This window comes from Nocardia puris (assembly GCF_003315035.1).
GTDB classification, from domain to species: Bacteria; Actinomycetota; Actinomycetes; order Mycobacteriales; family Mycobacteriaceae; genus Nocardia; species Nocardia puris.
Window position 1 is genome coordinate 1 of sequence record NZ_QNRE01000012.1, and the last position, 57,671, is coordinate 57,671.

A 57,671-nucleotide genomic window follows, 5' to 3' on the forward strand; every position below is an offset into this window, starting at 1 on the left:
AACAGGAGGACACCACCCCCGCAGAACTCACCGCCTGACCGAACAACCGATCACGCGGTGACCAACTCCGTTACACCACACCCCAGGACTTGACCGAACAGCGTCGAGCCTGTCTCGAAGTTCGTTGCGCGACAGCCACCCAAGTACCATGGCGAACTCGTCCTTGAGGAGTCTCTCCAAGACCATCAACTTCGCCGTCGCTGCGGGCTCCATACCAATGCCACGATGAGAGGCAACCGTGTGCCGCACGTTCAGGTCGTTGAGGAACCGTTTGATCCGTCGGGGGTTGCCCCGCAGCTTCTCGTAGAGAATCGGGGTCAGTCGCGCGGCGATCGCCAAGGGTTCGTCGAGATCGACACCGTCGGGCACCTCAAGTTTTTCCAGACTGCCCTCGGTGTGCCGCAGGTGTGTGCAGTCGGCCACCAGTTGGTCGTACTGATCCTCGTCAACGCTTGCCCGGCACAGCAACAGGAAAAGATAGGCTTGGGTATCTACCCGGCTCAGGGCGGGAAGGGGCACCGTCGTCTGCACAATCTTGTGCAGATACAGCTCGGCAACGGTTTCCTCACCGTCGCGCCGTGCATCATCGAGTTTCAGATGATGCTGAATCGCTTCCGCAACTCGTGCCTCGTCTGCCGCTATAACAAACGACATCCTTTTGGCAGACAAGAAGAGCCGAATGGCCTCCAATGTCTGCACGACCGTAGGCGGCAAGCACCGATCCAGATCATCGACCAGTACCACGACCCGCGAAATATGCTTCAGTCCATCAGAGTCGAGGAGCGCCTCAAAATCTTCCCTGAACTGGTCCATGCCCTGGGGTTTGGTCTCGGAATCCTGCGACTCCTCATCGCCACCATTGATCAGGTCGGGAAGGTCTTCGAGCTTGGGGAGCTGGAGGGTGATTGCAGTACTGGCTGCCATCTGGATGGCTTTCGACCAATTCACGCGCTTGGCAAGCTTCTTTACCAGTGCAAACGCCTTTTTACCGGAACCGTCTGTATCCTTGATCGCTCCCTCCAGTTCGAACAACACTGCGGCGATTAGGCTTTCCTTTGGCCCCACCAGCGGATCGAATCGCCACGGATCGACCTGAACAACTAGGACCTGACCGCCACTCCTCGACGCCGACTCGACGGTGATACGCGACTTTATGAGTTCCAGAACAGTCGTCTTGCCGCTGCCCCATGATCCGGAAACACCGAGCGCAATTGGGTCCAGTGCGTCATCAAAGATTGCATCGACCACAGTGGACGCAATTCCTTCAAAGGAAAGGAGATCCTTCTTTGACGGCTCATCCGAGAGAAGGGGGAATGTTATGGACCTAGCATCTGCGCCGTTGGAAGATGTAGACATGTACGCGGCATACCTCACTTAGATACTGAATGAATTACAACTAACGAGTGCTCAAATGGCAAAATGGGCCGCACTGTTATCGGCAGTGAGCCAAAGAGCTACGTCAAACCGGCAGGCTGGATGGCAAGTGGAATTAATCGACGGGACAACAATACATCCGGCCCTATTTGATATTTCAACGATGCTGGAGCGCATCTGTCGACAACTACACAGACTTCATCAGCCGACTTGCTCGCTACAAGCCACCTGTGCGAGCCGCCTATCGACCAGGGGGTCGCAACGTTCATCGCAATCTAGATGGCAGCACCCTCGTGGCCGATCCGTCTTTCGCGCCTAAACACCGACCTATCCTCATTCACCTCCGCAGGGTTTGCTGTGCCTGAGTGGCGAGCATACCGGCGCCGCGAGAAGTTCAAAACCTCCCCTCGAACACCTTTTCGGTTGCACGCGACCAAGGAAACTACAACACACCGACCGATAGGTTTTATTTACTGATCGAAAGCTCGCCTACCTGCTACACTTGCAGAACGTTACTTAGTTCAACAAGTAATATTCTCAGCGGATTCGGGTTCAACCAGAGGTGCGATGTCTCTCACATAGGCGTGCCTACGTAGGTTTCCCGGCCGATTGCCTTTCCGTGACTGACACTAGATGCCACCAATATGTCACGGAATGCCAGAAAAACCGCACGATTGTCACCCGTGATCCGGTAAGTGGGTACGTGACCAAGGTAGAAAGCTACCGGCACGCTGACCTGATCGCGGTCCGGTCACTGGTGCGGCTGCCCGCGGGCGTCACCGTCTAGGAGTCATGCGGGGTTACTGCATGTCGTGTGAATGAGCCCGCCGATCACCGTCTACGCTTGCCTGTTCCGACAGTCTGACGAACATGTAAGGGGCAAAGTACGTGGCAAGGAAGGTCACCGTCGAGTTGGTCGACGACTACGACGGCAAGTCCAAGGCCGAGGAGACTGTCGTTTTCGGACTCGACGGCACAACCTACGAGATCGACCTGTCCGTTCTGAATGCCAGTGCGCTCCGCGGGTTCTTCGAGCAGTGGACACCGCATGCCCGCAAGGTGGGGCGAATCCCCAAGGGCAAGAGCGTGGCCCGGCCAGCGACAAGCCGCGAACAAACCCAGGCGATCCGTGAGTGGGCCCGTCAGAACGGCTACGAGGTCTCCAGCCGCGGAAGGATTCAGGCGGACATCATCGAGGCGTACAACAAGACACACTGAGTAAAGCCAAGGAACCTTAACGCTCATTTGATACAGAGAGGTGGCTGCTACTTGCTCAGGGTTCACCATCACGGAGCCACCTTCGTCGGGGCATGCGACGTGGCCTGGTCTGTGTCCACAATCTGTTCCAGCCACTCCACAATCCGGCGAGCCTGGCTGTTGCTGCGGAGTGCTTGATACAGGCGGTCGAACAGACCGATCTTCTGGTAGCGGCGGTAGTTGAAATAGACCGAGGCTGCGTCATAGCGATCAGGTACCGCCTGCCACTGGATGTGGTGGGCCATCTTGAATCGGATGCCGTCGAACACTCGACGCTTGACTTCCAACTCGCGGTTGGATCGCGGGACGGTATTGTCCCACCTACCGCGCCGCGACCCGAATAGCGGTACCAGGAGTTGCCATTCCTCGTCAGTCAGATCGGTTTCCGCCGGCCCGACCACGGCCTCCCATGCAGCCAGGAGCTCCCTCGGTGTCAGTTCGTGAACGAGGTAGAATGGCGCAGAGCCGCTTCGCTGCGTCGCGGGAACTTTCCAAAAGGTGGGGCGGCCAACGCTCTCCATGACCGCTCTCCAGTCGACGCCTTCGCTGCGGTCTTCCAGCCAGAGTTCGGCGTCGATACGTGCTTCGGCTGACCACTCGCTTAAGCAGCCGGTCGCGGACATCCGACGGCAGGTCGTTGATCAAATAATGCCTGGCGGCATCTCGAAGCTCATCGGTCCAATCCTGGCCGTCGTAACTGGCGATCCCGTCGGGCACACGAAGGTTGTATTCGTAGATGTTGCCGAACTGGGGATCGAGGTGCCTGGCGAGGAGTTCGTATGTGGGATGAATCGTCTTTCATCGAGTGAGTATAGTGTGAACGAAATGGACGATTTGGTCAATCAGTTGTCTCTGCTGCCAAATTAGCGTTGTCGTCGCGCCAGTCCACATGCTCGGGCCGGGCGATCGTTTCGCCATACTCATTAAAGATTCGAAAGCAATTGCTGCATGCCCACCCATCCCATTGGGTCACCGGCTCAATCTCGATCCATCGCCCATCTAGCTGTAGGACCGTGTAGAAGTCACTATTACCGCATAGACAACCGTGCTCGAACTCGCCCCAGCGGTTGACGAATATGTGCTCGACTTCTGGTGCGCCTTCGGCAATTTTGGCCTGCCGTAGCCTCTCGATAACCCGCTGAGCTGTCCCCGGCCCACCGTTGCGTGAATCATAGCCATCGGGATCGAACACACCGTTGAGCCCGAGGTAGAGCTTAAGCGGGCGTCCGTAGAGGTATTCGAAGTACTTGTCTGATTCGAGGAACGGCCGTGCTTGGTAGCTGGTCATCTTGGCGGGACCAGTGGCAGCGTCGAGCTGGCCGAGGCCGAGCGGTGCTGACGCGTTGTAGATCGCCGCCAGAACGTCAGCTTTGGCGAGGCCAGAAATATCCACCATGCCGAAAGTGCCGGCACCGCGGGCCTTGTCCAGCAGGGCGAGCAAGGCCGCTGGCGAGGAGTCGGTAGTGTCTTCATAGAAGAGGTCCTCTTGGTCTTCGTTGTAGATACCGATGGCCCAGCCGGTTTGTTCGGCTCGTTCTTCGGCAAGAGGGCCTTGCCTGTCGGTGATGCAGACAATGCGGCCAGCTATGGGATCGCCCATGATGGCGTAGCAGCCACCGCCGGTGGTTGTAATGCCGAGGTCGTAGCCGTGCTCGGATAGAACGGTAAGGATGTCGGCATACTGTCCTTCGATGTATGCCTGCTCGCTTACAGGGGTTGGGACGATGGCATTCATGCCACATCCTCCGCCGCGTAGTACTTGTTCACCACCTTCACGGCAACGGCTAGGGCTGAACTTTGGATATCGCTTCGAGTCATGCTGTCGGAGTTATCCACGAGATTCGGGATTTCATCCCTGAGCTTCGTGACGAGTTGTCTAGTTGGTTTATCTTGCATCGCATTGATTCTCCGTTTGTTCTATATGTATTATCTAATCGATTCATAAATATTGCAATACTTTTCGAGGCGATCTGAATGGTGCTGCTGGTTTGGTGAGGACGGGCCTCCACTACAGCGGCAGAATGTTTTCGGCTCGGGGGATATAGGGTGCCCGCCGCAGGTGTTCTGTGTACTGGGCTTTCATCCACGCAGCAGCCTCGGCCAGTGAAGGGTCCTGGTAGGTATCGGGCTGACGCCACGGCTGGACGGCAAGAAATTCGTGTGCAGCCAGCGCACGCATCAGCCACGGCCGAGAGCCCATCTCCTGCAAGGCTTGATGGGTCGCAGCTTCCATTCCTTGGCTGATCCGGCGCAACTGGAGCGGATCGAAGATGGCCAACACCGGATGCAGGCTTGCCGGTGGGAGGGCACCGATCGCCACGTGACCGGCGTTCGTCAACAGAAACATTGTGTCGTCTGGTGGTACGTGCTTGGCTGCTCGCTCCCAGCCCTGTGCGCGGTGCCATTTGGACATCGCGCGTGCTACGGCGTCCGGGCTGGGAGCACCGAGCTGCTTGATGTAGGGCACGACAACACGCCAGTACTGCTCCTCTGCGTTGAGCACCGCTTCGCGGATGTTGCCGAGCAACCCGAGCGCGGATTCCCCCGGAACCACAATGCTGGTCGGATCACTATCGACGTCGCTGACCCGAAGAGTCAGGCATCCCTCAAGGCTGCGCACCTCGGCACGGTCCACGACGAGCATCATCCGAAGCCGAGGTGGGCGAGCAGCCTTGCGCTTGTCGCCGCGCTTCTTGCGATTCTTTGCCACAGTCAATCCCTTCGAATAACCAGCACTGGACGAACGAAGAGCTACAGCCGCTGCTCACCGTACTCCCATGCTGAGACAGGTTTCGACAGCTTGAGCAGGCCGCATGAAGGCCCTGCCGATCGCATGGCTGCGGCGCCGTTGGTGCGTTGGCGTCGTGGGTGCCAGGCCCCCACACTGCTGGATCAGCTAGGGAGGCGAGGCGAGCGCCCCGAGACGGTGCGCTCCTCCTTGCCCGGTGTCTGCGGCTTGGTGGCTGGGGAAAACACCGCCGTGCTCGCATGCTTCCTATACATTCGAGCCGGGCAGGATGGATCGCGGTATGACGGGAGGGCATGGTGGCAGATCAGACTGATGCGGAGACGGCGTTTCGAATCTGGATAAACGCCGCGCGGGGACGACGCCTCCAGAACAAAGGCGCTGTGATCAAAAATGGCCCTAAGGTTATAAAGACTGTCGAACTCAGTCATTATGGCAGTCCGGATGACGGCGTGGTTAGGAAGCGGGAGCTGCGCTTCCGCGCTAACGACACCTCCGCAAATCAAGCGATCGACTTCGATGATGACACAAGTGACAAGAACACTTGGTTCTGCGAAAATGACGAGATTGAAACGCTCCTGGCCTTCCTCCATAGCGACGTTCCTCGAACGGGACGGTACCAGGTGGTGGATGTCGATTCCCCCGGCGCGGCGCTACTGGGACTTCTGAAGACGACCGATGTCGATCCACAACACCTCGTCGACGCGCTCATGCAGCATTCGGATCTCGAAAAGATTGTCCACCTTCTCACATCCAGCGAGCGAGGCATGACAGCGGCTCAGTCGGCAATCCTTGAGGACCGCCGAAAATTGGTCGCTAGGTTGCGGGAGCTCGTCGATAATGCTCGCAGCACAGAAACAGACGTGCAAAGGCTCATTGGCAGCGCCTACTGGATATTCGGCGGTCGCTACATGGGCGTGGCATCGCGACGAGCGCTCACGATGCTTGATGAGACCGATATTCCCCTTCTCGGCGCCGACGGTACATTGCATATCGTGGAACTCAAAGGGCCGAGTATAAAGGGACTCATCAAGTCATATCGCAATCATTGGATCGTCGGTTCGGCTGTCCACGAAGCCACAGCTCAGGCGATGAGCTATCTGCGCAGCATGGATGAGCAGGGGGTTGTCATGTCGGGCACATTCAGAACCGAACTTGGCCAGCACTATGACATGAGCCGAGTGTTTGCAACCGTGGTTATCGGTCATTCTGATCATTACCGGCCAGCGGAAGCCGAACGGGATGTCGTCGCACGCACGCTACGCCAGTACACGGCGGGACTCAGTCGTATCGGGGTTATTACCTACGATCAGCTCGTGGGGAGTGCTGAGCGGTCGGTGAACTTTGACCGCGAAGCTACACGCACTCGGGCATCAGCTCACGACATCAATCTGTGAATCGCGTCTCGACCGTATGCCGCCATGGGTCGAGACGCGCACAAATAGCCTCCGTTAAAAAACTCTACATTTCCGGCTTGGCCTTTGCGATAAGCTCTTCCCATGTCTTAGCTTGTTTGATGATCGATTCGGTGGCGAAGACGTAACGCCAGATGCCAAAGCGGCCGTCGTCGCGGACCTGGCGCGCCCATTCCTCGGCAGCTTTCTTTTTATCTAGCACCTCTATATCGCGGGCTGAGATATCGGACTTACCCTCGATCACCCAGTACACGTCCTCTTTGTCGAGGACGATGAGGTCCGGGTAGTACTTCTTGGTGTTGTCCCGCTCGATCCAGACCTCTCCAGGTTCGTAGATCCGAAGCCACCACTTGACGTGTGGTGAGCTGTCGAACATCTGCGCCAGGGTGAACTCCGTGCTCTTGGCGTCGAAGTTGGCATACGGTTGGATCGAGCGGCTCCAGTCTCCGTACCACTTGTTCTTGTTGAACTTCTCGTCCCAGCGACTGGCGGTCTCACTCGGCATCGGCCGGCGGATCGGCACTTCAACCCGCTTGTAGCTCCATTTCGGCTGCAAGCGGCGGTTGCTATACGCATCCCTGATCAGCTGCCCAATTTCCTTGACCGCCTGGTGGGTGCGCCGGGTGCTCCAGAGTGCTTCGTCGTTGTCGTCGGTGACACCTGCGCCAAGCAAGAATTGTTTCGCAACCCGCGCTGCGGCGTTCAGCTCTTGCATTTCGGCAGGCACAAGCCCCAGCTTCCAGACACCGTCCTCAAGCTCTTGGCGGACATCGGCAACTGGGACGTACCGCTGCGTCGCATCTTCGTCTTCCAACTGCTGAGTCCGTACTGTGGCCTGGCCGTGCATATCCCGCTCAGCGACCAGCGCTTGTCGCTTGAGGTGGACCGGAAACTCGTGCTTGAACGCGGCGCCGATGGCTTGCGCCGCGGAGTTCTCGATGTAGCTGAGCGAGAACGTCACCGGTGCGTACTCGCGTTCCCGGCGGGGAAAGACAATGGACGGCGCGTCTTTCACCTTGTACAGCACCTGGCTGGCTGCCGCCTGGTCCTTTCCGAGCTGTTCCTTCGCCGCTTCGAAGGATGACAGGATCAAGAATTCGGTACCGTCGACCAAGTCACCATCTTGGATCCGCGCCGGGCCAACGAGGTGCAACTCGCCGTTTTCGGCGATCTCGGAATGACTAGGCTGCGACTCACCGAACGGCAACGGCATCGGCTGCCCATCAGGTGATGGAGGAGTAGGCGGCAACTCGGGCGCCGAAGGAACCAGCTGCTGAAGCAGCGCATTTTTGTTGGCGAGCAGCTTTCTGTAGGAATCATGCGCCACGAGATCGACATGGTCGATAGCCGCAACGCCGACACGGGAGCCGAACGGTAGGCGCAGACCACGGCCGAGTACCTGCTCCGTCAGCGTGCTCGACGCAAGCGCCCGGTAGCCGACGATGACGCCGATGTTCTTGACATCCCAGCCTTCTTTCAACATATTGACGCTAACAACCGCCCGGACGGGGGATTCCGGTGACTCCACTGATGCCAGCTCTGCCAGTGCCTTGTCGCTGGATTGACTGGTGATCAATAGAACCTGCCCCTCGCCGGGCAGATACCCGTCCCGAGCCAAGATGTTGGCAACGTGCTCGGCGTCCTTAATGTCCTGACAGACTACGAACAACACCGGACTGATCTGCGATCGCCCCTCCTGCGCTGCCCAAGCGCGCCATACCTCTTCCTTACGGGCACGCAAGTGGCAGGCGTCAGACAGTTGGGTCTCTATGTCCTTCTGGCCGTCCTCGCGGTACACGATGACTGGTGTCTTCACCAGGCCGTCGGCGATCGCGTCCGCCAGGCTGTACTGAAAAACGACCTTGTCGAGGTCGGACTCGTCAGGTGTTGCCGTCAGACCAACGATGGCGCGCGGATTCAGCTCTCGGACCGCAGCCCCAAACGCCTTCGCCTTCTCGCGATAGACATGGTGCTCGTCCGCGATGACCACCAGATCGCCAACGCTCTGCAGGTGGTCGTAGAGCCCCTGTCCGATGAACTCGTCCGTTTCCCGCGTCTTCCGCGACGTCTTGATGGTTGGCTTCGTCAGCTGCTGGACGTTGAAAATGAAGACCTTGACGACCGCATCATCGTGGAGTGCGTCACCAACCTGACCACGGGAGAAGTTGTCGGCCGTGATGAGCGTGGGTTCATACTCCGCACCAGCGACAAACTTGGGGTGCCCAGGGGTGAAGTTATCAATCGTCTTGCTCTGGATAGTGCTGCCGGGCGTCACGATGAGGATATTGCGCACGCCCTGCGCTGCGAGGTAGTCCACGAGCGCGGCGGCCAGGTAGGTTTTGCCAACGCCAGTGGCGAGGTCGCAGACAACTTCGCGGCCGTCGCCAGCCTGGATTGCCTTCGCTACCTCGGCCAGACCCCTAGCGTTGGGTTTGCGAAGATCCATGCGCGCCTGAATCTCCTCGACCAGGGCTTCTTCAAAGGGCAACCACGTCATCGAACAACCTTCCCCTGTCGAACAAGATCCTGCGGCGCCTTCAGCAGCCGTGATCCACGGCTCAACTCTCTCAAGGTCTCCGCGGCGCCGGGGGCGGTTGCCTTCGCTACGACTGTCGCGCGCTCGTCTTCGCCGAGAAGCGAGACGATCGCCCGCACCACCACGTCGTCTGCCACGCCGTCAACAACCGCGAGGCGAGTACGTCCCTTCCGGCCGTAGAAGGGCTTATCGATCTCGAAATTGAACCCCAGCTGAGCGGCAACAGCTTGGGCGAACTCGTCCCCTTTCGCCCAGTCTGCCAAAAGCATCCGCTCACGTACACGCTCGTAGAGTGATGGGCCGACAGTCAGACAGCGGAACTCTCCGCCTCCCGACCAGCTAAGGGCATCCGTCACCCCGCCGGCATCGTCGCCCAATACAAGTTTTTCAAGCCGCGGTTGTGTAAAAGTCTCGATCGTTGACGGTGACATCTCGACGCCAACCCATTTTCTACCCATCTTGTGGGCAACCGCTAGGGTTGTACCTGACCCTGCAAAACAGTCAAGCACGATGTCGCCTGGGTCTGATCCGATAGTGAGAATGCGGTGCAAAAGTTTCTCGGGCTTGGGTGTAGAAAAAATTGCGCTTCGGCCGAAGAGTCTGGTTATCTCCGCTTTGGCTTGACGGTTGTCGCCCACCTCGTCGTGTGTCCAGAAAGTATTCGGAACCAACCCGCCCAGCTCGGACTCGAATCGCTTGCGAAACGGGAACGTTCGGCCGGTCTTACCCCACCAGAGTCGATTATCCGCGCGCAACTGCTCGAACGTGTCTTTGGAGACGGACCACCATCGGTTCCCCCGAGGGCTGAAAGCATCGCCATGTGGCCCAATTACCTCATACCGACCATCCTCGTAGGAATGAGATGCGGTGAGATCTGACCGCCGCCAGCGGCCCCGTGGATCGTTGTCCGGGTTCCAGAAGTCAGAATCGCTCAACTCAGTTCGATCCACTCTGCCGAGCCGGAGTAGATCCCGATCCTTCGCATAAACGAGGATGTAGTCGTGCACCGTCGAAAAGTGTTGCGCCGAGTTATTTCGTGCATGGATCTTCTGCCAAATCACGTTAGCGATGAAATTTCCGCGCCCGAAGATCTCATCCATGAGGACTCGGCAGTAGGCCATTTCGGCGTCATCGAGGTGCACCCATACGGATCCGTCGGCGGACAGAAGTTCTCTAATCAGCAATAACCGCTCACGCATCATGCCGAGCCAAACCGAGTGCTCCAGCGCATCCTCGTAATGCTCGAACGCCTGGCCGGTGTTGAAGGGAGGATCGATGTAGACGAGCTTGACCTTGCCCCGGTAGCGCCTTGCGTACTCCGGAGTCCGTACAAGCGCATGGAGGGCGTCGTAGCTGTCACCCTGGATGAGCAGATTGTCATCGCCGGTAGGTCCTCCGCAGCTACCTGCCCTGTGGAGTAGACGCACCTCCGTGACTCGGGGATCGTCACGATCGACCCAGGTGTAGCCGCCATTCTCGTCCGGCACGAGAGCTTGGTCCTTGTTGACCCAAGACAGCGTCAGCCGACCGGCCATGATCTCCCCTTCGCTCGTCGTGTCTTCGCGGGCAACAGTAGCCGGTGACAACGACACCATTGGCACACGGATAGCGACTCCTGGGTCGACTTGGCATAGCGGCGTTGTGCTCAACGTCACCCGGACTCGCTACCGGCGACGTTAAACTCCACGCGTCGACCAACGTAGCGGTCCAGGGGGTGATGAGCATGCGGCGCGACGGACGTATCGGGGACAGCAACGGGGCCGTGGCTGTCTTCCTGGATTTTGAGAACCTTGTCCTCGGTGCTGGCAGCAATGGTGCAGGAGCCAAGGCGATTCCGTCGTCGGCACTGCGCTGGCTCTGTCGAGGGTTCGGAAACGCCTCGGTGCGGCGAGCATACGCGGACTGGCGTGATGAGCGGTTCGGCCAATACGAGCAGGCGCTGGCGGAGAACGGCATCGACCTGGTTCAGCTCGGCAGGTTCGCGCCAGGCACGCACAAGAACGCCGCAGACATCCGCCTGGCCGTCGATGCGATGGAGACCCTGATTGCCCACGCCGATATCGGCGTCTTCGTCCTGGTGACGGGGGATAGTGACTTCACTCCGCTGGTGCAGAAGCTGCGCGAGTTCGGCAAGCACGTCATCGGCATCGGCACCAACGAAGCCGCGACCAGCGCTCGACTGGTGTCGGTGTGCAGCGAGTACAAGTTCTGGGAGACGGTACTGCGTCAGGCCGAGCCGAGTGCGTCCTCCGCCGGCGTAGTGAAACCGGCTGGCTCGGCGAAAGATGTGAACAGCGCCAGACAGCTGCTCTCCGAGGCCGTCTCACAGATCACGACCGATACCCCAACGGCCAGCGCGATCAAGAGCAAGATGCTGGCGCTTGATCCGACATTCGACGAGAACCGCTACGGGTATTCGAACTTCCGAGATTTCCTGGCCAAGGTTGGCGGGGCAAAGATCGTCGGCAGGTCGGGCGGGGACATCACCGTTTCGGTGCCCGGGCCGTAGGACCGCGCACTTCCGCCTCGGCGCCCCGTCCCGGTGACGAAGCAGGTCATCTGGCCAGCCAAGAGCGGATGCAGCGATTCAGTCGGCCACGGCCTCTGGAACCGGCAACCCGCTGACTAGCTCCCCAGCGTCGATCTCTAACCCCGCAGCGATCTTCAAGATGTTATGGAGCGTGAGATTGCGCTGTCCACGCTCCACCTGGCCGAGGTAGGTCCAGTGCAAGCCGCACGCTTCGGCTGCTTTCTCCTGACTGAGGCCAAGCTCGCCCCGGCGCGCGAGTACTCGCTCGCCGAAAACCTGGGCAGCGGCGGACAGCGGCGGCTTGGCGGTAGGTGGCATGGTGACCCAAGCCCATACGTCCCATGACTTGAAATCCAGAGACGTCGTATCACATGACCTTGTATCCCAATACTATAAGTCCTAGAATCGACGCGCCCGTGCGAATGGCACCGGGTTTCAATTCGCCCTGCTTTGCAGGTGAAATACCTGCCACGCGGGGTTTGGGCAAGACGGGAGGTGGCACCATGGGCGGCGGAAACGGCTTCTTTGGTGGCGGTAACGGCTAAGGCCGACACCGTGACTGCAGGGTGAGGCGCTCGCAACGAACGCCTCACCCTGCTTTTGGCCTAGGCCAATAACCGCCATCTTGGTACAATAGTTGCATCAAACCCTATGAATGATGCGTTGAACCGACTCTTCCGAATTAAGAAACTCCTCGCTGTCGTGGTGTTGTTCGTGACGGGCGTCGGGCTCATGGCAGTCGGCAAGTCCCTCCCGGCAGTGCGAGAGCTGGGATGGCTGGCCTGGGTGCCGTGGAGTGAGTTGGGCGCGCTCCTCGTTGGCGCCGGCCTGCTCGGCGTCTGGCTTGACGGCTACTTCGAGCGCGAAAAGCAAGAGGCCGACGAAGCACGCCTCCGGCGGCTGCTCATCGAGCAGGCACCCGCCATGAAAGAAGCCGTGATCAAGGGATTCGCCTTTGCCGACGATGACCTCCAGCGGGTAGCCACCCCTGAACTCCTGGACGAGATCATCGCCAACAGCCTGGCAATGCGACTCAAGGACAGAGAGTTGGCCCGCGAGCTCTACACGGATATCCGCGACCAAGCCGTGCAATCCATCGAACGATGGCATGACGTCAAGCTTTCGGTTCGGATCACGACCCCGACATCGAATACCGCCCATGCAGTCTCCGCCGATCCGTCCGGGCTTGTCATCACGGTGCGGCAGGAATACACCACCGTGCCGTCAGGCACCGTGCGCCGATTCGTGTCGGTATCCGATGCCGACGAGTACCGCGCCCTGACCCACGATCCCGCCTCAACTTTCGCCTGGTACTACAACCCGACCAGCGGCATCGACGCTGGCGCCAAGGAAGCCTTCGAACTGGTCCAGTTCACCGTTGATGGCGAGGAACGTGCCATCCGGCGGAGCGCTCGAAAGGGAGCGCAAACCTACACCGTCGATCTCGGCCTGCCGGATGAGGATGGTGATCGGACGCGGCCACGGACCATCGCTTTCACCTACCGCCTGCAACCCGCGCCGCAGAGCCGGTGGTTGCAGTTCGTGGTTAATCAGCCCAGCCGCGGGATCGACATCGACCTGGACTACAGCGATACCGATATCGCCTATGTCAACCTGATCGACTTCATTGCCAGCAGCCACAAGACCGTCGTCACCAAAAGCCCAGAAACGGTGCCGGGCAGAACGATCGGTCTACAGTTCGATGGCTGGATCATGCCCCGAAGCGGCGTCGCCTTCGTGTGGGTGACGAAATCTGAACTTGAGCTAGCATCGTCCGCCTACCAGCGGCTCGAAACCACGCAAGTCCGGCTCGACGTGGTGGAACGCAACCTCCGAACCGCTCTGAGCTACGCCGGCAATTGCCACGCTGGCTACATCACCGCCAGTCCCCATGTCAGGCGGCTGTTCAACCAGGCGTTCTTCAACAGAATCTATGTAGAACAGGACTTTGTGCGTGTCGAACTGGCGGAGCCGTTCAACACCTTGCTCGGCAGTGAAGTCCCCGGTGTAGCCGAAGACGACGAGCGGGTAGCGCCAGACGGCGTCGCCCTCATGGATGCCATCAAGCGAACCGGCCGAACGGGACCAGTCAGCTTTGCCAAGGCAGAAGGGCGTGCAAACGAAAAACCTGCGGCGGGTGCCGCAGGTTTGAAAGGTACTACTTTGGTGCCCTCGGCAGGATTCGAACCTGCGACACCCGCTTTAGGAGAGCGGTGCTCTATCCCCTGAGCTACGAAGGCTGGGTTGGAGGTGTGCACGTCGGCGGGAGGACCTGGGTCGTTCTCGTCGGTGTGCACGTTTCCGTGGACTGGGCCCGGGGCCGGTGGGCCGGGTGGTGGGCTTTGTCCAGGGGTGACTATACCTGGCCGGGGGGCTGGGGTGCGATGCGGTTGTGGGGTGGGCGGTGGTCCCGGCGGGCGAGTTCGCCGGGGCGCGGACGGCGTTGTGAGGGCGGTGCGGGTGGGTGCGTTTTTCGGGGCTGTGAGGGTGGTGGGGATTTACGAGTTCACCGGGCCGATGCGGGGTCGTGTAGCGGAGAGGGTGGGCGGCGCACCTGGGCTGAAGTGGGGGCGAACGGCGAGGATGACCGCTCTGAGCTGCGGATTTGTTTGCCGCGCAATGGGTTACATGAAGGACGCAATCCCCCGGCGTGCGATCTATCACTGACCGGCGAGGTTGTGTGTCACCGCAAGTATCATCTAACGTGGCTGCCGCAGGGTTACGACGCAGCGGTGGGAGTGGGGTGATCGGCCGGACGGGTGAAATCCACTCTGAGGCAATGAGATTCATCGAGTAGTCGGGTTCGTCCCGCGGCATGTCGCCACTCGAGTCGACCGCGCGCCGAGCGGATACAGGCGGGCTCGTCCTGGTCATCGTGGACCCGGGGCCCCGATCGCGGCGCGTCTTCGCCGGGTTCCCGGACGCCCACGTGGGGCGCGGGGGCCGAACGGCATTCTTTCTCGCGAATCCGAGACATCGGGGTTTGTGGTATTCGCGATTCGTACCGGATTTCTTCCGGATTTTTCTCGACGACCGGGTCGCTGATCTTTCGCGCCCTGTTGTCGTCGCAGATGCCTGAATCTGTCGAGCACAGATCCTATTAAGTGGGAGGGTTTTTCATGGCTGCTCTATCCGCCAAGCGTGGTGCCGCACGGGAAGTGGGCCGGCTGGCCAGGTGGCTTCCGTATTACGGCGTCAAGGGGTACCGGGATTTCCGGCGCAGCGGATCCAAGCAGCAGGTGGCGGTCAATTTGCGGGAGTTCCTGCTCCGCATGGGACCGATGTACACCAAGGCCGGGCAGATCCTCGGCACGCAGACCGGCCTGTTCGACGCCGACGCCATCGCCGAATTCCGGCACCTGTTCGCGGACATGCCCGCGATGACGCCGGCCGAGACCGAGGCGCTGCTGCGCACGGCGGCGCATCCGGACCTGCGCGGGCGGCTGACCTCGTTCGATCCAGTGGCGATCGCCGCGGGCACGGTGGCCCAGGTGCATCGCGGCCGTCTGGACACCGGCGAGGAGGTCGCCGTCAAGATCGTGAAAGCGGGTGTCCGGGAGCGCCTCTCGGCGAGCACCGCGGCGACCGCCGGGATGCTGGCCACGGTGCAGAAGCTGTTTCCCGCGGCCCGGTCCTACGACGCGCTGAGCCATTTCGCCGAGCTGCGCCCGTTCCTGGTCGAACAATGCGATATGCGCTTGGAGGCGCAACGCCAGGAGCAGGTGCGGTCGAATTTCGCGTCGCATCCCTTCGTGCGGGTCCCGCGCGTCCACCGGGAACTGTGCTCGGAGGACATCCTGGTGATGGAATTCATCGGCGACGCCGTGCCGGGCACCGCATTCGAGCAGTGCCGGTTCCCCAAGGACGAACTCGCCCGCCGCATGCAGGACACCTTTTACACAATGGCGTTCTTCCACGGGCTGTTCCACGTCGACCCGCACCCCGGCAATATGATGCTCACCCACGACGGCGAGATCATCATGCTCGACTACGGCTTGGTCGGCTCCCTGTCGGAGGACGGCAAGTGGGCGCTGGCCTCGTTCTACTACGGGTGCATCCAGAAGCAGTGGGACCGGGCGGTGGACCGCTTCATCGACGCGTTCACCGTTGCGCCGGAAGCGAATTCGGCGATCCCGGCGTCGTTCCGGCAGGACCTGATCGATGTGCTGCGCTACCACTTCGACGAGAAGACCGACGCGTGGTCGACCATGGGCTTCTTCGACGACGCCACCAAGGTGCTGCGCGGGGCGAATTGGCGGCTCACCACCGATTTCACCCTGCTGGGCCTGGCCTTCCTCACCGGTGAGGGACTGATCAGCGCGGTGGACCCGCGGATCGACATCTGGTCGAACGCGCGGCGCTTCACCGACCGGTTCTCGCCGTTCATGAGTGAGGAGCTCAAGACGCTGTTCGACGACCGGATCGCCGGCCACATGCCGAAGTCGATGGCCGTCAAACAGGACGGCGAGCGAGCCCTGATCGCGCAGACGCACATGGACCGCTACGTGCTGCCCAGCGAATACCCGCTGATCGTGGACACGGCCGAGGGCTGCACGATCACCGATATCGACGGCAACACCTACATCGACCTGGCCAGCGGTTTCGGCCCGCACATCCTGGGCTATCGGCCCAAGGTGGTGGTCGAGGCGGTCACGACCGCGATGGAGAAGGGCGCGGTCAACGCGATCGGCAACGCCGCCGAGGTCGACCTGGCGCAGCTGATCGGCGAGGCGTTCGGCGGCGGGAAGTCGGTGGTGTTCACCAACTCCGGCACCGAATCGGTGCTCACGGCCTCGCGGATCGCGCGCGCCGCGACCGGTCGGGACCGGATCGCGAAGTTCGAGGGCCACTATCACGGCTGGTCCGATCAGGGCATGGTGTCGTCGTGGTTCCGCTACCGCGGCAGCGCGGCCGAGCCGGAGCCGGTGAGCAACTCGGCGGGCGCGCAGCGCAGTGTGGTGGACAACACCCTTGTGCTGCAATACGGTTCGCCCACCTCCATCGATCGCATCCGCCGCAACGCGGATTCGCTGGCGGCGGTGCTGATCGAGCCGATGCCGTCGATGGCCGTCGACTACGACCTCGAGTTCCTGCGCGCGCTGCGCGCGGTGTGCGACGAGACGGGCGTGCTGCTGATCTTCGACGAGGTGGTGAGCGGCTTCCGCGTCACCTACGGCGGTGTGCAGACACTGACGGGTGTGGAACCGGACCTGACCTGCCTGGGCAAGATCGTCGGCGGCGGGCTGCCCGGCGGCGCGGTGGTGGGCCACGGCCGGGCGATGTGGGCGGCGCGCACCACGAACGATCCGTTCGAGGACTGGGCGACCCGCGCGTTCTGCGGCGGCACCACCAGCGGCAACTCGGTGTCGACGGCGGCGGGCGCGGCGGTGCTGCGGCACCTGCGCGACAACCCGGCCATCTACACCGAACTCGACGCGCGCACCGACTATCTGCGCGACGGGCTGCGGGCGGTCGCGGAGCGCGAGGGCGTGCCCGCGACGGTGAGCGGCAAGCACACGCTGTTCAGCATCGGCTTCGACTACGCCAAACCCGCACTACCGCGGGACCAGACGGCGGGCAGCCACGTCAAGGCCACCCTCGCGCTGGCGTACTACATGCGACTGAACAACGTGTATCTGCCCGAGCTGCACACGATCCTGCTCAACGACGCGCACACCTACCGCGATCTGGACACCGTGGTGGACGCGTTCGGCACCAGTGTGGCGGAGATGAAGCGGCACAACTTCTTCGTGCACTGACGAAGTTCCCCGGCCTGGCGCGGATCGAATCCCGTTCCGCGCCAGGTATTCCCACGACGCGCGAAGGCGACCCGACTATGCACAACCCCGACGACGAACGGCCAGGTCTCGCGCTCACCTGGGCGCGGCAGTGTTACCGGCTCCGATGGCCGCTGGCCACGCTCTGGCTGCTGATCCTGGTGGTCGGCGGCATCCAGTTCGACCGGCTGGAGAACCACCTGCGCCTGCCCGACTATTCGATCTCCGGCTCGGATTCCGAGCGCACGGCGACGCTGCTCGCCGAACGCTTTCCGCGTCTCGGCGCCGAGCAGGTGGCGGTGGTCGTCACCGGTGACGATCCGGGGGCGGTGGCCGCGGCCACGCGTGCCGTGACGCCCGCGGTGCGCGATCTCGAGGGTGTCGGCGAGGTCGTCGACCCGACGACGCCGATGGCGGGCACCGAACTCCTCGCCGACGACCGGCGCACCGCGATGGTGCTCCTCCCGCTGCACGGTTCGGTGTCCGACCGCGACGCCACCACGGACCGGATCGAAAATGCCTTACGCACAGTGGATCTCCCACCGGGAACCGCGGCCGATCTGACCGGTGAGACGCCGCTGAACAAGGCGCTGGCCGATGTGGAACGCCGTGATCAACTGCGCGCGGAGATCGTCGGGCTCACCTTGGCACTCGTCCTGCTGCTGTGGGGTCTGCGGTCGGTGCTGGCCACCGCGCTGGCGATCTGCGCGGCCGGGCTCGGCGTGACTCTCAGCAGCATCGGCATCGCGGCACTCTCGGGGGTAGCGGAGACCTCGCAGTTCGCGCTGGTGGTCGCCACGATCATCGGGTTGGCGGTCGGCGTGGACTACGCGCTGTTCATGGTGAGCCGATTCCGTGAGCAACTTCCGGGCCGAACGGCCGGGCCGGTGACCCGCGACCAGGTGATCGCCGCGCTGAGCACCTGCATGCGGACGTCCGGGCACACCGTGATCGTGTCCGGTGTCATCGTGATGGTGTCGCTGTGCTCGATCCTGATCATCGACGGACCGGTGTTCCGGGACATCGCCATCGCGGCGGCCCTGGTGGTGCTGTGCGCGATGCTGGCGGCGGTCACAGGATTGCCCGCGCTGCTGGCGATTTCGGCGTCGCGGTTGCGCCTGCGCGCGCCCGCCACCGGCGAGCCGGACGGCCGGTGGTACCGGTGGGTGGCCTTCGTGCAGCGACGACCGGTGGTGCTGGGCGTTCCGGCGGCGGCGTTGCTCGTGGCGCTCGCGCTGCCCGCCGCCGGCATGCGGCTCGGACTCGACCTCGGCATCCCGACCCTGGCGAGCACTCCGGCGGGCGCCGGGTACGCGTCCGCCGCACAGGCTTTCGGCGGATCGGCGGTAGCCCCGATCTACGTGACCGCGTGCGCCGAGGTCGAACGCCCGCTGACCGGGGACGAGATCACCGCGATACAGGGCTATTTCGCCCGCACCGGACCGATGGACGAAGTCCTGTCCGCCGCTTCGGTTTTCGACACGCCCATGCCCGGCGGACTCGGCGGCCTGCCCGACACCCCGCTGGGTGCGGCCGCCGACGGCGTGCTCGTCGACGATGTGCGCGCGCCACGGTGCCTGCTGGGCATGGTGCAGTCCGCGCACGCAGTCGACGCGCCGCAGACGGTCGAGCTCGTCGAAAAGCTCCGCGACTCCGGGCAACTCGCAGCACCCGGTGTAGTGGTCGGCGTCGGCGGCATGGCGGCCCAGTACACCGATATCGCGAGCGAGACGGGGCGGATGTTCCTCGCCGTGGTGTTGCTCGTCCTCGCACTCTCGCTGATATACCTGGTGGTGACGCTGCGCAGCGTGGTGATCCCGGTCAAGGCGATCGTGCTCAACGCCCTGGCCACGGCCGCCTCGCTCGGGGCGACGGTGGCGGTGTTCCAGCACGGGTACGGCGAGTCGGTGCTGCGGTTCGACAGCGTCGGCACCATCCAGGCGTTCCTGCCGGTGGCGATGTTCGCGGTGCTGTTCGGATTGTCCATGGACTACGAGGTTTTCATGGTGCAGCGGGTGCGCGAGGAGTACCTGCGCTGCGGCGACAACCGGGAGGCGGTGCGGCGGGCGATGGCCGCGGTGGCGCCGCAGATCACCATCGCCGGGCTCATCATGATCGCGGTGTTCGGGTCGCTGGTGGTGGCGGATGTGCTGGAGCTCAAGCAGATCGGGTTCGGGCTGGCGGTGGCGATCGCGATCGACATCACCGTGATGCGGTTGATTCTGGTGCCGGTGCTCATGTCGGTGGCCGACTCGTGGAACTGGTGGTTCCCGTTCGGGAAGCGGAAGCGGGGGAATCCCGCGAATCCCCACCTGGTACCGGACGTCACAGATAGTGTCGCGGTGTAACCGGATGATCTGAGGGGAGCGTGCGATGCGGGTGTTGGTTCTGGGCGGGGCGGGCGAGGTCGGGCGGGCGGCCGCCCGGGTACTCGGCGCCGACGCGGAGGTCGATCAGGTGGTGATCGCCGATCTGGCCGCGGACCGGGCGCGCGCCGTCGCCGCGGAACTGGGCGAGAAGGCGACGGCGGTGGCCGTCGACGTGACCGACCACGCGGCGCTGGTCGCGCGGATGCGGGAGGCCGACGTGGTGGTGAACACCGTGGGGCCGTACTTCCGGTTCGGCCCCGGCGTGCTGCGCGCCGCCATCGACGCCGGACGCGACTACGTCGATGTGTGCGACGACCCCGCACCCACCGTGACCATGCTCGACATGCGTGCCGAGGCCGAGGCCGCCGGGATCACCGCGGTCCTCGGCATCGGCGCGAGCCCCGGACTGGCGAACCTGCTGGCCGCGCACGCTCTGGCCGGCTTGGACCGCGCCGAGACCGTGATCACCGGCTGGAATCTCGCGATGGCGCAACCGGAGTCGCGCTCGTGGCGGCCCAGCGCCGCGGTGGTGCACGGTATCGAGCAGGTCAGCAACACCATTCCGGTGATCCGCGGCGGCGAACAGGTGTGGGAGCGGCCGCTGCGCCGCACCGTCGTCGAGTACCCGGGACTGGGCCGGGCGACGGGGTGGACCTTCGGCCATCCCGAACCGGTGACCCTCGCCCGCACGTTTCCCGATATCCGGGAGAGCGTGAATCTCGCGCTGGCGCCGCGATATGTGGCCGGGGTGCTGACGTTGCTCGGTCGCGGCGTCACCCACGGGGTGCTCAGCCGCGCTAGCGCCGCGTCCGTCGCCGCGCTCGCCGAGAACCTACTGCCCTCCGGATCGGTCGGGCTGCTGGCCGGGTCGACCCTGCCGCCGCTGTTCGCCCTCGCCACGGGTGAGCGGGACGGCGCGCCCGCCACCGTCGCGTGCGCGCTCGGGCAGGTGCCGGGGCTGACGATGGCGGAGGTCACCGGCATTCCGCTGGCCGTCGGCGCGCTGATGCGGGCGCAGCGGCCCGGCGTGCACCCGCCGGAAGCCGTGTTCACGCCGGACGAGTTCTTCCGGCGCCTGGCCCCGCACTGCGTCGGCAGACCGACGCCGGAATCGCTCGCGGTGGTCACCGCCAGCTATGAGTCGGAGGCGGCCAATGCCGAAGCACTGCAACGGGGTTCGCTGATCACGGCGCTGCTGGCGGGCAGGTGACCGGCCGGGGCGGCGTTGCGTAGCTCGCCATCCCAGCGCGACCGAGCGTCAGAAGTCGAAGCCGCCGCCGAAATCTCCGCCACCGCCCCAATCGCCGCCGCCCCAGTCGCCACCTTGGTCGCCGCCGCCCCAATCGCCGCCCTGGTCGCCGGCATCGAGCCCCTGATCACCCCCGGCGTCCAGTCCGTCCTGGTAGCCCTCGCCGTAGCCGCTCTCGAAGCCTTGCGCGCCGTAGGCGACACCCGACATCCCCGCGAACAGCGAGGTGAACAGCAGGGCCGAGCCGACGCCCCACGCACCGGCGATCAGCGCCGGGCGCCACCACGGTTCGGAGTACCAGCCCGCCGGGACGGGACGGCCGGCGACGCGGCCGCCCGGGTAGTAGTTGGGGGTCGCGGAGGAGGGCTTCGGGGAGGCGGCGATCTCGCGGCCCTCGAAGTCGACGACGCGGTCCTCGGTGACGCGGCCCGCGCTCGACTGGCCCTCGAGCTCCGGGATGGCGGGGCCGGGGTCCATGTCCATGGCGGTGCGCGCGGCGCGGATGTAGTAAAGGCCTTCCAGCGCCGTCTGTTTCGCCAGCCGCGCCTGGACGGGGGTGCGGGCGAGGTCGATCTGGGAGCCCGCGGCCGTGTGCCGTTCGGCGGCGTCGGCCAGCGCCTGCTTCGCCGCGTCGTTGCTACCGGTCAGGTTGTAGATCTGGCCGCCGAGCCGCTCGTTCACCTGCCTGGCGTCGGCGAGCGCGTCGGCCAGGTCGTTCTCCGACCGCTGCTTGTTCAGATTCCCGCGCGTGAACAGCAGAATGGCCACGAGCGCGAGCACGACGAGGATCAGTACCACTTCCATCGTCCATCCGCCTCCGGCGTCGAGGGATATCAATGCCGTCGAGTTTACTGATCGATAGCAGAGGGTGGAGAAACTCTTTGCTCGCTCTCAGATCCCGAGAAACCCCCGCACGATCCGGGCCACCTCGTGCGGACGTTCGATATGCGGGGAATGCCCTGTCCCCCGGATGATTTCGACCCGCGCGCCCGCCGCGCGATACCGGGCGACGGTCTCGTGCACCGAGTACATCCGGTCCCGGTCCCCGTGCAGGACCAGCCAGGGCCTGCCGAGCGCCCGGCCCTGGGCGTCGAGCGGGTCGGCCGCGAGGCGGGCCCGGCGGACGGGCAGGACCTCGCGGAACATGCCGGGGCTCATCGCGCGGTAGTCGAGCACCGGGCGGTCGGGGTGGTCGAAGGCGTTGTCCTGCGGGAAGCCGGGCGCGAAGGCGGTGCCCATGGCCGCGCGGACGGCGGGCGACGGGCTGAGCCGGTGGATCGGCCGCACCAGCCACCCGGCGGCCTTCAGCACGCCGTCGCCCGGCAGGTCCGCGTAGCTGTAGTCGGGAGCTTGCCCGATGATTCCGGCCCGTTCGACGATCGGCGTGCGGCGGGCCAACGCCATGGCGACGTCCGCGCCGTAGGAATGCCCGAATGCGGCGACCCGATCGATGTCGAGTTCGCCGAGCAGTGCGTGCGCGGTGCGGGCCTGCGCTTCGGGATCGAGACCGGTGTCGCCGCCGGTCGCGCCGTGCCCGCGCAGGTCGTAGCGGATCACCCGGTGGTCGGCGGCGAGCAGGCGCGCCAGATCCCGGAACCAGTGCACCGAGGACGCGAACCCGTGGACGAGCAGCACGGCCGGGGCGTCCGGCGGCCCGTCGACGCGGACGTGCACGGGCACGCCGTCGGCGATGATCGTCGTATCGGTGGCGGGCGCAGTCGCAATCACCCGCCCATCATGCCGTTCCGCCCACTCCGGGTGAGGGTCCCAGCACCGGACCACTTACACGCGCCACCCCGGCCGCGGCTCCGGCATCAGTCGCGCGCGACCACCCGTTAGACCCACCGCACCCCTTGTGACGTGCCCCAACGCACCCACCTCGGGCCTGAATTGTCGTGCTTTCGCCGTAAGGTGGCTGATATGGCGACGAGCGAAGTTTCCCGGCTGGTCCAATCGGCGGTGGAGGAATGCCTGCTCGGTGGCGAGCGCAAGTACACCCGCGTCGAAGTGGCGAAACGGTCCGGCGTCTCGCCGGAGGTGTCACGGCGCCTGTGGACGGCGCTCGGCTTCCCCGCCAGCTCCGACCCAGAGGTCGACTACACCGACGCCGACGTGGCGGCCGTGCGCGACTTCCGCGGCCTGAAGGTGGCCGAGAAATCCGACCTGCGCCAGCAGGCGGCGACCGCGCGCACCATCGGCCAGGCCATGGCGCGGCTCGCGGAGTGGCAGGCCGATCTGGTGCTGGCCGAGATCGGCGCCCAGATCGCGGCCGCCGAAGCCGAGGGCCGCGACCCGGCCGAGGTCGCGAAAGCCGCCGCCGAACGGACCATCTCGGTGGTGCAGGAACTCCAGAGCTACGTGTGGCGACGCCACCTCTCGGCGGCGCTGTCGCGCTCCTTCGACGGCGGCGCGACGGCGGAGGACTCCACCCGCACGCTGGCGGTCGGCTTCGCCGACATGGTCGGCTACACCCGGCTCACCCGGCACCTGCACCCCGACGAATTGTCCACGCTGCTGGAGGCTTTCGAGTCCACCACCACCGCCGCCATCGCGGAGAACGGCGGCTGGGTGATCAAGCACGTCGGCGACGAGGTGATGTTCGCGGCGGAGACGGCCGTCGACGGGGCACGCATCGCGATCGCCATCCAGGAGTCCACCATGATGGTCGGCGGCACACCGGAATTGCGTGTCGCACTCGCGTACGGCGAAGTGCTGCAACGCTTCGGCGACCTGTACGGCTCGGTGGTGAACATCGCCTCCCGGCTCACCGGCGTCGCCCGGCCCGGCACCATCCTGATCGACGACGCCGCGGCCGAGGAACTGGCCGACCACCCGGAGTTCGAGGTGCGCAACCTGCGCAGCGTGCGCGTCCGCGGATTCAACCGTCTGCGCCCGCACACGTTGCGCGCCAACTGATTTCCGATCCCGAGTCGACCTCTAGGCTGCGTCCGGCCAGGCCGATGGTGGCCGCGAGCAGATCCCGCGGGCACGAACGCACCTCACACCGCCGCCGCGACCGCACCCTCCGCACGCTTCGCCCGCCGATCGGCCGCCAGCAGCAGACCCGCCGCGATCAGCAGGATCGGCCCCGGCGACGGCCCGAAGAACCACAGGTCAATGATGGTCGTCACCACCAGCGTCCAGGCGATGAACGTCGGCGGCGTGAGTCCGCGCCGATCCATCCACAGCACGAGGAACCCGACGACGGCGAGCGGGATGCCGAAGCTGCCGAGGGTCAGCCAGTACGCGCCGTTGGCGGAACTCATCTCGGCGAGTTTCTCTCCCCACAGCTCCCGGCCGATCCACGCCCCCGCGTGCGACGGCGCCGTGAGCGCCAGCGCGATCAGCGTGTGCGCCACCCCGATGAAAACGATCAGCCCGCCGGCCCACTTGACCATCGGAGTTCTCCCTTCTCGTGGCGCGGCACGGGTGACACCGCCCGCCGCGCGTTATACGGTTGCGTATAAGCAGAGGCTAGACCTGTTATACGGCACCGCACAACGGAACGACGGAATGGAGTGGGCCACACCATGGGCGCGTTGCGCACACCGCGCGAGACGTGGATCGACGAAGGGCTGCGAGCGCTGGCCACCGGCGGCGTCGACGCCGTGCGCGTGGAGGCGCTGGCCAAGGCGCTCGGCGTCACCAAGGGCGGGTTCTACGGCTACTTCGCCAACCGCGAGGCGCTGCTCGCCGAGATGCTCGACACTTGGGAGCGCGAGGCCGTGGACGAGGTCTTCGAGCGGATCGAGCGGGCCGAGGGCGACGCGGTGGACAAGGCCAGGCTGGCCGGCCGGCTCACCTTCTCCGGCGACCGGCTGCTGCCCATCGACCTGGCCGTGCGCGACTGGGCCCGCCGCGATCCCGCCGTCGCCGAACGCCTGCGCCGCGTGGACAACCGCCGCATGCAGCTGCTGCGCGACGCGATCGGCACCTTCTGCACCGACCCCGACGAGATCGAGGCCCGCAGCCTGCTGGCGTTCTGCATGGCGATCGGCAACCACTTCCTGGCCGCCGACCATCCCGGCCGCACCCGCGCCGAGGTCAACGCCCTCGCGGGCGATCTGCTGCTGAACCGGTGGCGGCGCTGACCGGCACGCGGGGAATGCGGGCCGGTCGCTCGCGGCCCGTACTGTCGACGGTGTGGATGTGGTGCGAACGGAGTGGCCCGCGCTGCGGGACGAGGCGCTGGTCGCCGAGGACTCGGCGATTCTGGCGCTGAACAAGCCCGCGGGGATCTCGGTGACCGGCGAGCGGCACGACATCGACGTGGTCGAACTGGCCGCCGCCACCGGCGAGACGCTGTATCCGGTGCACCGCATCGACAAGGTGACCTCCGGCCTGGTGCTGCTGGCCAAGGACCTCACCGCGCACGGGCAGCTGACCAGGCAGTTCAACAAGCAGACCGCCGTGAAGACGTACCTGGCGATCGTGGCGGGCACCGGATTGCCCGAGCGCGGCGCGATCGACCTGCCGCTGAGCGTGGGCCGCAAGAACCGGGTGCGCATCGCCGCGCCCCGCGAACGCATCCGCCACGCCGGGGATCGCTGGTCCGTCGACGCGCGAGATCTGTTGGAGACCAAGAACTATCCGTCGCTCACCGAGTTCGCCACGGTGTCACGGACCGGTGAGTACACGGTGCTGGCGCTGCGCCCGGTCACCGGCAGGCGCCATCAGATCCGCGTGCACCTGGCGTGGATCGGGTATCCGATCGTGGGCGATCCGCTGTTCGACAAGACCGGCGCGCACCCGCGCACCTACCTGCACTCGTGGCGGCTCGGGCTCACCGCGCCGTGGCGCACGCCGCCCGAACTCGACCTGGTGGCGCCACCGGGCCCCGATTTCCTGGCACCCGTCGCCGCCGACGACACGACCGCTCTGCTGGACCACGCGGCGACCCTGTTGTGAGCTGACGCACCCGATGCCGGGGAACAGACGGCCGGTGGTGAGCCTCATGCAGACGGACAATGCGCAGGTCATCTAGCCTGGGAAAGTGCCGGGCACACGATGTGGGCACACTCTGACGCAACGGAGCGATCCCTCAGAGAAAGCGAACGCCGATGATCCTGGTGGCTCAGGTCAGCGATACGCATATCGATCTCGGTTCCCGCAACACGGAGCGAGCCGAGGTGGTCATGGCGTATCTGGCCGGCCTACGCCGCAAGCCCGACCTCATCCTGATCACCGGCGACGTCACCGACTCGGGTAAGCCCGACCAGTACGCCGAAGCGCGGACCGCGTTGACCGCCGATGTGCCGCTGCGCTTCCTGCCCGGCAATCACGACGAGCGCGCGGCGTTCCGCGAAGTGCTGCTCGGCGAACCGGCGTCGTCCGGGCCCATCAACGGCGCGGTGCGCGTCGGCGACCTCACCATCGTCCTGCTGGACTCCACCATCCCCGGCGAGGCGGGCGGTCTGCTCGGCGACGAGACCTTCGCGTTCCTGCGCGAGACGCTGGCCGCCGCCCCCGCCGACGGGCCGGTGCTGCTGGCCATGCACCACCCGCCGGTGCACCTGCACAGCCCGATCATCGACGGCATCACCCTCGCCGAACCCGAGCGCCTCGCCGAGGTGATCACCGGCGATCCGCGCGTGATCGGCGTGCTCACCGGGCACGCGCATTCGGCGGCCACCACCACCTTCGCGGGGCGGCCGCTGCTGGTGGCGCCCAGCACCGCGAGCGTGCTCGGTGGCGAGTGGGAACTCGAATTGCCGGGCCACGTCATGGATTACGCGCCCGACCCGGCCGTCGCGCTGCACATCGTCGACGAGAACGGCGCGCTCACCACGCATTTCCGGCCGGTGCCCATGGGCGGATTCCTGGGCGAGCAGCCCTGATCACCGCGCGGCGATGCGCTCGCGCCGGTACGCCGCGGGTGTCACCCCGGTCCACCGCTTGAACGCGTAGATGAACGTGGAGGATTCGGCGTAGCCGAGGCGGATCGCGACATCGCTCACCGAAAGCGGTGTGGTGGTGAGCATTTCCTCGGCCAGCGCGCGGCGCACCTCGTCCAGCAGGGCGCGGTAACTGGTGCCCGCCGTGTCCAGGTGGCGGCGCAGCGTGCGGGTGCTGACGTTGAGTTTGCGTGCCACGGCGTCGATTCCGGGCGGCGGCGCGAACCCGTCGGCCCCGCCGGGCACGAGCAGTTCGCGCACCTCGGCGGCGATGCCGGTGCGGGCACGGCGGCGGTCGATGAGCTGGCGGCACTGGGCCAGGCACATGGCCCAGGTGTGCTCGTTGGCCTGGGGCAGCGGCTCGTCCAGCATGCCGGCGTCCAGGGCGAACAGGTTCTGCGGGCGGCCGAACTCGGGCCGCACGCCCAAGACGGACGTGATGCTGTCGATGTATTCCGGCTCGGCGGAACGGAATTCGGCGCGCAGCAGCGGCAACGGGCGCCCGAGCAGATCGCTCATCACCTGGTGCATGGCCACGACGTCGCGTTCCACCAGGACGTGGCGCACGTCGGCGGGCACCAGATCGTCGTGCACGCGGGCCACCAGTTCGTCGCCGGTCCACTGGGCGACGGGCAGGCAGAACGTGAAACTCAGGTCCAGATAGCGCAGCGCGAACGAGATCGCCTCACCCAGCGTCGGGCTGCTCACGCACGCGAAGCCGAAGATGCCGAAGGTGGTGATGCGGTAGCGGGTGCCGAGCTCCAGGCCGAGCGCGGGCGAGTCCACGGCGCGCACCAGATTGCGCACCACGGCCAGCTCGGTGTGCGCGTCCACCTGGGCGTCGGGGTCGCGCAGCGTCGCCTCGGTGAGCCCGGTGCCGGCCAGCATCCGCGGCACGGGCACGCCGTACTCACCCGCGTGGCCGACGATCAGCGCCACGCTGGCGATGCCGCGCGGGAAGTTCCAGTCGCGGATTCCGGTGGCCAGCGTCCGGTCCATAGCCGACATTATGGCCGAAAGTCTCGATGACACTCCCGGGATCGGTCCTACAGTGGAGACGGCAGGCATCGTGAGGAGGGTCACATGACGGCGGCGCGGCAGCCCTCGGTCCTCGTCATCGGCGCGGGCTTCGGCGGCATCGGCGCGGCCATCGCACTGCGCCGCGAGGGCGTCACCGACCTCACCATCCTGGAGCGCGCCGACGACCTGGGCGGCGTCTGGCGGGAGAACACCTACCCCGGCGCCGCCTGCGACGTGCCCTCACCGCTGTACTCGTACTCGTTCGAGCCCAAACCCGATTGGCCACAACGCTATTCGGGACGCGCCGCGATCCACGACTACCTGCGCGGGGTCGCCGAACGACACGACCTGCTCGATGCGATCCGGTTCGGCGCCGAGGTCACCGAAGCCGCGTTCGACGAGCACTCGGGCAAGTGGACGGCCCACACCGCCGACGGCCGCACCCGCGTGGCCGACGTGCTGATCTCCGCCGTGGGCCAGCTCTCCCGGCCGGCCTGGCCCGCCATCCCCGGCCGCGACACCTTCGCCGGGCCCTCGTTCCACTCCGCCGAGTGGGACCACGAGGTCGAGCTCGCCGGCAAGCGCGTGGCGTGCATCGGCACGGGTGCGAGCGCGGTGCAATTCATACCGGAGATCCAGCCGAAAGTCGGGCGGCTCACCGTGTTCCAGCGCACCCCGGCGTGGGTGATCCCCAAGTTCGACACCGATTACTCCCCCATCCAGCACAAGCTGTTCGCCAAAGTGCCCGGCGCGCTGTCGGTGGAGCGACTGGGGTGGTGGTCGATCGGTGAGTTCGTGTCGCTGGGGTTGGTGGAGTTCCCGGCGATCGCGCGCGTGGTGTCGGCGATCGCGGCGCGGCATCTGCGCAAACAGGTCGACGATCCGGAACTGCGCGCCAAACTGACGCCGGACTACCCGATCGGGTGCAAGCGGGGGTTGTTCTCCAACGACTACTACCCCGCGCTCACCCAGCCGAACGTGCGCGTCGAAACGACGCCCATCACCGAGATCACTCCCGAGGGGGTGCGCACGGAGGACAGTGCGCTGCACGAGGTGGACGTGATCATCTACGGCACCGGATTCAAAGGCACCGAGTTCCTGTGGCCGATGCGTATTCGCGGGCGCGGTGGCCGCGAACTCGCCGACGTATGGTCCGAGGGCGCGCACGCCTACTACGGCATAGCCGTGCCCGAGTTCCCGAATCTGTTCCTGGTGTATGGGCCGAACACGAATCTCTCGGCGGGCTCGATCATCTACATGATCGAATCCCAGGCCCGCTACATCCGGCAGGCCGTGCGCCTGCTCGCCGAGCACCCCGGGCACCACCTCGAGGTGCGCGACGAGCCGGAGCGCGCGTTCAACACCGCCCTGCAACAGCGCCTGGACCGCACCCCGTGGAACTTCTGCACCAGCTGGTACCGCACCGCCTCCGGCCGCATCACCAACAACTGGCCCGGCACGGTGTCGAGCTACCGCCGCCGCACCCGCAAGCTCGTCCGCGCGCATTTCGCGCTGACCCGCGCGGCGTGATCGCACCCGGCGAATGGGCCGCCCGGCCGTTCGGTGGTCGATCCCACATCGTCCCGTGCGCGCCCGCACGACCCGGCGGACCCTCCGCACCGGCCGACGGCGCGGTCCCGGACTGCCGGACCGCTCGATCGGTCCCTGGCAGACTGAGTGCGTGAGTGATCTGCCCACGGCCGACGGCCGGACCGGTTTCGACGAACGCGGGCCGCTGCGGCCGATCGAACTGGCGGTCGGCGCGGTGCTCGGCGGGGTGACGGTCGGGCTGGTCACGGTGGGATCGGTGATTCCGTTCGCGGCGGCGCTGCAATTGGTGGCCGCGGTGCCGCTGGGCATGATCGCCCACCGCTACCGGATGCGTACGCTGCTGGCCGCCACCGTCGCGGCGACGCTGGTCACGTTCGTGGCCGCCGGGGTGATGCCCGCGCTCGGCGTCCTCGGCACGGCCACCATCGGCGGCATCATCGGCGGGGTGAAGCGCCGCGGCGGCGGGCTGCTCACCGTGCTGGCGGCCGCGACGCTGGCCGGGGTGGCGTGGGGCGCGTTCTCGGTGGGTTCGCTGCTGCTGTTCTCGCGCACCCGCGAGCTGTTCTTCACCACCCTGCGCAACACCGCGGAGGGCGTGCAGCGGCTGGCCGAGCGCAGTGCGGCGCTGGAACCGCTGGGCCGGGCCGCCTCCGACGTCACCGACACCGTGCTCGCCTGGTGGTGGGCCTACGTCGGCGGCGGCGTCGCGATCGGCGTGGTGGTGAGCGCGCTGTTCTCCTGGTTCGTGCTCGGGTCGGTGCTGGACCGGCTGGCCTGGCTGCCCAACCGCGACCGGCTCGACGCGCCGCACGACCAGCGGCCCATCGCGCCGCTGCCGGTCACCTTGCGCGGCGCGGGCTTCCGGTATCCGGGGGCCGCGAACGAGGCGCTGACCGATATCGACCTGACCGTGCACCTGGGCGAATTCGTCGCGATCGTCGGGCACAACGGGTCCGGCAAATCCACGCTGACGCGATTGCTGGCCGGGCTGCCGCCCACCTCGGGCACAGTGGAGCGCCCCGGATCGGCCGGGCTCGGCCACCTCGGCGGCACCGCGCTGGTGTTGCAGCGGCCGGAGAGCCAGACGCTGGGCGTGCTCGTCGCCGACGACGTGGTGTGGGGCCTGCCCACCGACCTGGCCGCCGAGGTGGACGTGGACGCGCTGCTGCGCGAGGTGGGCCTGGACGGGATGGGCGACCGCGAGACCGCGACCCTTTCGGGCGGGCAGCAGCAGCGGCTGGCCGTGGCCGCCGCGCTGGCCCGCCGCCCCGCCCTGCTGATCGCCGACGAGGCCACCTCGATGATCGACCCCGACGGCCGCCGCGAACTCGTCACGCTGCTCGCCGGCCTGCCGCACCGGCACGCGATGGCGGTGGTGCTGGTGACCCACCACGAGGCCGACGCGGCCGCCGCCGACCGCGTGATCCACCTGGCCGGCGGACGCACCGTCGAGCACCTGCCCGCCTGGCCGCAGCCCGCGCGCGACCGCCGCCGCCTGCCGATGGGCCCGGCCATCCTGGAACTGCGCGACGTGCGCCACACCTACAACCGCGGCACGCCGTGGGAGGCGCCCGCGCTGCACGGCGTCGATCTGGTGGTGCGCCGCGGCGAGGCGCTGCTCGTGGTGGGCGGCAACGGGTCGGGCAAGTCGACGCTGGCGTGGATCATCGCCGGCCTGATCGAACCGACCGCGGGCCGCTGCCAGCTGAGCGGGCGGCCGGTGACCCGGCAGATCGGGCGAGTGGAGCTGGCGTTCCAGCATTCACGTTTGCAGTTGCAGAAGCAGACGGTGGGCGAGGAAATCGCCGACTGGGGCGGGCGCGCCACCGGTTCGGGCGCGGTCGGCCGGGCACTGGACGCCGTCGGGCTGGACCGCGCGCTGGCCGCCCGCTCGATCGAGGAACTCAGCGGCGGGCAGGCCAAGCGGGTGGTGCTCGCGGCCATCGTGGCCAGCCACCCGCAGGTGGTGGTGCTGGACGAACCGCTCGCGGGCCTGGACCCCGAGGGCCGCGCCGATATCGTCGAGTTGCTGGCGCGGCTGCGCGACGCGGGCCAGACGCTGATCGTCATCTCCCACGACGTGGCCGACATGTCCGCCGTGTGCGACCGCACCGTGCACCTGAACGCCGGGCGCATCCTCGAGACCCAACCGGCGGTGGACCCGGCGCCCGCCGCGCCCCACTTCGCACCGCGCCACGACCCCCGCGCCGCCGCTCCCCCACCCGGGCCCGGCGACGCCGCGTGGGGCTGGGAGAACGGAGGCCGCCGATGAGCACGGTATTGCTGCGCCAGGTGCCGGTGTCGAGCCCGGTGCACCGACTGTGGGCGGGCACGAAGATGATCGCCGCGTTCCTGCTCAGCCTGCTGGTGATGTTCTGGCCCACCTGGATCGTGCTCGGCGTGATGATCGTCTTCCTGATCGTGATCGGGATCGTCGCCCGCCTGCCGCTGGGCACGCTGCCCCGGCTGCCCTGGTGGTTCTGGGGCCTGCTCGGCCTCGGGGCGCTGCTGAACATGCCGGTGGGCGGGGCGGCCGTGCTGAGCTACACGCGGGTGGTGGTGTTCGGGCTGGTTCTGCTGACCGCCTCGTTCCTCATCGCGTGGACCACTCCGATGGGCGAGATCGCGCCCGCGCTGGCCAAACTCGGCAAACCGCTGCGCCGAGTGCGGGTGCCGGTGGACGAGTGGGCCGTGGTGGTCGCGCTGACGCTGCGCGGGCTGCCGCTGCTGCTGGAGGAGATCCGGGTGCTGCGCGCCGCGCGCAAACTGCGGCCCAAGGAACGGCTGCTGGACCGGGCCGCCGACAGCCCGATCATCGACATCCTCACCGCCGCCATGGCCGTGGCCAGCAGGCGCGCCACCGAACTCGGCGAGGCCATCACCGCGCGCGGCGGCACCGGTCAGCTCACCGCGCACCCGAGCGCGCCCGGCCGGCGCGACGCCGTGGCGCTGGGCGCGGTGGTGGCCGTGTGCGCAGGGTCGATCCTGCTCGACATCCTGGTGTGACCGGCGCGCGAGCGAACAGGCACACTTGGAGGGAACCGGGGAGCGGCGCGGCGCGTCGAAAACCGATGAAGGACCGGGACTTCGAACGGGAGGGGCGTGCCCATGGCCGACGCGGAACGCGAGGCGCAGCTCGCGCAGAATCGTGCGCTGCAAGGGGAGATCGACGATCTGCTGGAGACCTTCGAGCGGCAGCGCCGTGAACTGGCCGACGCGCAGTCCAGGCTGGCCGCCGCGTCGGTGACGGCGTGGTCCTCCGACCAGCTGGTCCGGGTTACCGCGAACGCGGCGGGCGTGCCCACCGAGGTGCACCTGGAGCCCGACGCCTTCAAGCGCACCACGCCGCAGAAGCTGGGCGCCTCCATCACCGAGGCCACCCAGGCGGCCGCGCGGCTGGCGGGCGAGGAGGCCGAGCGCACGTTCGGCGCGCTGGCGAGCGTCGGCGACTCCATTCCCGACCTGCCCGACCTGGTGCCCGGCGCGCCCAGCATCAAAGATCTGGTGCGCGACCTGTTTCCGGAGCCGGTGCCCGCCGAGCCCGCGCCGGCTCAGCCCGTCCTGATGGACGACGAAGACGAGGACGAGTACTACCGCAACCGCAGCTACCTGGACGGTGGACGATGAGCAGTTTGCAGGTCGATCCCGACGCGCTGCGCTCCACCAAACCGGGGTTCGCGGCCGCCGCGGCCAAGGTGCTGGAGGCGGCCAGGAATGTGCAGTCCACGGTCGAGGCCGAGGGCGAGTGCTGGGGCAACGACGAGATCGGTGAGAACTTCGCCAAGGAGTACACACCGGGCGCCGAGGACGGCATGAAGGGCATCGAGGGCCTGAGCAAAGCCGTCGACGCGCTGAGTACCGGCGTGGACGCGATCGCGTCGGCGTTCGAGAACCAGGACGAGCTGAATTCCACGGCGATCGACAAGATCAAGAGCACAATCGAGTAACGCGCCACCGGTGAGCAAACCGGTGGCCCCGCTCGATTCCCCCTTTTCACGTGCGTCTATAGCAATATCGCATAGGTTGTCCAGCATCCGGTCCGCAATCGGTGCGGCAAAAGGGTCCGAATACCCGTTTCTTCAAGGGGCCAAACCAGTAATGTGTGGTTGGCGCAGCTGCTGTCATAGATCACAAATCTGCCCCACATGCCTTGGGAGGGCTCGTATTTCGGCATGCGGGGAGTTCGGAAGGTTAGAGACCTGATGAAGATTGGAACACCCGAATGATTTTCCGCAGGATCACCGCGGCCGTTGTCCCGCTCGTCGTCGCCGTCGCCGTCGGCGCGAGCACAGCCAACGCGCAACCGGTCGCGGCGCCCGTACCCGACATCGGATACGAGGCGAAACTCGTCGGCGACACCATCGTCACCACCCTCACCCACGGCACGTTCGCCCTCGCGGGCAACTCCGTGGACATCAAGGACACGACCGGCCGCACGGTCCTCACCCTCCCCCTGTCGCTACGGCAGGACGGACTCGAATACCCGATGCCGCACACCGTCCGGGATGACGGGCGGGTGCTGGAGTTGACGGCGGTGAAGAACGTGGCGGCGGCACGGCCGGCGGCGGTGTTGCCGGTGGCTTCACCCGCCGAAAACCAGCAGGCGATGGACGCGTTCCTCGCTCAGTTCGGCATCGCCACGGCCATCGGAAGTTTCGTCGGCCTGATCATTGGCGGACTGGTCGGTCTGGTCGGAATCGCGCTCGGCCCCACCGTGATCGCAAGCGTCATCGCGGGCGCATCACTCGGGGCGATCATCGGAACCATCGTGGTCGGTGGTCCCACATTGGTCATCGCGGGCATCGACCTGATCAACACCCTGGCCGCGCCGCCGGGTACCACCAAGTGGGCGGAGTAATCGCAGCCCTGAAGTACTGAACCACAACAAGATTCACCAACAGCCCACAACACAATCGAGCGCCGGTCCGCGAGGGACCGGCGCTCGACGCGTACTTGGTCAGCCGTGGTTGCGGGTGGCCGGAACAACCCCGCGTGCGCGGGGAGCACTACTGTTCCCGGATGGCCTTCTTCGCGGCATCCTGAGCCGAGTCGATATGGCCGCTGAACTTGCCGCTCGTCTTGTCGTCCACCAGATCGCCGGCCTTGTCGATGACCGAATCGACCTTGTCCGCGTTCTGCTGGGCCAGATCCCGCGCCTTACCCGCCAAACCTTTGAAATCCACTGCGCACTCCTCACATCCGAGTCTGGGCAATCGCCGAGGCAACCCTAACCGGACGGGGCGCCATCGCGTCGGCAAACCGTCGGCGATCGTCGTCACATCGTGCGGTCAGCGGGATTCGCCCAGCCAGGCGGGGTGCCAGAGGCGACCGGTGTCGGTCCAGTTCATGAACCGCACCTTTCCGGCGATCTTCGGCGTCACCCAGACCGCGCCCTCGGCTTCCTCTTTGGTGAGCGGATTGGCGAACGGGGTGGTCTTGCGTTCCGATTTCCGCAGGCGGGCCGAGAGATCGCGCATGATCTCGTCACCGAAACCGGTGCCGACCCGGCCCACGTACACCAGCTCGCCCTCGTGCTCGACGCCGACGAGCAGCGATTTGAACTCGCGGGCCTCGCTGCGCCGCCAGCCGCCGACCAGCACATCCAGCGTCTGCCAGTTGCGCTGCTTGACCCACGAATGTCCGCGTTTGCCCGGCAGATACACCGAATCCTTGCGCTTGGCGACCACACCCTCGAAGCCCTGCTCGGCGCTGCGCGCGACGGCGTCGGCACCCGGCCCGGCCAGCGGCGGCGGCACCCGCAGCGCGGGCGCGGTGGCGGCCAGCGCCTCCAGCACTCGCCTGCGGTCGGCGTGGCGTTTGCGGATCAGCGAGGTGCCGTCGAGGTAGAGCAGGTCGAATACGATGAACACGGCGCTGCCCGGATCCGATTGCAGCAGACCCACATTCGGGATCCCCTTGCTGTCGAACACCACGGCCTCACCGTCGAGGACGACGTCGTGCCCGGCCAGTTCGTCGGCCAGCATCGCCATCCGGGGATAGCGGTCGGTCACGGTGTTGCCCGCCCGGCTGCGCAGAACCAAAGTGCCGTCGGTGATTTCGGCGATGAGGCGGAAGCCGTCCCACTTCGTCTCGAAGGTCCACTCGTCGTCGTCCAGGTCGGTGACGTCACCGGTGGTCGCGAGCATCGGCTTCAGGCCGCGCGGAAACGGTGTGCCGGAACCGTTGGGCGATCGGCCATTCGGGCCCTGGGCCTCGCGTGCCGCACCGGACCGGCCCTCGCGAACCGGCGCTTTCGCCTGCACTCCCCCCGAGCCCCCTTGATCCCGCATGAGGTGCATCAACCACTGGTTGCCATTGGTCTTGATGAACGCGTAGCGCCCCGTGAGCCGCTCGCCGTGGAACGCGACGATCACCTCGCTGTCGCGCCACTTCTCGGTGTCGTAGGTGCCGCTGTCCCAGATCGTCATCTCCCCCGCGCCGTACTCGCCCTTGGGGATCTCGCCGTGGAAGTGCAGGTATTCGAGCGGGTGGTCCTCGGTGTGCACGGCGAGCCGGTTCTGATCGGGCGAGGTGGGTGGTCCTTTGGGCACCGCCCACGACACGAGCACGCCGTCGCGTTCCAGCCGCACGTCCCAGTGCAGGCGCCTGGCGTGATGCTCCTGCACGACGAACCGGTTGTCCGCGCCGGGCGTGGGCGCCTCGGCGGGCACCGGTTCGGGCGTGCGGGCCGGGTCGCGCATCGAGCGGTATGTGGTGAGCGAGTCCTCGGATTCCAGCGGCGGATCGAGTTCGGCGATCAGGTCGCCCGTATCGCGCCAGCGGGCGAGCACCTCGTCGAAACGTAAGTGCCGCAGGCGTTCCCGGTCCTCGATCTCCTCCCAGGTGCGCGGCGCGGCGACGTTCGGCTCGGCCCGCCCGCGCAGGGAGTACGGGGCGATGGTGGTCTTGGCCGGGTTGTTCTGGCTCCAGTCGAGGAACACCTTGCCGCGCCGCACGGCCTTCGCCATCGTCGCCGTGACCAGCTCCGGATGCAGCTGCTCGAGGTTGGTGGCGACCTGTTTCGCCACCGTCGACGCGCCACCGGGACTCAGCTCCCGGTCCAGCGGCACATACAGGTGGATGCCCTTGCTACCGCTGGTGACCGGGAAGATCCGCAGTCCGACCTCCTCGACCATCTCGCGCACCGCGAGCGCCACCAGCGCGCATTCGGCCAACCCGGTGCCGGGCCCCGGATCGAGGTCGAACACCAGCCGGGTGGCGGGGCCGATCTCGTCACCGCGGAAACGCCATTGCGGCACATGGACTTCCAGCGCCGCCTGCTGCCCGATCCAGGCCAGCCCGGCCTCGGACTCGATCAGCGGGTAGGTGACGCGACGGTCGGAATGCGCGACGGTGCGCCGCGCGAGCCACGCGGGCGCGTGCTCGGCGAGGTTCTTCTCGAAGAACGAGGTCTCCTCCACCCCGTTCGGCCACCGCTTACGGGTGACCGGGCGCCCGGCGATATGCGGCAACATCGCCGGGGCGATGGCCGCGTAGTAGGCGATCACCTCGCCCTTGGTGGTTCCGGTCCCGGGATAGAGCACCTTGTCGAGATTGGTGAGATCGACCTCGATGTCGGGGCGCCCCGGGCCGCCACCGAACGCACGGCGCGACACCGTAACTCGGTGCGGGGACCGCGATCACGGCCCCCGCCTCGACATCAGGGCTGCGGGGTCGGGCCCGGCTGGCCGGGCTGCTCCGGCGGGACCACCTTCTTGGCGGCCTCCTTGCCCTTCTCGATCTTGTCCGAGTACTTGCCGCCGGTCTTCTGGTCGATGAAGTCACCGGCCTTGTCGACGGCTTCGTTGATCTTGCCCGCGTTCTTGGACGCGGCGTCCTTGCCCTTACCGAACAGGCCCTTCAGAGTGTCCGCCAAGCTCATCGCCGTGGTTCCTTCCATCGCCATTCGGGGAGTCGGTGTGACCCGACCGTGTCAACCAATATCTTCCCACCACGAATCCCGTGGTGGGAGGGCATGCGGCAACAGCCGCTCACCCGGCATCGGCACCGCGACCGGAGTACCCGCCGCGCCCGCCGCCGACACCATCCGGCGCACCGGCTCCGACCACCCGTGGAAGGCGAGATTGAACGTCGCCCAGTGGATCGGCACCAGCAGGCCGTGGCCGGGATCGCCGACGCACAGGTCGGCGTGCGCGCGTACCGCCTCCTCGGGGTTCATGTGGATATCGGCCCAGCGTTCGTCGTAGGCGCCGATGGGCAGCAGCGTGAGATCGAACGGGCCCAGCGCCGCGCCCGCCTCCGCGAACGCCTTCGTGTAGCCGGTGTCGCCGCCGAAGTAGACCCGCCGGGTGGGGCCGACGATCGACCACGACGCCCACAGCGTGGTATTGCGCACCAGGCCGCGGCCGGAGAAGTGGCGCGCCTCGGTACAGGTGAGCACCAAGTCGGTGCCGTCCCGCTCGCGGCCCAGCGCGGCCAGCGAAACCGAAGCGCCCCAGTCCAATTCGACGATCCGGTGCTCGGGCACACCCCAGTGCCGCAGGTGCGCGCCGATGCCGATGGGGACGAGGAACGGCGTGGACTGGTGGCGCACCAGCGCGCGGATCGTCTCCTTGTCCAGGTGGTCGTAGTGGTCGTGCGAGATGACGACCGCGTCCACCGGCGGCAGCTCCGACAGCGGCGCGGGCACCGGGTGCAGCCGGGCCGGGCCGATCAGCGCCGAGGGCGAGACCCGTTCGCTCCACACCGGATCGGTGAGGATGCGGTACCCGTCCACCTCGATCAGCGCCGACGCGTGGCCGTACCAGGTGACAGCCAGATCGGCCGCCTCGGCGGGCGCGTCGGGCTTGCGCAGCGGCACCACGCGCTTGGGCCTGCCCAAATGGCGCTGGGTGAACGCCGAATACAGCAGCGACTGCGGCGAACCGGTGAGCTGGCTGCTCGGCTCGGTGTTGTGGAACTGGCGGCCGCGGTAGCTGATCGACCCCGCCGCGTACGGCTGGATGGCCGACATGGACGCGCCGATCGCCGACGGGATCCCCCACGCCGCGCGCACCACCCACGCGACCACGGTCGCGCCCGTGGCGTACCCGAGGAACTTCTTGACGTTCATCATCGCCCCACGAACTTCGCCGGGCGCTTCTCCTGCCGGGCCAGCCGCCCTTCGGAGGCGTCCGCGCTGGTCCAGGCGGCTTCCAGAGCCTCGCGCTGCTGGGCGGTCTCCGGGTCGCGGGTGCCGTCGTCGTTGAGCACCAGCTTGAGGTGGCGCAGCGAGAGCGGCGCCAGCTCGGCGATCGACTTGGCCCAGGACTGCGCGTCGTCGAGCGTGCCGAGCCGGTTGGCGAAACCGAAGGCGTAGCAGTCGGCCGCCGACACGGGCTCCGCGCCCAGCAGGACGGTGCGGGCCGGGCCGCCGCCGATCAGCGACACCAGGCGCCGGGCCGTCCAGCGGTCCACCGTGATGCCGAGCTTGGCGGCGGGGATCGCGATGTAGGAGTCGGGCGACATGACCCGCAGATCGCAGGCCTGCGCCAGCTGCACGCCCGCGCCGAGCGCGCCGCCGTTGATCGCGGCGATCACCGGGATCGGCGCGGATTCGATGGTGTGCAGCATGTCCAGCAGGCCGTCGAGGAAGGTGTCGGAGTAGACCCCGTTCAGATCGGCGCCCGCGCAGAAGATCGGGCCACGCCCGGTCAGCACGAGGACGCGCGCCCCGTCGGCGACCGCGGTGAGGACGGCCTCGCGCAGCAGGGTCACGAGTTCGTCGTTGAGCGCGTTGCGGCGCTCCTCGCGCCGCAGTTCGATGGTGACGACGTCACCGTCCCGGCTGGCTCCGAGCATGCATCCTCCCCGGCTGAACGTGTCGACTGGTTACTCTCACTCTGCCACAGGCGGCGGCCCTGTTCGCTGAAGGCGGATACCATCGGCGGCTGTGCCGACCGACTTCGAGATCCTGGTGATCGGCGCCGGTCAGGCGGGACTGTCGGCCGGCTACCACCTGCGCCGCCTCGGGCTGCGCCCCGAGCACGACTTCCTGATGGTCGATCACGCGCCGGGGCCCGGCGGGGCGTGGCAGTTCCGGTGGCCTTCGCTGACGCTGGCGACGGTGAATCGGGTGCACGACCTGCCCGGCATGGCGTTCGAGGAGACGCTGCCGCCCGACGCGCGGTCCGCGCAGGCGTCCACGGCCGTGCCGCACTACTACGAGCTCTACGAAAAGCGCTTCGACCTGCGGGTTCGTCGGCCGGTCTCGGTGCGGGTGGTCTGCGACCGGACAGCGGAAGGCCAGCCCTGCGACGGCAGGCGCGGGCCCGACGGGGAACCGCGCACGCCCGGCGCGGTGCTCAACGCCGAGACCGGGTCCGACACGATCCGCGTGCGGGGGCTGATCAACTGCACCGGCACCTGGGAGAAGCCATTCATCCCGCACTACCCGGGGCAGGAGACGTTCGCCGGCCGCCAGCTGCATACCCGCGACTACCGGCGGGCCGAGGAGTTCGCGGGCAAGCACGTGGTGGTGGTCGGCGGCGGGATCTCGGCCGTGCAGTTGCTCGACGAGATCTCCCAGGTGACGACCACCACGTGGGTGACGCGGCGCGAACCGGTGTTCCGTACGGACGAATTCACCGAGGCCGCGGGCCGGTCGGCCGTCGCCCTCGTGGAGGACCGGGTGCGCCGCGGGCTGCCGCCGGGTTCGGTCGTGTCGGTGACCGGGCTGCTCTGGGACGACCGGCTGCGCGCCGCCGCCGAACGCGGGGCCCTGCACCGGCTGCCGATGTTCGAGCGCGTCGAGCCGGACGGGGTGCGCTGGGCCGACGGCACCTTCCAGCGCGCCGAGGTGATCCTGTGGGCCACCGGATTCCGCAGTTCCCTGGACCACCTCGCACCGCTGCGCCTGCGCGGCCCCGGCGGCGGCATCACGATGACCGGGCGGCTGGCCACCCAGGCGGCCGTGGATCCGCGCGTGCACCTGATCGGGTACGGGCCGTCCGCCAGTACGGTCGGCGCGAACCGCGCGGGGCGGGCGGCGGCGGTGGAGTTGGCCGAGTACCTGGGCCTGCGCTGAGCTGCCTGCCCCGCGTCGGCAGGCACGCGGGGAGCGATGTGGATCCAGCCGCGCGCGATCCGGTTGGAGACGGGTGGCGCGGCGGACGGTCCAGGTGGCGGCGTGGCAGGGCGTCCGGCCGACCGAGAGCCCGGACCTTGCCGTTGCTCGCCGACGCGGCCGATTTCCGCTGGCCGCGGGGCTGGCCGGCCGTTCAGTCGAGGCCGGCGGCGAAGGTTTCCGGGTCGGGGCCGATGCGGCCGCCGCGGTCGAGGGCGTTGATGGCGTCGATCTGCTCGGGGCTCAGCTCGAAGCCGAAGACGTCGAAGTTCGCGGCGATGCGCGCGGGCGTCACCGACTTGGGGATGACGATGTTGCCGAGCTGGAGGTGCCAGCGGATGATCACCTGCGCCGGGGTGCGGCCCAGCTCGTTGGCGATCGCGGTGATCGTCCTGTCTTCCAGCAGGGTGCCCTGGCCGAGCGGGCTCCACGCCTCGGTGGCGATGGCGTTGTCGGCGTGGAATTCGCGCAGTTCGCGCTGAGCCAGCGCGGGGTGCAGCTCGATCTGGTTGACCGCCGGGATCTCGCCGGTCTCGCCGATCAGCCTGCGCAGATTGTCGACGGTGAAATTGGACACGCCGATGGAGCGGACCCGGCCCTGGCGCTTGAGCTCGACGAAGGCGCGGTAGGTGTCGACGAACTTGTCCGCCTTCGCGACCGGCCAGTGGATCAGGTACAGGTCCAGATAGTCCAGGCCGAGCTTCTTCAAGCTGGTGTCGAACGCGGCCAGCGTGGCGTCGTAGCCCTGGTCGGCGTTCCAGAGCTTGGTGGTCACGTAGACCTCGTCGCGGGGCAGGCCGAACGCCCGGATGGCGCGGCCGGTGCCCTCCTCGTTGCCGTAGACCGCCGCGGTGTCGATGCTGCGATACCCGGCCGCCAGCGCGGCCGTCACCACATCGGCCACGTCGTCGGGCGGCACCTGGAACACGCCGAACCCGAGCTGCGGGATGACGTTGCCGTCGTTCAGCACGATCGACGGCACGGCGGAGGTCTCGCTTCGGAAGCTCACCCGATCGACCGTAGAAGTGCTCGGCCGAACCGTCAACGACGCGTCCGCGCGTGTTGATCACGGGCGAAGGTCCCGAACCGGACGTTTCGGGTGGTGAGCGGGGGTGTGTGGGTGTGTCGCGCCCGGGCGCCGCGCGGCAGGCGGGACGGGGTCGCGGCGAGCAACACCGGGCCGCAGCGGTCGACACCGGGTGGCACCGGGCAGCAGTGGGCGGCGGTTCGGACCTGCGGCGACGGTAGGCGGAAGTCCCTGCCCGGGGGGCTGGGCGGGATGTCGTGGGTGCGAATCCTCAGCTCGTGCCGAGGCGGCGGTAGCGGGTGTGGCGGGTGCGGGCCAGGTCGGCCGGGGGCAGGGTGCGCAGGTGGGTGAGTTCTTCGGCGATGGCGGCGACCATGCGGCGGGCGAAGTCGATGGGTTCGTCGGCGGCGTCGGGGTATTCGGGGACGATGCGGTCGACGATGCCGTCGGCGAGCAAGTCGAGGGATCGGATGCGTTGGGCGGCAGCCAGTTCCGGGGCGTGGTCGGTGTCGCGGTACACGATCGCGCTGGCGCCTTCGGGCGGCAGCGGGGCGAGCCAGCCGTGGGTCGCGGCGAGCACGCGGTCGGCGGGCAACAGCGCGAGCGCACCGCCGCCGGTGCCCTGGCCGAGCAGCACCGACACGGTCGGCGTATCGAGCGTGACGAGATCCGCTATGCAGCGCGCGATTTCGGGTGCGAGCCCGCGCTCCTCCGCCTCCTTCGACAGCGCCGCGCCCACGGTGTCGATCACCAGCACCAGCGGCACCCGCAGTTCTTCGGCCAGCGCCATGCTGCGCCGCGCCTCCCGCAGCGCAGCGGGCCCCATCGTCTCGCCCGCACCACCCGACCGGTCGTGCCCGAACACCACACACGGCTGCCCGCGGAACCGGGCCAGCGCGTGCACCACACTGCGATCGGCCTCGCCCTGCCCGGTGCCGCTGAGCGGAACCCGTTGCGTCACATGGCGCAACAACTCCCGCAGCCCCGGGCGGTCGGGGCGACGGGAGATGAGCACCGACCGCCACGCGGGCACATCGACGTGGGTCGCACCCGCCGGTACAGGCAGCTCCGATCCCCGGCGTTCCACACGCGCCGACACCGGCTCCGCCGAAACATCCGCGTCACGCACCACATCCCGACCGGAGCCTCCACCCGCCCGAGAATCGCTGTCCGGCCACATATCCGCGCCCTCGGCCGAATCCGGACCCGAGTGCCGCCCCGCCCGGGACCCGCCCTGCTCTGAGACCTCCGCACCACCGGCCGCATGCGGACCGGAAGGCTCAACCCCAGGTACCCCACTGGGCGGGGCTCCAGCACCACCCGCTGAATCCGAACCAGACTGTCGACGCACCCGAGAACCGCTGTCCGGCAACTCGTCCGAACTACGCGCAGCCCCGGACGAATCCCCCGGACGTGACCGCCCGGCGCTCGGCGGCGACGGTTCTCCACTGAGCACACTCAACGCTCGGTGCGCGATCAGACGGAACACGCGCACCGGCACGACGCCGTCGATCACCCCGTGCCGGTAGAGGTTCTCCGCCGTCTGCACGCCCTCGGGAAAGTGCTTGTCGTACAGCGCTTTGTAGACGCGTGGCCCGAGAAAGCCGATGAGCGCGCCGGGTTGGGCGAAGGTCATGTGGCCCAGCGACCCCCACGACGCGAACACCCCGCCCATGGTGGGATCCCGCAGGTACACCAGGTACGGGTGGCCCGCCGATTTGTGCGTCGCGAGCGCGCCCGCGATCTTCACCATCTGCGCGAAAGCGACGGTGCCCTCCTGCATCCGGGTGCCGCCCGAGGTCGGCGACGCGATCAGCGGCAACCCCAGTGCGGTAGCGCGCTCCACCGCCTCCACCACCCGTTCGGCCGCGGCCACACCGATCGACCCGGCCAGGAACCCGAACTCGCAGGCGATCACCGCCACCGGACGGCCACGCAGCGCCCCCGCACCGGTGATCACCGCTTCATCGGTGCCCGCCGCCACCGCGGCCGCCCGCAACTCCTCCCGATAGCGCGGAGACGCGTCCACCTCGACCGGGGTCCGATCCCACCCGGTGAACGACCCCTCGTCGAGCAACTGCCCGAGCCACTCCCGCGCCGAAATCCGCATCGCGCGAGCATAACCAGCCCACCCGACTCCCCCGATCCTGCAACGAAGAAATCCGGCTCGGGAGATCCCGAACCGGATGAAGGCGTGCTTCTACCACGAGTGACCCGTGTGCGCCCACGAGGGAGGGCAGCCGCAGGGGGCGGCTGCCGCCCGTTGATCAGTAACCCTGCATGACCTTGCGCAGGGCGTATTCGGTGAGCGCGACCAGCGCCTGCTTGGCGGGCTCGCGCCGCCGCGCGTCGATGGACAGGATCGGGACGTCGGCGGGGACCGCGAGGGCCTGCCGGATGTCCTCGATCGGGTACCGCGGCGCGTCGTCGAACTCGTTGAGCGCCACCAGGAAAGGCAGGTTGCGCGCTTCGAAGTAGTCGACGGCCGCGAAGCTGTCCTCCAGCCTGCGGGTGTCGACCAGCACCACGGCGCCGATCGCGCCGCGGATCAGGTCGTCCCACATGAACCAGAACCGGTACTGGCCCGGCGTACCGAACAGATACAGCACCAGATCGTCCGCGAGACTGATCCTGCCGAAGTCCATGGCCACCGTGGTGGTGGACTTCATCGGGATACCGGTCAGGTTGTCGATTCCGGTACTGGCATTGGTGACCAATGCCTCGGTACGCAGCGGAACGATCTCCGAGACGGCACCGACCAGCGTGGTCTTGCCGACACCGAAACCGCCCGCGACCACGATCTTCGCCGAAGTGGGCTTGCTGGTGCGGGTGTCGACCTGTGCCGTCGAATCAAATACGCCGGAGTCCACTGAGAACCCTTTCGATCAGCTCGCGACGTTCATCGTCGCTGGAATCGTCTTTCAAAGTCGCCGAAACGCGCACGTGCCCGGCCTCGATCAGGTCGGCTACGAGTACCCGCGCCACACCGATCGGAATACCGAGCCGCGCCGCTACTTCGGCGACGGACGGCGATTCTCTGCACAACTCCACGATGGACGTCTCGATGTTGGTCAGTTCGAACTGCCGCTCCAGGGCGACCGGATGCGATGCGACCAGAGCCTCCAGCGCCAACTCGACCTTCGGTCTGGTGCGACCGGCGGTCAGTGAGTAAGGGCGCACGAGGCTGGGCTCGCTCCCCACGCCGTGATCTTCTATGTCCATCCCACCATCAGGAACCCATCGTGACGCGTGGCGTGGCCTGAACCGTCTGGCCGACACGCTCGACCAACAGGGCCATTTCGTAGCCGACCTGTCCGATATCGCAGGACGTGTTGGTCAGCACCGCGAGGTAGGAGCCGTCGCCGACCGCCATGAGCAGCAGGTAGCCGTGCTCCATCTCGACGACCGATTGCAGGACCGTGCCGCCTTCGAACAGATTCGATACGCCCACCGAGAGGCTGGCCAGTCCGGCGGTCACGGCCGAGAGCTGCTCGGCGCGATCGACGGGCAGCTGCGAGCTCGCGGCCATGAGCAGTCCGTCAGCCGAGACCAGGACGGCATGAGCTACGCCAGGAACCTCGTTGGCGAAGTTCGAAACCAGCCAATCCAGCTGACGATTCGTACCACCTAGATCGGGGTTCATCGGTCTCCTTTGTCTCCGGTTAGGTTCATTGCTCTCATTGCGCGGCCATCCCGGACGCCCTGCTGGTGGCGACTCAAGCTGGACCTGATCGATTCCGGATCTCGGCTCGGCGCCCGATCCGCGGCACCGCTGACGGCGCCGGGGACCAGCCTCCCGCCCGGATTGCGTTGAGGCAAGCCGGCGGCGGTCTTCTGTTCGGCCTGGGCCTCGCTGGCCCGGCGGGCCGCCTGCCATCCTTCGTCACCGGGTGATTCGAAGGAGGCGGCGATCTGGGAGCGGTCCGGGTTCGGGTCGGCGAGCCAGGCCGACATCATCTCGGCGAAGATCGGGCTGTCCATCGGCGATCCGGGTTCAGCGGCGGGCTGGAGCCGGGTCTGGAAGAACGAGGCCGTCTTGGCCGGGTTGGACCGGTAGCTGTGCTTGCCGGGGTCGCGGGCCCCGGCCTGTCCGCCGTCGGCGGACTCGTGCGCGGCGGGCGCGGTGCGCTCCCGCTGCGGCAGGGCCACCCCGGGGGGCGCCTCGCGCTGGGGCAGCACGGTGGCGCCGGGATCGCGCTGGGGCAGTCCCTCGGGCGCCCGCTGGTGCAGACCGTTCGAGGCGGGTGCGCGCTGCGGCAAACCGTTGGGCGCGGACTGCTGCGGCCCGGCCGCCGGAGCGGGCTGACGCTGCGGCAGACCACCCGCACCCGGATCGCGCTGCGGCAAACCGCCCGGGTCGCGCTGGGGCAGACCGTTGCCCGCCGGGCGCTGCGGCAGGCCGCCGTCGCGCTGCGGGGCACCGTTGGCGCCGGGATCACGACGCGGCAGGCCGTTGGCGCCGCCCTCACGCTGGGGCAGGCCGTTCGCGGCCGAATCCCGCTGTGGGAGGCCGCCCTCGGCCTGGTCGCGCTGGGGCACGCCGCCCTCACGCTGCGGCAGACCGCCCGAAGCACTCTCGCGCTGCGGCAGACCGTTCGGCCCACCCTCACGCGACGGCGCACCGTTCGCACCCGGCTGACGCTGCGGCAAGCCACCGTCACGCTGCGGCAAGCCGTTCGGCCCACCCTCGCGCTGGGGACGTCCACCGGAGGCACTGTCCCGCTGCGGCAGTCCACCGGCAGCCGGATCACGCTGCGGAAGTCCACCGGACGCGCTCTCACGCTGCGGCAGACCACCGGCGGCCGGATCACGCTGGGGCAGACCACCCTCACGCTGCGGCAGACCACTCGGCCCACCCTCACGCGACGACGGCGCACCGTTCGCACCCGGCTGACGCTGCGGCAGCCCACCATCCCGCTGCGGGGCGCCGCTCGCGGCGTCCCGCTGGGGTAGGCCGTCGCGAGCCGGGGCGCCGTTGGAGCCCGGCTGACGCTGCGGCAGTCCGCCCGTGGGCGGCGGCGGGGCGCCCGCGGCACCCGGCTGACGCTGCGGCAGGCCACCCTTGCCCTCCGGCGGCGCGGTGCGACCCGGCGTGGGACCGGCGACCGCGGGCGGCGGGGTGGGCGCACCGGGCGGGGTGGGCGGTTTCGGCCCACCGGGGGCCAAGGTGCGCTTGGGCATGGCGGCCGCGGCGAGCTTGCCGCGCTGCGGCGCACCCGTCGCCTGTCCGGGCTGCCCGGGGGCGGGGCGCAGGGTCGGGCTCGACTGGGCCGAGTCCTGGCGCAGCGAGGGCGACATGGCCGCACCCGGCTGCCGCTGCGGCAATCCGCCCGGACCCGTCTGCTCGGGCTTGCCGACCGGAATCGGCCCGCTCACGCCCGGATCGACGGTGACCATCATGTTGCCGCTCGGCGTGCGGGTGACCGCGCGGGTCTGCATCGACGTCGGCGTGGACGGACGCTCCGGCGCGGGCGCCGGAGCGGGCGTCGGAACCGACGGGGTGAGCGGCTGCGGCGCCGAGATCGGCTGCCCGGCCACGATCAAGCCGACCGGCACGTGCACCGTGACGGTGACGCCGGGGTCGCGCGCGGTGTCGAACGTCGGGCGCAGCCGCACCGTCAGGCCGTGGCGCTCGGCCAGGCGGCCGACCACGAACAGGCCCATGTGGCGGGCGGTGTCGGGACCGGGCTCGGCGGTCTGCTCGAGCCTGCGGTTGATCTCGGCCATCTCCGCGGGCGGCATGCCGATGCCGCGGTCGGCGACCTCGATCAGCAGGCCCTTGTCGTGCGCCTGGGCGAAGGTGAACTTGACGTCGGTCTCCGGCGGCGAGGCGCGCAGCGCGTTGTCGAGCAGCTCGGCGAACAGGTGCGCCAGGTCGGAGGCGGCCGGTTCCTTGAGCGAACCGCGCGGGGTCGCGCCCAGCTTCACCCGCTCGTAGTCCTCCACCTCGGAGATCGCGGCCCGCAGCACGTCGGCGATCTCGACCGGGGCGGACTTGGCGCGGCGCTGCTTGGTGCCGGCCAGGATGAGCAGGTTGTCGCCGTTGCGGCGCATGCGAGCGGCCAGGTGGTCGATCCGGAACAGGTTCTCCAGCAGGCGCGGGTCCTTCTCGTCGTACTCCATCGCCTCGATCAGGCTGAGCTGGTGGTCGATCAGCGACTTGGAGCGGCGCGCCAGGGTCTCGAACATGTCGTTGACCTGGGCGCGCATCTGCGCCTGATCGCTGGCCAGGCGCAGCGCCTGCCCGTGGATGTCGTCGACGGCGCGGGCCAGCTGGCCGATCTCCTCGGTGCTGCGCACCGGCATCGGCTCCAGCGGCACGTCCTCGGGGGCGGCGCCGTTGCGCAGCTGGGCGACCTCGTGCGGCAGATCGCTCTCGGCGACGCGCAGGGCGGCCAGGCGCAGGCGGTGCAGCGGCACGATCATCGAGCGCGCGACGAACACCGCGAGCAGCAGCGCCGCGAGGATGGTCGCGATGACGACGCCGGTGTAGGTCCAGGCGTCGCGGTTGGCGGTGCCGGCCAGCGAGGTCATCGCGCTGTCGATGTCGTCGGTGGCCTTCGCGACCAGCAGCTCGTAGGCGTCGATGCTGCTCTCCAGCGAGCCCTTGATCTCGAACACCGGCGGGCGGCCCGCTTGCGTCTCGGGGCTGTCGACCAGGTCGATCCGGGTCTCCACGCCCGCGCGCAGATCCGCGATCGTGGCGTCGCCCTCGGGCAGGCGGTTGGCCAGCACGTTCAGCAGCGCGTTCTCGGTGTTGGCGGCGACCAGGAAGTTCTGGATGCCGCCCTTGGAATCCTGCAGGAACTCGGTCGAGGCCGCGATCTCGCCGACCAGCGCCGCGCGGGTGTTCAGCGAGTCGACCAGACGTAGCTTGGCCGCGTCCATACGCTGGTCGCTGACCTGCGAGACGACGTTCTCCACGATGCGCACGCTGTTATTGCGGATCGTGTCGATGACGCCCAGCGCCTCGGACGACGCCTGGTAGGCCTTACCGCGCGACTCGATGCCCTTGGCCTCGGTGATCATGTTGCGCAGGGCGGCCGCGGCCTCGGGGGTGTCGCCCAGGCTGCCCAGCGCGCCCTCCGCGGTGGCGATCGCCGCGCCGAGCGCGGCGAGATCCGCGTCGGCGACGATCTCGATGCCCGGTATCACCGTGGCCATCTGGCCGCCCGCGACCGTGGCGGCCGTGGCGCTCAGGCCGGTGACGGCCGGAATCGCCTCGACGCTCTCGGCGACCGACTCCAGCCGGTTCGCCTCGGAGAACTCCGCGGTGATCCTCGACACGCCGAGCCCCACCGCGACCGCCAGCGGCACGGCGAGAACCGCCGTAACCTTCCAGCGCAGGTCCCAATTGCCGAGCGCCCAGCGCTTCTTGCCGGACCTAGCGGCGTCACGCATCTCCCACTCACTTTCCAAACTGGCCCCATCCACGCGCCATCAGCGAACCTCCACAATCGCATGCTGGCTCGACGGGTGGAGCTGGCCGAGAACTGCGGCTGGCCGAGAAATTGCGTCTACGACGGCCCAAATAAGTGACATCAGATTCTAACGGATCAATAACAGCTTGGGTGACACCGAGTAGAGCTACGGGCCTTGACCTGCCCGTTCCAGGCATAACCAGAGGTCGCGGCACCCACCCGGGCGTCGCGTGAAGTCTGCCACAATCATGCAGATCTATCGAGGCGGGCATCGAGGCGAAGCTAGGGAGTCGGGGTTGAGCACAACATCGCGCGGCGAGTCGGCGGGGGGCGGCGACCCGAAGCCGGGCCCGGACGCCAAGCGGGGCTACCGGCCGGTCTACCAGACCAGCCTGGTCGACCCCGCGGAGTTCTGGTCCGGCGCGGCCGGCGCGATCGACTGGGTGACCCCGCCCACCCAGCTCTCCGACACCAGCGCCCGCCCCGTGACCAGGTGGTTTCCCGACGCCACGCTGAATACCTCGTACAACGCCCTCGATCGGCACGTGCGCACCGGCCCGGTGGCCGAGGGCGGCCGGGCCGACCAGCCCGCCCTTATATACGACTCCGCTATGACCGATACCAAGGTCGTCTACACCTACGCGGAGCTGCTCGACGAGGTCGCGACCTTCGCCGGCGCCATGCTGCGACTCGGCGTGCGGCAGGGTGACCGGGTCGTCATCTATCTGCCGATGATCCCCGAAGCCGTGATCGCGATGCTGGCCTGCGCGCGCATCGGCGCGGTGCACTCGGTGGTGTTCGGCGGGTTCGCCGCACCCGAGCTGGCGGCCCGCATCGACGACGCCGAACCTGTGCTCATTGTCACCGCGTCGGGGGGGCTGGAACCCGGCCGCCGGATCGAATATCCGCCGATCGTGCTCCAGGCGCTGGACCTCGCGAAGACCACCGCGCCGCGCCACGTGGTGGTCAAGCAGCGGCCCGGCAAGTTCGAGACCATCACCTTCGCCGCGCCGCAGGCGGCCACCGACTCCCTGCCGAGTTCGGCCGAGACGGTTGCCGCGCAGTGGCTGGACTGGGACGACGCGGTGCGTGGCGCCGAGCCCGCCGAGCCCGTTGCGGTGGCCGCGACCGATCCGCTGTACATCCTCTACACCTCGGGCACCACCGGGAAGCCGAAGGGCGTGGTGCGCGACAACGGTGGTCACGCCGTGGCGCTGACCTGGTCGATGCGCAATATCTACGACGTGGGGCCCGGTCAGGTGATGTGGGCCGCCTCCGATGTCGGCTGGGTCGTGGGCCACTCCTACATCGTGTACGCGCCGCTGCTGGTCGGTGCCACGACGTTGCTGTACGAGGGCAAGCCGGTCGGCACCCCCGACGCGGGCGCGTTCTGGCGGGTGGTGGCCGAGCACGGGGTGCGGGTGCTGTTCACCGCGCCGACCGCGCTGCGCGCCATCCGCAAGGCCGATCCCGACGCCAAGCTGGCCCGCAACCATGACCTGTCGGGGTTGCGTGCGCTGTTCTGCGCCGGTGAGCGGCTGGATCCGGCCACCTACGAGTGGGCGCGCGACACACTGCTGGCCGACCGGCCCGACTGCCCGGTGGTGGACCACTGGTGGCAGACGGAGACGGGCTGGCCGATCTGCGCCAACCTGCTCGGGTTGCAGGAGCTGCCGATCAAGCCGGGGTCGGCGTCGGTCCCGGTGCCCGGGTATCGCATTCGAGTGCTGGACGCGGAGGGCAACCCGGTCCCCGTCGGCACCGAGGGCAATATCGTCATCGGGTTGCCGATGCCGCCGGGCACCCTGACCGGCCTATGGCACGACGAGCCCCGGCTCATCCGTTCCTATATGTCCGCCTTCCCCGGCCACTACACGACAGGGGACTCCGGCTACGTCGACGAAGACGGTTACCTCTTCGTCCTCGGCCGCAGCGACGACGTGATCAATATGGCCGGGCACCGGCTCTCGGCGGGCAGCATAGAAGCCGCGATCTCCGGACACCCCGCCGTGGCCGAGTGCGCGGTGATCGGCCTGCCCGACGAGTTGAAGGGCCAGCGCCCGATCGCCTACGTCGTGCTGAAGGAAGGCGCGGAGATCGAGCCCGACCGCCTGCGCGACGAGCTGGCCCAGCGGGTGCGCGAGCAGATCGGCGCGATCGCCGCCCTGCACGACGCGGTGGTCGTGGCCGGGCTGCCCAAGACCAGATCGGGCAAGATCCTGCGCAAGACCATCCGCCAGATCACCGCGGGCGACGAGTACGAGGTGCCCTCGACCATCGAGGACCGCGGCGTGCTCGCGGCGCTGGAGGACCAGATCATCACCGCCCGCGCCGACGCGCTGGCCGCGGCCGAGAACGGCGACGCGGACCCGCCCGGCGCGGATTCCGTTGCGCCGTCCTGATTTCCCGGCCGCTCTCAGAGCTTTCTCATGGCGGGTTCACCCCCGTGCCAGCGCGGGGTAATACCGTCGGAGGTGGTTACGCGCCACCCCTCGACCCCTCGGAGGCATCACCGATGAACCGAATCCGCCGTACCACCGGCCTCGCCGCGCTCGCCGCGGGCGGCCTCGCCACCGTCACCGTGCTGCTCACGCCCGCGGTCGCGGCGGCCGATCCGGCCGAGCTGGTCGGGCCCCTGCTCACCTCGGACTGCACCTTCGCCCAGGTGGACGCCGCCCTGCACGACAAGGCGCCGCAGCTGGCCGCGATCCTCGACGCCAACCCCACCCAGAAGGCCGAGCTCCAGCGCCGCTTCGATCAGCCGGTGGAGCAGCGCCGCGCCGAGTTCGAGCGGCTGCTGGCGGAGAACCCGGAGGCGGCGCGGCAGGCGGAGAACGATCCGCGCGCCGCGCAGCTGCGCGACACCATCGCCGAAGTGGCGGCGGTCTGCCACCAGTACTGACCGATCCGTGACGCGCCCGCCCGACATGCGCGACCGATCCGCTGATCCGGCGTCCGGCTGGGTACCTTCGAGCACGCGCCCGCGCACGGCGGGCGACGTGGCGCGGGTCCCGGCCGGACCGCCGTCACGCCGACACGGAGAGGCGCCGATGCCGTGACCCCAGCGACACCGACCGTTCTCGTGGTGGACGACGACGAGGACGTGCTGGCCTCCGTCGAGCGCGGCCTGCGCCTGTCCGGTTTCCAGGTGCTGGTCGCCCGCGACGGCGCCGCCGCGCTGCGCAGCGTGAACGAGCACGCGCCCGACGCCATCGTGCTGGACATGAACATGCCGGTGCTGGACGGCGCGGGCGTGGTGACGGCGCTGCGCGCCATGGGCAACGAGGTGCCGATCTGCGTGCTGAGCGCCCGCGCGTCGGTGGACGACCGGATCTCCGGCTTGGAATCCGGCGCCGACGACTACCTCGTAAAACCTTTCGTTCTGGCCGAACTCGTCGCGCGGATACGGGCGCTGTTGCGCCGCCGCACCGACACCCCGGCTCCCGCGACTCCGGGCGCGATCACCGTGGGGCCGCTCGAAGTCGATGTGGCCGGCTACCGAGCTTTGTTGCACGGCAAGGAAATCGAGCTCACGAAAAGGGAGTTCGAGTTGCTGTCGACGCTGGCCCGCAACGCGGGTGTCGTGCTGAGTCGCGAGCGATTGCTGGAACTCGTGTGGGGCTACGACTTCGCGGCCGACACCAATGTGGTGGACGTGTTCGTCGGCTATCTGCGCCGCAAACTCGAAATCGACGACACCCCAAGGTTGCTCCACACCATTCGCGGTGTGGGGTTCGTGCTGCGAGCACCGAAGTGACCGCCGTATATCGCGGACCGGAAGACCGATGACCGCGCGCCCACCGGCGAAAAAGCGTCCGCGCCGGACGTTTTCGTTGCGGACCCGGGTCGCCGGGGCCGCGGCGGCCGGTGCGGTGATCATCGTGACGGCGCTCAGCGGCATCACGGTGCAGGCCATCGAGCGCAACAACCTCCAGCAGAGCGATCAGCAGCTGACGGTCGCGTCGCGGCTGGTGCTCATCGACCCGGTGATCGCGGTCGGCGTGCTCGGGCTCACCGGGCTCAACGAGGACATGGCCGTCACCGTGCGCGACGACGGCGCCGTGGTCGCGAGCAGCCCCGTGCAGCTCCCCGATCTGCCGACCGGCTCGCAGACCGTCACCGTCGACGGCATTCCCTATCGCGTCCTCACCACCACCCGGAATCAGCCGCCGGGGCGCACGGTGTCGCTCGGCATCCCCGCCGACGAGGCCGCGCGCGCCACCGCCGAACAGCAGCGGTGGGTGCTCCTGGGTGCGCTGCTCGCCGTGGCGGCGGCCGGTGCGCTCGGTTGGGTACTGGCCGGGCGCGCGGTGCGGCCCATCGTGGACCTCACCCGGCAGGTGGGCGCGCGCAGCGCCTTCCCCGATCCGGAGAATCCCCTTCCGCCCGTGGACGGTTCGGGCATGCGGGAGGCGGAGAAGCTCGCCGACGCGGTCAACCTCATGCTCGAGCGCGTGGACGAGGCGCAGGCCCAGACCGCCGCCGCACTGGAGACCGCGCGCGATTTCGCGGCCGTCTCCGCGCACGAATTGCGCACCCCGCTCACCGCCATGCGCACCGACCTCGAGGTGCTGCGCACCCTCGACCTGGACGAGGCCCAGCGCGCCGAGATCCTCGTCGACCTGCAACGCAGCCAGGGCCGGGTGGAGGCCACCCTCGCCGCGCTGGAGCGCCTGGCCACCGGCGACCTGATCAACGACAGCGACCACGTGGACACCGACGTCGGCGACCTGTGCGACCAGGCCGCCCACGACGCCATGCGCCACTTCCCCGGCCTGTCCGTGCGCATCGACACCGACGCCGAACTCGTCACCCGCGGCCTGCCCGCCGGCCTGCGCCTGGCGGTCGACAACGCCCTCGCCAACTCCGTCAAACACGGCCGCGCCACCGAGGCCGTGGTGTCCGCGCACCGCACTCCCGACGGACGCATCGTCATCGCGGTCGACGACAACGGCCGCGGCATCCCCGCCGGCGAACGCGACGCCGTCTTCGCTCGCTTCTACCGGGGCAGCCAGGCCAGCAAAGGCGGATCCGGGCTCGGCCTCGCGCTCGTCGCCCAACAGGCCCAATTACACGGTGGGCGAGCGTATTTCGAGAACAGTCCGTTGGGCGGAGCGCGACTCGTGCTCGACCTCCCCGAGCGCGGGCACGTTGCGTCGCAGCCGGGTTCGGACGGGCCCCCCGGACGCTGAGCCCGAACGCCGCTGCGGCGGAGCTCACTTGCGGCTGAACGCGGTGCGGTATGCGCTGGGGGTCAGGCCGTGCCGTCTCGTCAGGTGCAGGCGCAGCGATTCCCCGGTGCCAAGGCCGGATCGACGGGCGACCTCGGGCACGGGCAGGTCGGTGACTTCCAGCAGTTCCCGCGCCCGGTCGATCCGCTGGTGCAGAAGCCATTGCAGGGGACTGGATCCCGTTTCCGCGCGGAAGCGGCGCGTGAGAGTACGGATGCTTATGTGGGCGTGGGCGGCCAGCTCACGCAGCGTGAGTGGTTCGTCGAGGCGTGCCAACGCCCACGCGCGGGTTTCTGCCAACGAAGTGCCGGTTTCCGGCGGGAGCGGATTTTCGATGAATTGCGCTTGGCCACCGGGGCGGAGGGGCGCGACGACGGCCAGGCGCGCCACCGCGTTGGCCACGGCCGCACCGTGATCGCGGCGCACGATGTGCACGCACAGGTCCAGCCCGGCGGCCAATCCGGCCGAGGTGAGGATCTCACCGTCATCGACGAAGAGCACATCCGGTCGCAGGTCCACCGCGGGGAACCGGGCGCGCATCTCGGCCGAGTACAGCCAATAGGTGGTCGCGGGCCTCCCGTCCAACAGACCCGCCTGGGCCAACACGAACGCCCCGGTGCAGATCGAGGTGATGCGCGTACCCGCATCGGCGGCCGCGCGCAGGGCGGTCAAGACGCGGGGGTCGGATTCGCCGCGGGCGCCGGTTCCGGTGACTATGACGGTGTCGGCCGTCTCCAGTTGGTCCAGGCCGCACTCGACCACCACGTCGCGTCCGGTGTATCCCGGCACGATGCCCGGATCGGCTGTACACACCACCACTTCGTAGACGGGCACGTCGTCGACTCGCACTGCGGGAAAGACCATTTCGGGAATCGCGAGATCGAAGGTGGTCACCGGAGGGACGGCGAGAACGACAACACGGTGCATGGCTCGATCCTTGGAATATGTGGCATTCAAGCCACTACCATACCCGCTTCGTGCCCGACAGAGTCAGGTGCGGACCGCCGCGGGGTGGCCCCAGTCGAGGAGGAATACAATGTCTCTGCACGTCGTCGCCGGTGCCGGGAGCACAGGGAGCCGGACCGCGCTGCTGCTCGCCGAGGCCGGTGAGCGGGTACGGCTGATCAGCCGGCGTGGGCTCGGACCCGACCATCCGCTGATCGACAAGGTGGTCGGTGACACCAGTGACGCCGACAGACTCGCGGCGCTGACCGCGGGCGCGCTGACCTTGATCAACACCACCTGGCCCGCCTACGACCGGTGGCCCACGGACTTTCCGCCCATCGCCGAAAGCGTGCTCGCCGCCGCCGAACGCACTGGCGCGAACTACGTCTCGCTGAGCAACACCTACGGCTACGGCCGGGTGGACGGTCCCATGACCGAGGACCTGCCCATGTCGCCGGTCGCGGTGAAAGGTGCTGTGCGAGCACGTATGTGGCTCGACGCGAAGGCCGCCCACGAAGCAGGCCGGGTGCGCGTCGCCGAAGTGCGCGCCTCGGACTACCTGGGCCGAGACGCCGGATCGGTGTTCAACTTTCTGGTGACACGCAACGTGCTCGCCGGGGAACCGGCCGGCTACCCCGGCGACCCGGACGTGCCGAAGAGCTGGTCGTACGTCGACGACGTCGCACTGACCCTGGCCACCGTCGCCCGCGACGAACGTTCCTGGGGACGGGCCTGGCACGTGCCGTCGACGGTCATGTCGTTGCGGGATGTCGTAGAGCGCCTCGCGACGCTGACCGAATCGCCCGCGCCCCAGTTGGTTCCGATGTCCCGGACCGATCTGGCATGGGCGGGCGCGGACGACCCCGTCATGGCGGAGCTGATCGAAATGTTCTACTCGCTGGAGCACCCCGACGTCTTCGACTCGGCCCTCACCCAGCGCACCTTCGACCTGTCCCCCACGCCCATCGACACCGTGCTCGCCGACACCGCCCGCTTCGGCACCTACTGAATCGAGTACGCGGAAGGGCTACGTATGCACCGCTCACCGTCGGCGATCACAACCCGACCGCGAGCCGTCAGGCGTCCGACACGAACACTCCAGCGGCCCGGCCGGTTACACGGCACTCGGACCACTCCGTGGTGCGGTTCGCCGCCCGCATGGGTGTTCGCGTGGCATGAAAATCAGGGGGAACCAGATTGCAAGTAGCCGCGTCCAAGTAGGTGTGAGGATGGATGCGGCTCGGTGCGGGGCACGGTCGTTCCCGCGGGTCCGGGTGGTTGACGCGGCAGCCTGGAGGATTGCCTGTTGGATATAGTTGCCGCGACCGAGTGACCGTGGAACGGGAAGCGGGGGTGACGATGCGAGCCGTTACCAGGGCTGTTTGCATTCTGGGAGTGGTGGCGGCCGGGGCCGGGTTGGTCGGGTGTGGGTCGACCACCGACGGGGAGGCGCAGCCGGCCGGCGGGGGTACCAGTACGAGTGCGGAGGATGGGAAGAACTCGCTGGGGCTGGAACCGGACGTGCCGCAGTCGTACGACCCGTGCACGGATGTGCCCCAGAGCCTGCTGGACGCCGAGGAGTTGCGTCCGGGGGTCATCCCGAACACTGCCCACGCCGACGCCTGGGGGGCACAGGTGATGTGGCGCGGTTGCGGCTGGGTACGGTCTCAGACCTACTCGGTGTCCATCCGCGTGACGAATATGACCCTCGATTTCGTCCGCAAAGAGTTCTACGGAGAAGGTCGCGAACTCACGATAGGTGGCCGTCCAGCCATCAGCGCGCGGCGCAGTGATCGCGGACCGGAGGTATGCAACATCAACGTGGAGATGAAGGGCGGCAGCCTCGAGTTCCACGTCGTCAGGTCATCATCCCGCAACGCGCCTGACATCGACTCTTGTGACCACGCCCGAAACCTGGCGGAGAAGGTCGTCCCAACGCTTCCAGCTGACAGCTGAACAAACCACCCACACTTGAAGGGGGACCGATGAGTGATAACGACACGCCATCGCCGCTGGCGAACCTGATCACCGAGGCACGGGAAGGTCGGCTCGGGCTACGGATCGAGCCGGAAGACTTCGTCTACATCGACCGCGACTGCACCCGTTTTCTCGAGCTGATCGAGAACATGCAGCGTGAAGCCGAGGACATCGCCAACATCGAAGCCAGCCAGTGGGGCATCGGCGCCGACGTGCCCATGTTGACCTCCGCTCAAACCCTGGTCAGCCGCTTCAAGGAAAAAGCCAAAGGCTCCGACAACAGCGTC

50 protein-coding genes and 1 tRNA gene (1 of these 51 running past the window's edge) are annotated in these 57,671 nt (G+C 67.6%); 24 read left to right on the top strand and 27 right to left on the bottom strand.

The genetic code is table 11. The features are described 5' to 3' along the window. Window positions 1-27: 27 nt before the first annotated feature. Window positions 28-1,356: a KAP family P-loop NTPase fold protein gene (locus tag DFR74_RS25105; protein WP_113975292.1), complete on the bottom strand. Its 1,329-nt coding sequence runs from the start codon at window positions 1,354-1,356 to the stop codon at window positions 28-30. Window positions 1,357-2,262: 906 nt separating this feature from the next. On the opposite strand from DFR74_RS25105, the gene DFR74_RS25110 reads away from it, so the two are divergent. After that, the gene (locus tag DFR74_RS25110; RefSeq protein WP_067511784.1) at window positions 2,263-2,592 is read left to right on the top strand and encodes a histone-like nucleoid-structuring protein Lsr2; all 330 of its coding nucleotides are present in this window, start codon (window positions 2,263-2,265) and stop codon (window positions 2,590-2,592) included. A 68-nt stretch (window positions 2,593-2,660) separates the two neighbouring features. Here DFR74_RS25110 and DFR74_RS25115 read toward each other — a convergent pair whose 3' ends face one another. The 4 genes from DFR74_RS25115 to DFR74_RS25125 all read right to left on the bottom strand — a co-directional run bounded on the left by DFR74_RS25115 (window position 2,661) and on the right by DFR74_RS25125 (window position 5,341). Then, window positions 2,661-3,254, bottom strand: a complete 594-nt coding sequence (locus DFR74_RS25115; RefSeq protein ID WP_084537967.1) for a transposase — start codon at window positions 3,252-3,254, stop codon at window positions 2,661-2,663. Between the two features lie 215 nt (window positions 3,255-3,469). Next, complete coding sequence (locus DFR74_RS25120) at window positions 3,470-4,366, bottom strand: hypothetical protein (RefSeq protein WP_067511780.1); 897 nt, start codon at window positions 4,364-4,366, stop codon at window positions 3,470-3,472. Then, entirely contained in the window at window positions 4,363-4,527 is a 165-nt protein-coding gene (locus tag DFR74_RS36195; RefSeq protein ID WP_157115860.1) for a hypothetical protein, read from the bottom strand. Before DFR74_RS36195 ends, DFR74_RS25120 begins: the two co-directional genes overlap by 4 nt. Before the next feature lie 112 nt (window positions 4,528-4,639). Next, window positions 4,640-5,341, bottom strand: a complete 702-nt coding sequence (locus DFR74_RS25125) for a hypothetical protein (protein ID WP_147265919.1) — start codon at window positions 5,339-5,341, stop codon at window positions 4,640-4,642. A 332-nt stretch (window positions 5,342-5,673) separates the two neighbouring features. Between DFR74_RS25125 and DFR74_RS25130 the strand changes: the two genes are divergently transcribed. Continuing rightward, entirely contained in the window at window positions 5,674-6,774 is a 1,101-nt protein-coding gene (locus tag DFR74_RS25130) for a Shedu anti-phage system protein SduA domain-containing protein (protein ID WP_084537966.1), read from the top strand. A gap of 64 nt (window positions 6,775-6,838) precedes the next feature. Here the strand turns inward: DFR74_RS25130 and DFR74_RS25135 are convergent, their stop codons facing one another. Beyond that, a complete protein-coding gene (locus DFR74_RS25135) occupies window positions 6,839-9,289 on the bottom strand; it encodes a DEAD/DEAH box helicase (RefSeq protein WP_067511778.1) in 2,451 nt (816 codons plus the stop codon). Further along, window positions 9,286-10,923, bottom strand: a complete 1,638-nt coding sequence (locus tag DFR74_RS25140; RefSeq protein ID WP_084537965.1) for a site-specific DNA-methyltransferase — start codon at window positions 10,921-10,923, stop codon at window positions 9,286-9,288. Before DFR74_RS25140 ends, DFR74_RS25135 begins: the two co-directional genes overlap by 4 nt. Window positions 10,924-11,051: 128 nt before the next feature. On the opposite strand from DFR74_RS25140, the gene DFR74_RS25145 reads away from it, so the two are divergent. Further along, a complete protein-coding gene (locus tag DFR74_RS25145; protein WP_198161834.1) occupies window positions 11,052-11,837 on the top strand; it encodes an NYN domain-containing protein in 786 nt (261 codons plus the stop codon). Between the two features lie 78 nt (window positions 11,838-11,915). Here DFR74_RS25145 and DFR74_RS25150 read toward each other — a convergent pair whose 3' ends face one another. The 4 genes from DFR74_RS25150 to DFR74_RS25160 all read right to left on the bottom strand — a co-directional run bounded on the left by DFR74_RS25150 (window position 11,916) and on the right by DFR74_RS25160 (window position 14,098). Continuing rightward, window positions 11,916-12,176 (bottom strand): helix-turn-helix domain-containing protein, encoded by a 261-nt coding sequence (locus tag DFR74_RS25150; protein WP_067511771.1) that lies wholly within the window; start codon window positions 12,174-12,176, stop codon window positions 11,916-11,918. Between the two features lie 324 nt (window positions 12,177-12,500). Continuing rightward, window positions 12,501-12,968: a hypothetical protein gene (locus DFR74_RS25155; protein WP_067511769.1), complete on the bottom strand. Its 468-nt coding sequence runs from the start codon at window positions 12,966-12,968 to the stop codon at window positions 12,501-12,503. 186 nt (window positions 12,969-13,154) lie between these two features. Next, window positions 13,155-13,499, bottom strand: coding sequence for a hypothetical protein (locus tag DFR74_RS35565; protein ID WP_147265920.1), 345 nt, complete (start codon window positions 13,497-13,499; stop codon window positions 13,155-13,157). Between the two features lie 523 nt (window positions 13,500-14,022). Then, window positions 14,023-14,098, bottom strand: a tRNA-Arg gene (locus tag DFR74_RS25160). Window positions 14,099-14,977: 879 nt separating this feature from the next. On the opposite strand from DFR74_RS25160, the gene DFR74_RS25170 reads away from it, so the two are divergent. From DFR74_RS25170 to DFR74_RS25180, 3 genes are all read left to right on the top strand, one after another. Then, complete coding sequence (locus DFR74_RS25170) at window positions 14,978-17,617, top strand: aminotransferase class III-fold pyridoxal phosphate-dependent enzyme (RefSeq protein ID WP_084537964.1); 2,640 nt, start codon at window positions 14,978-14,980, stop codon at window positions 17,615-17,617. Between the two features lie 77 nt (window positions 17,618-17,694). Continuing rightward, window positions 17,695-19,983, top strand: coding sequence for an MMPL family transporter (locus DFR74_RS25175; RefSeq protein ID WP_067511764.1), 2,289 nt, complete (start codon window positions 17,695-17,697; stop codon window positions 19,981-19,983). Between the two features lie 25 nt (window positions 19,984-20,008). Beyond that, window positions 20,009-21,214, top strand: coding sequence for a saccharopine dehydrogenase NADP-binding domain-containing protein (locus tag DFR74_RS25180; RefSeq protein ID WP_067511762.1), 1,206 nt, complete (start codon window positions 20,009-20,011; stop codon window positions 21,212-21,214). A 48-nt stretch (window positions 21,215-21,262) separates the two neighbouring features. Here DFR74_RS25180 and DFR74_RS25185 read toward each other — a convergent pair whose 3' ends face one another. Continuing rightward, window positions 21,263-22,057 (bottom strand): hypothetical protein, encoded by a 795-nt coding sequence (locus tag DFR74_RS25185; protein WP_067511760.1) that lies wholly within the window; start codon window positions 22,055-22,057, stop codon window positions 21,263-21,265. An 87-nt stretch (window positions 22,058-22,144) separates the two neighbouring features. Then, window positions 22,145-22,981: an alpha/beta fold hydrolase gene (locus tag DFR74_RS25190; protein WP_198161832.1), complete on the bottom strand. Its 837-nt coding sequence runs from the start codon at window positions 22,979-22,981 to the stop codon at window positions 22,145-22,147. 192 nt (window positions 22,982-23,173) lie between these two features. Here DFR74_RS25190 and DFR74_RS25195 point away from each other — a divergent pair, with 192 nt between their 5' ends. Then, the gene (locus DFR74_RS25195) at window positions 23,174-24,169 is read left to right on the top strand and encodes an adenylate/guanylate cyclase domain-containing protein (RefSeq protein WP_067511758.1); all 996 of its coding nucleotides are present in this window, start codon (window positions 23,174-23,176) and stop codon (window positions 24,167-24,169) included. An 83-nt stretch (window positions 24,170-24,252) separates the two neighbouring features. Here the strand turns inward: DFR74_RS25195 and DFR74_RS25200 are convergent, their stop codons facing one another. Beyond that, window positions 24,253-24,651, bottom strand: a complete 399-nt coding sequence (locus DFR74_RS25200) for a DUF6463 family protein (protein WP_067511756.1) — start codon at window positions 24,649-24,651, stop codon at window positions 24,253-24,255. Between the two features lie 132 nt (window positions 24,652-24,783). On the opposite strand from DFR74_RS25200, the gene DFR74_RS25205 reads away from it, so the two are divergent. From DFR74_RS25205 to DFR74_RS25215, 3 genes are all read left to right on the top strand, one after another. Further along, the gene (locus DFR74_RS25205; protein ID WP_067511754.1) at window positions 24,784-25,344 is read left to right on the top strand and encodes a TetR/AcrR family transcriptional regulator; all 561 of its coding nucleotides are present in this window, start codon (window positions 24,784-24,786) and stop codon (window positions 25,342-25,344) included. Window positions 25,345-25,396: 52 nt separating this feature from the next. Further along, entirely contained in the window at window positions 25,397-26,161 is a 765-nt protein-coding gene (locus DFR74_RS25210) for an RluA family pseudouridine synthase (RefSeq protein WP_232331844.1), read from the top strand. Between the two features lie 152 nt (window positions 26,162-26,313). Further along, window positions 26,314-27,090, top strand: coding sequence for a metallophosphoesterase (locus DFR74_RS25215; RefSeq protein WP_084537963.1), 777 nt, complete (start codon window positions 26,314-26,316; stop codon window positions 27,088-27,090). On the opposite strand, the gene DFR74_RS25220 is transcribed toward DFR74_RS25215, so the two are convergent. Next, window positions 27,091-28,146: an AraC family transcriptional regulator gene (locus DFR74_RS25220; protein WP_067511750.1), complete on the bottom strand. Its 1,056-nt coding sequence runs from the start codon at window positions 28,144-28,146 to the stop codon at window positions 27,091-27,093. Window positions 28,147-28,230: 84 nt separating this feature from the next. On the opposite strand from DFR74_RS25220, the gene DFR74_RS25225 reads away from it, so the two are divergent. The 6 genes from DFR74_RS25225 to DFR74_RS25250 all read left to right on the top strand — a co-directional run bounded on the left by DFR74_RS25225 (window position 28,231) and on the right by DFR74_RS25250 (window position 34,576). After that, entirely contained in the window at window positions 28,231-29,697 is a 1,467-nt protein-coding gene (locus tag DFR74_RS25225) for a flavin-containing monooxygenase (protein WP_067511748.1), read from the top strand. Window positions 29,698-29,848: 151 nt separating this feature from the next. Beyond that, the gene (locus DFR74_RS25230; RefSeq protein ID WP_067511798.1) at window positions 29,849-31,990 is read left to right on the top strand and encodes an ABC transporter ATP-binding protein; all 2,142 of its coding nucleotides are present in this window, start codon (window positions 29,849-29,851) and stop codon (window positions 31,988-31,990) included. After that, a complete protein-coding gene (locus DFR74_RS25235) occupies window positions 31,987-32,724 on the top strand; it encodes a CbiQ family ECF transporter T component (RefSeq protein WP_067511746.1) in 738 nt (245 codons plus the stop codon). The genes DFR74_RS25230 and DFR74_RS25235 overlap by 4 nt, the downstream gene beginning before the upstream one ends. A 102-nt stretch (window positions 32,725-32,826) precedes the next feature. Next, window positions 32,827-33,345, top strand: a complete 519-nt coding sequence (locus tag DFR74_RS25240; protein ID WP_067511744.1) for a YbaB/EbfC family nucleoid-associated protein — start codon at window positions 32,827-32,829, stop codon at window positions 33,343-33,345. Next, entirely contained in the window at window positions 33,342-33,665 is a 324-nt protein-coding gene (locus DFR74_RS25245) for a hypothetical protein (protein WP_067511742.1), read from the top strand. The genes DFR74_RS25240 and DFR74_RS25245 overlap by 4 nt, the downstream gene beginning before the upstream one ends. A 275-nt stretch (window positions 33,666-33,940) precedes the next feature. Beyond that, window positions 33,941-34,576 (top strand): hypothetical protein, encoded by a 636-nt coding sequence (locus DFR74_RS25250; protein WP_067511740.1) that lies wholly within the window; start codon window positions 33,941-33,943, stop codon window positions 34,574-34,576. A gap of 148 nt (window positions 34,577-34,724) precedes the next feature. Here DFR74_RS25250 and DFR74_RS25255 read toward each other — a convergent pair whose 3' ends face one another. The 5 genes from DFR74_RS25255 to DFR74_RS25275 all read right to left on the bottom strand — a co-directional run bounded on the left by DFR74_RS25255 (window position 34,725) and on the right by DFR74_RS25275 (window position 39,519). Further along, entirely contained in the window at window positions 34,725-34,901 is a 177-nt protein-coding gene (locus DFR74_RS25255; protein ID WP_084537962.1) for an antitoxin, read from the bottom strand. 105 nt (window positions 34,902-35,006) lie between these two features. Continuing rightward, window positions 35,007-37,334 (bottom strand): ATP-dependent DNA ligase, encoded by a 2,328-nt coding sequence (locus DFR74_RS25260; RefSeq protein ID WP_084537961.1) that lies wholly within the window; start codon window positions 37,332-37,334, stop codon window positions 35,007-35,009. Between the two features lie 44 nt (window positions 37,335-37,378). Continuing rightward, entirely contained in the window at window positions 37,379-37,600 is a 222-nt protein-coding gene (locus DFR74_RS25265; protein ID WP_067511793.1) for an antitoxin, read from the bottom strand. 51 nt (window positions 37,601-37,651) lie between these two features. Continuing rightward, a complete protein-coding gene (locus DFR74_RS25270) occupies window positions 37,652-38,794 on the bottom strand; it encodes an MBL fold metallo-hydrolase (RefSeq protein ID WP_084537960.1) in 1,143 nt (380 codons plus the stop codon). Beyond that, window positions 38,791-39,519: an enoyl-CoA hydratase gene (locus DFR74_RS25275; RefSeq protein ID WP_067511734.1), complete on the bottom strand. Its 729-nt coding sequence runs from the start codon at window positions 39,517-39,519 to the stop codon at window positions 38,791-38,793. Before DFR74_RS25275 ends, DFR74_RS25270 begins: the two co-directional genes overlap by 4 nt. A 91-nt stretch (window positions 39,520-39,610) precedes the next feature. Here DFR74_RS25275 and DFR74_RS25280 point away from each other — a divergent pair, with 91 nt between their 5' ends. After that, a complete protein-coding gene (locus DFR74_RS25280) occupies window positions 39,611-40,744 on the top strand; it encodes an NAD(P)-binding domain-containing protein (RefSeq protein WP_067511732.1) in 1,134 nt (377 codons plus the stop codon). 193 nt (window positions 40,745-40,937) lie between these two features. On the opposite strand, the gene DFR74_RS25285 is transcribed toward DFR74_RS25280, so the two are convergent. From DFR74_RS25285 to DFR74_RS25310, 6 genes are all read right to left on the bottom strand, one after another. Continuing rightward, complete coding sequence (locus tag DFR74_RS25285) at window positions 40,938-41,792, bottom strand: aldo/keto reductase (protein WP_067511730.1); 855 nt, start codon at window positions 41,790-41,792, stop codon at window positions 40,938-40,940. Between the two features lie 289 nt (window positions 41,793-42,081). After that, a complete protein-coding gene (locus DFR74_RS37310; RefSeq protein ID WP_084537959.1) occupies window positions 42,082-43,920 on the bottom strand; it encodes an acetyl-coenzyme A carboxylase carboxyl transferase subunits beta/alpha in 1,839 nt (612 codons plus the stop codon). Window positions 43,921-44,077: 157 nt separating this feature from the next. Continuing rightward, window positions 44,078-44,680, bottom strand: coding sequence for a GTP-binding protein (locus DFR74_RS25295; protein ID WP_174867263.1), 603 nt, complete (start codon window positions 44,678-44,680; stop codon window positions 44,078-44,080). Next, entirely contained in the window at window positions 44,661-45,032 is a 372-nt protein-coding gene (locus DFR74_RS25300) for a DUF742 domain-containing protein (protein ID WP_067511729.1), read from the bottom strand. The genes DFR74_RS25295 and DFR74_RS25300 overlap by 20 nt, the downstream gene beginning before the upstream one ends. A 7-nt stretch (window positions 45,033-45,039) precedes the next feature. Beyond that, complete coding sequence (locus tag DFR74_RS25305) at window positions 45,040-45,453, bottom strand: roadblock/LC7 domain-containing protein (protein WP_067511728.1); 414 nt, start codon at window positions 45,451-45,453, stop codon at window positions 45,040-45,042. Beyond that, window positions 45,450-49,211, bottom strand: a complete 3,762-nt coding sequence (locus DFR74_RS25310) for an ATP-binding protein (RefSeq protein WP_113975294.1) — start codon at window positions 49,209-49,211, stop codon at window positions 45,450-45,452. The genes DFR74_RS25305 and DFR74_RS25310 overlap by 4 nt, the downstream gene beginning before the upstream one ends. 412 nt (window positions 49,212-49,623) lie before the next feature. On the opposite strand from DFR74_RS25310, the gene DFR74_RS25315 reads away from it, so the two are divergent. The 4 genes from DFR74_RS25315 (at window position 49,624) to DFR74_RS25330 (ending at window position 54,423) form a co-directional block, all read left to right on the top strand. Continuing rightward, on the top strand, window positions 49,624-51,633 hold the full coding sequence (locus DFR74_RS25315; RefSeq protein WP_228790491.1) for an AMP-binding protein: 2,010 nt from the start codon (window positions 49,624-49,626) through the stop codon (window positions 51,631-51,633). A gap of 113 nt (window positions 51,634-51,746) precedes the next feature. Further along, window positions 51,747-52,133, top strand: a complete 387-nt coding sequence (locus DFR74_RS25320) for a hemophore-related protein (RefSeq protein ID WP_067511725.1) — start codon at window positions 51,747-51,749, stop codon at window positions 52,131-52,133. Window positions 52,134-52,286: 153 nt separating this feature from the next. Further along, window positions 52,287-52,988, top strand: a complete 702-nt coding sequence (locus DFR74_RS25325) for a response regulator transcription factor (RefSeq protein ID WP_067511724.1) — start codon at window positions 52,287-52,289, stop codon at window positions 52,986-52,988. 28 nt (window positions 52,989-53,016) lie between these two features. Continuing rightward, complete coding sequence (locus tag DFR74_RS25330; protein WP_067511721.1) at window positions 53,017-54,423, top strand: sensor histidine kinase; 1,407 nt, start codon at window positions 53,017-53,019, stop codon at window positions 54,421-54,423. A 24-nt stretch (window positions 54,424-54,447) separates the two neighbouring features. Here the strand turns inward: DFR74_RS25330 and DFR74_RS25335 are convergent, their stop codons facing one another. Beyond that, window positions 54,448-55,389, bottom strand: coding sequence for a GlxA family transcriptional regulator (locus tag DFR74_RS25335; RefSeq protein ID WP_067511719.1), 942 nt, complete (start codon window positions 55,387-55,389; stop codon window positions 54,448-54,450). Between the two features lie 109 nt (window positions 55,390-55,498). Between DFR74_RS25335 and DFR74_RS25340 the strand changes: the two genes are divergently transcribed. The 3 genes from DFR74_RS25340 to DFR74_RS25350 form a co-directional block, all read left to right on the top strand. Next, a complete protein-coding gene (locus DFR74_RS25340; RefSeq protein ID WP_067511717.1) occupies window positions 55,499-56,416 on the top strand; it encodes an NAD-dependent epimerase/dehydratase family protein in 918 nt (305 codons plus the stop codon). 326 nt (window positions 56,417-56,742) lie between these two features. Further along, window positions 56,743-57,363 (top strand): DUF3558 domain-containing protein, encoded by a 621-nt coding sequence (locus tag DFR74_RS25345; protein WP_170160798.1) that lies wholly within the window; start codon window positions 56,743-56,745, stop codon window positions 57,361-57,363. A gap of 29 nt (window positions 57,364-57,392) precedes the next feature. Next, on the top strand, window positions 57,393-57,671 hold the 5' portion of the coding sequence (locus tag DFR74_RS25350; protein ID WP_067511711.1) for a hypothetical protein. Its footprint extends 216 nt past the window's final position; only the first 279 of its 495 coding nucleotides appear in the window; it begins with the start codon at window positions 57,393-57,395; the stop codon falls past the right edge of the window.

Coding starts and splice junctions, on each gene's coding strand:
- DFR74_RS25105 (WP_113975292.1), bottom strand. CDS start 1,356: ATGTCTACATCTTCCAACGGCGCAGATGCTAGGTCCATAACATTCCCC.
- DFR74_RS25115 (WP_084537967.1), bottom strand. CDS start 3,254: ATGTCCGCGACCGGCTGCTTAAGCGAGTGGTCAGCCGAAGCACGTATC.
- DFR74_RS25120 (WP_067511780.1), bottom strand. CDS start 4,366: ATGAATGCCATCGTCCCAACCCCTGTAAGCGAGCAGGCATACATCGAA.
- DFR74_RS36195 (WP_157115860.1), bottom strand. CDS start 4,527: ATGCAAGATAAACCAACTAGACAACTCGTCACGAAGCTCAGGGATGAA.
- DFR74_RS25130 (WP_084537966.1), top strand. CDS start 5,674: ATGGTGGCAGATCAGACTGATGCGGAGACGGCGTTTCGAATCTGGATA.
- DFR74_RS25135 (WP_067511778.1), bottom strand. CDS start 9,289: ATGACGTGGTTGCCCTTTGAAGAAGCCCTGGTCGAGGAGATTCAGGCG.
- DFR74_RS25140 (WP_084537965.1), bottom strand. CDS start 10,923: ATGGTGTCGTTGTCACCGGCTACTGTTGCCCGCGAAGACACGACGAGC.
- DFR74_RS25145 (WP_198161834.1), top strand. CDS start 11,052: ATGCGGCGCGACGGACGTATCGGGGACAGCAACGGGGCCGTGGCTGTC.
- DFR74_RS25150 (WP_067511771.1), bottom strand. CDS start 12,176: ATGCCACCTACCGCCAAGCCGCCGCTGTCCGCCGCTGCCCAGGTTTTC.
- DFR74_RS25155 (WP_067511769.1), bottom strand. CDS start 12,968: ATGCCATCGTTCGATGGATTGCACGGCTTGGTCGCGGATATCCGTGTA.
- DFR74_RS25170 (WP_084537964.1), top strand. CDS start 14,978: ATGGCTGCTCTATCCGCCAAGCGTGGTGCCGCACGGGAAGTGGGCCGG.
- DFR74_RS25175 (WP_067511764.1), top strand. CDS start 17,695: ATGCACAACCCCGACGACGAACGGCCAGGTCTCGCGCTCACCTGGGCG.
- DFR74_RS25180 (WP_067511762.1), top strand. CDS start 20,009: ATGCGGGTGTTGGTTCTGGGCGGGGCGGGCGAGGTCGGGCGGGCGGCC.
- DFR74_RS25185 (WP_067511760.1), bottom strand. CDS start 22,057: ATGGAAGTGGTACTGATCCTCGTCGTGCTCGCGCTCGTGGCCATTCTG.
- DFR74_RS25195 (WP_067511758.1), top strand. CDS start 23,174: ATGGCGACGAGCGAAGTTTCCCGGCTGGTCCAATCGGCGGTGGAGGAA.
- DFR74_RS25200 (WP_067511756.1), bottom strand. CDS start 24,651: ATGGTCAAGTGGGCCGGCGGGCTGATCGTTTTCATCGGGGTGGCGCAC.
- DFR74_RS25205 (WP_067511754.1), top strand. CDS start 24,784: ATGGGCGCGTTGCGCACACCGCGCGAGACGTGGATCGACGAAGGGCTG.
- DFR74_RS25215 (WP_084537963.1), top strand. CDS start 26,314: ATGATCCTGGTGGCTCAGGTCAGCGATACGCATATCGATCTCGGTTCC.
- DFR74_RS25220 (WP_067511750.1), bottom strand. CDS start 28,146: ATGGACCGGACGCTGGCCACCGGAATCCGCGACTGGAACTTCCCGCGC.
- DFR74_RS25225 (WP_067511748.1), top strand. CDS start 28,231: ATGACGGCGGCGCGGCAGCCCTCGGTCCTCGTCATCGGCGCGGGCTTC.
- DFR74_RS25235 (WP_067511746.1), top strand. CDS start 31,987: ATGAGCACGGTATTGCTGCGCCAGGTGCCGGTGTCGAGCCCGGTGCAC.
- DFR74_RS25240 (WP_067511744.1), top strand. CDS start 32,827: ATGGCCGACGCGGAACGCGAGGCGCAGCTCGCGCAGAATCGTGCGCTG.
- DFR74_RS25245 (WP_067511742.1), top strand. CDS start 33,342: ATGAGCAGTTTGCAGGTCGATCCCGACGCGCTGCGCTCCACCAAACCG.
- DFR74_RS25250 (WP_067511740.1), top strand. CDS start 33,941: ATGATTTTCCGCAGGATCACCGCGGCCGTTGTCCCGCTCGTCGTCGCC.
- DFR74_RS25265 (WP_067511793.1), bottom strand. CDS start 37,600: ATGAGCTTGGCGGACACTCTGAAGGGCCTGTTCGGTAAGGGCAAGGAC.
- DFR74_RS25270 (WP_084537960.1), bottom strand. CDS start 38,794: ATGATGAACGTCAAGAAGTTCCTCGGGTACGCCACGGGCGCGACCGTG.
- DFR74_RS25275 (WP_067511734.1), bottom strand. CDS start 39,519: ATGCTCGGAGCCAGCCGGGACGGTGACGTCGTCACCATCGAACTGCGG.
- DFR74_RS37310 (WP_084537959.1), bottom strand. CDS start 43,920: ATGCGGATTTCGGCGCGGGAGTGGCTCGGGCAGTTGCTCGACGAGGGG.
- DFR74_RS25300 (WP_067511729.1), bottom strand. CDS start 45,032: ATGGACATAGAAGATCACGGCGTGGGGAGCGAGCCCAGCCTCGTGCGC.
- DFR74_RS25305 (WP_067511728.1), bottom strand. CDS start 45,453: ATGAACCCCGATCTAGGTGGTACGAATCGTCAGCTGGATTGGCTGGTT.
- DFR74_RS25310 (WP_113975294.1), bottom strand. CDS start 49,211: ATGCGTGACGCCGCTAGGTCCGGCAAGAAGCGCTGGGCGCTCGGCAAT.
- DFR74_RS25320 (WP_067511725.1), top strand. CDS start 51,747: ATGAACCGAATCCGCCGTACCACCGGCCTCGCCGCGCTCGCCGCGGGC.
- DFR74_RS25330 (WP_067511721.1), top strand. CDS start 53,017: ATGACCGCGCGCCCACCGGCGAAAAAGCGTCCGCGCCGGACGTTTTCG.
- DFR74_RS25335 (WP_067511719.1), bottom strand. CDS start 55,389: ATGCACCGTGTTGTCGTTCTCGCCGTCCCTCCGGTGACCACCTTCGAT.
- DFR74_RS25340 (WP_067511717.1), top strand. CDS start 55,499: ATGTCTCTGCACGTCGTCGCCGGTGCCGGGAGCACAGGGAGCCGGACC.